At 48.5% G+C, this 57,671-nt stretch carries 51 protein-coding genes (2 of these 51 cut by a window edge); 24 read left to right on the top strand and 27 right to left on the bottom strand.

Annotation, left to right across the window (positions count from 1 at the left end):
• From ACJJIJ_RS16730 to ACJJIJ_RS16675, 12 genes are all read right to left on the bottom strand, one after another.
• A protein-coding gene (locus ACJJIJ_RS16730; protein WP_444887456.1) for an ExbD/TolR family protein crosses the window boundary here: on the bottom strand, positions 1-253 show its beginning. The gene continues 269 nt to the left of window position 1, outside the view; the window shows 253 of its 522 coding nt (coding positions 1-253); the start codon lies at positions 251-253; its stop codon lies off the left edge, out of view.
• A 1-nt stretch (position 254) separates the two neighbouring features.
• Complete coding sequence (locus ACJJIJ_RS16725; RefSeq protein WP_444937943.1) at positions 255-782, bottom strand: ExbD/TolR family protein; 528 nt, start codon at positions 780-782, stop codon at positions 255-257.
• An 11-nt stretch (positions 783-793) separates the two neighbouring features.
• The gene (locus ACJJIJ_RS16720; RefSeq protein ID WP_252083686.1) at positions 794-1,462 is read right to left on the bottom strand and encodes a MotA/TolQ/ExbB proton channel family protein; all 669 of its coding nucleotides are present in this window, start codon (positions 1,460-1,462) and stop codon (positions 794-796) included.
• Between the two features lie 236 nt (positions 1,463-1,698).
• On the bottom strand, positions 1,699-1,977 hold the full coding sequence (locus ACJJIJ_RS16715; RefSeq protein WP_444899592.1) for a hypothetical protein: 279 nt from the start codon (positions 1,975-1,977) through the stop codon (positions 1,699-1,701).
• On the bottom strand, positions 1,977-2,627 hold the full coding sequence (locus tag ACJJIJ_RS16710) for a tetratricopeptide repeat protein (protein WP_444937942.1): 651 nt from the start codon (positions 2,625-2,627) through the stop codon (positions 1,977-1,979). Before ACJJIJ_RS16710 ends, ACJJIJ_RS16715 begins: the two co-directional genes overlap by 1 nt.
• Complete coding sequence (locus ACJJIJ_RS16705; protein ID WP_444937941.1) at positions 2,614-5,481, bottom strand: tetratricopeptide repeat protein; 2,868 nt, start codon at positions 5,479-5,481, stop codon at positions 2,614-2,616. Before ACJJIJ_RS16705 ends, ACJJIJ_RS16710 begins: the two co-directional genes overlap by 14 nt.
• A complete protein-coding gene (locus ACJJIJ_RS16700; RefSeq protein ID WP_444937940.1) occupies positions 5,474-7,570 on the bottom strand; it encodes a tetratricopeptide repeat protein in 2,097 nt (698 codons plus the stop codon). The genes ACJJIJ_RS16705 and ACJJIJ_RS16700 overlap by 8 nt, the downstream gene beginning before the upstream one ends.
• A gap of 6 nt (positions 7,571-7,576) precedes the next feature.
• Positions 7,577-8,101 carry an AraC family transcriptional regulator gene (locus tag ACJJIJ_RS16695; protein ID WP_444937939.1) on the bottom strand — a complete coding sequence of 175 codons (525 nt, stop codon included), beginning with the start codon at positions 8,099-8,101 and terminating at the stop codon, positions 7,577-7,579.
• Between the two features lie 111 nt (positions 8,102-8,212).
• Positions 8,213-9,214 carry an FAD:protein FMN transferase gene (locus ACJJIJ_RS16690; RefSeq protein ID WP_444937938.1) on the bottom strand — a complete coding sequence of 334 codons (1,002 nt, stop codon included), beginning with the start codon at positions 9,212-9,214 and terminating at the stop codon, positions 8,213-8,215.
• Between the two features lie 12 nt (positions 9,215-9,226).
• Positions 9,227-10,798: a general secretion pathway protein GspF gene (locus ACJJIJ_RS16685; RefSeq protein WP_252083679.1), complete on the bottom strand. Its 1,572-nt coding sequence runs from the start codon at positions 10,796-10,798 to the stop codon at positions 9,227-9,229.
• Between the two features lie 159 nt (positions 10,799-10,957).
• Positions 10,958-13,441 (bottom strand): LamG domain-containing protein, encoded by a 2,484-nt coding sequence (locus ACJJIJ_RS16680; protein WP_444937937.1) that lies wholly within the window; start codon positions 13,439-13,441, stop codon positions 10,958-10,960.
• Between the two features lie 5 nt (positions 13,442-13,446).
• A complete protein-coding gene (locus ACJJIJ_RS16675; RefSeq protein ID WP_444937936.1) occupies positions 13,447-14,673 on the bottom strand; it encodes a hypothetical protein in 1,227 nt (408 codons plus the stop codon).
• Between the two features lie 225 nt (positions 14,674-14,898).
• Between ACJJIJ_RS16675 and ACJJIJ_RS16670 the strand changes: the two genes are divergently transcribed.
• The 6 genes from ACJJIJ_RS16670 to ACJJIJ_RS16645 are packed head-to-tail and all read left to right on the top strand — an operon-like array spanning position 14,899 to position 20,914.
• Complete coding sequence (locus tag ACJJIJ_RS16670; protein WP_444937935.1) at positions 14,899-17,514, top strand: HzsA-related protein; 2,616 nt, start codon at positions 14,899-14,901, stop codon at positions 17,512-17,514.
• 3 nt (positions 17,515-17,517) lie between these two features.
• Positions 17,518-18,408: an SH3 domain-containing protein gene (locus tag ACJJIJ_RS16665; protein WP_444937934.1), complete on the top strand. Its 891-nt coding sequence runs from the start codon at positions 17,518-17,520 to the stop codon at positions 18,406-18,408.
• Entirely contained in the window at positions 18,378-19,031 is a 654-nt protein-coding gene (locus ACJJIJ_RS16660) for an outer membrane beta-barrel domain-containing protein (protein WP_252083674.1), read from the top strand. The genes ACJJIJ_RS16665 and ACJJIJ_RS16660 overlap by 31 nt, the downstream gene beginning before the upstream one ends.
• 36 nt (positions 19,032-19,067) lie before the next feature.
• Complete coding sequence (locus ACJJIJ_RS16655; RefSeq protein ID WP_444883052.1) at positions 19,068-19,544, top strand: TlpA family protein disulfide reductase; 477 nt, start codon at positions 19,068-19,070, stop codon at positions 19,542-19,544.
• A 4-nt stretch (positions 19,545-19,548) separates the two neighbouring features.
• Positions 19,549-19,767 (top strand): DUF4266 domain-containing protein, encoded by a 219-nt coding sequence (locus tag ACJJIJ_RS16650; RefSeq protein ID WP_020414172.1) that lies wholly within the window; start codon positions 19,549-19,551, stop codon positions 19,765-19,767.
• On the top strand, positions 19,754-20,914 hold the full coding sequence (locus ACJJIJ_RS16645; protein WP_444889158.1) for a DUF3570 domain-containing protein: 1,161 nt from the start codon (positions 19,754-19,756) through the stop codon (positions 20,912-20,914). Before ACJJIJ_RS16650 ends, ACJJIJ_RS16645 begins: the two co-directional genes overlap by 14 nt.
• Before the next feature lie 76 nt (positions 20,915-20,990).
• On the opposite strand, the gene ACJJIJ_RS16640 is transcribed toward ACJJIJ_RS16645, so the two are convergent.
• Positions 20,991-21,308: an antibiotic biosynthesis monooxygenase family protein gene (locus tag ACJJIJ_RS16640; protein ID WP_444937933.1), complete on the bottom strand. Its 318-nt coding sequence runs from the start codon at positions 21,306-21,308 to the stop codon at positions 20,991-20,993.
• 4 nt (positions 21,309-21,312) lie between these two features.
• Entirely contained in the window at positions 21,313-21,645 is a 333-nt protein-coding gene (locus ACJJIJ_RS16635) for an NIPSNAP family protein (RefSeq protein ID WP_444887444.1), read from the bottom strand.
• An 86-nt stretch (positions 21,646-21,731) separates the two neighbouring features.
• Between ACJJIJ_RS16635 and ACJJIJ_RS16630 the strand changes: the two genes are divergently transcribed.
• From ACJJIJ_RS16630 to ACJJIJ_RS16605, 6 genes are all read left to right on the top strand, one after another.
• On the top strand, positions 21,732-22,418 hold the full coding sequence (locus tag ACJJIJ_RS16630; protein ID WP_252083669.1) for an ArsR/SmtB family transcription factor: 687 nt from the start codon (positions 21,732-21,734) through the stop codon (positions 22,416-22,418).
• 173 nt (positions 22,419-22,591) lie between these two features.
• The gene (locus ACJJIJ_RS16625) at positions 22,592-23,215 is read left to right on the top strand and encodes a GDSL-type esterase/lipase family protein (protein ID WP_444937932.1); all 624 of its coding nucleotides are present in this window, start codon (positions 22,592-22,594) and stop codon (positions 23,213-23,215) included.
• Between the two features lie 141 nt (positions 23,216-23,356).
• Complete coding sequence (locus ACJJIJ_RS16620; protein ID WP_444937931.1) at positions 23,357-24,748, top strand: pyridoxal phosphate-dependent decarboxylase family protein; 1,392 nt, start codon at positions 23,357-23,359, stop codon at positions 24,746-24,748.
• A gap of 186 nt (positions 24,749-24,934) precedes the next feature.
• Positions 24,935-25,276, top strand: a complete 342-nt coding sequence (locus tag ACJJIJ_RS16615) for a hypothetical protein (RefSeq protein ID WP_252083666.1) — start codon at positions 24,935-24,937, stop codon at positions 25,274-25,276.
• A 65-nt stretch (positions 25,277-25,341) separates the two neighbouring features.
• Complete coding sequence (locus ACJJIJ_RS16610; RefSeq protein WP_444888952.1) at positions 25,342-26,277, top strand: alpha/beta fold hydrolase; 936 nt, start codon at positions 25,342-25,344, stop codon at positions 26,275-26,277.
• 1,384 nt (positions 26,278-27,661) lie between these two features.
• The gene (locus tag ACJJIJ_RS16605; protein ID WP_444937930.1) at positions 27,662-29,509 is read left to right on the top strand and encodes a VCBS domain-containing protein; all 1,848 of its coding nucleotides are present in this window, start codon (positions 27,662-27,664) and stop codon (positions 29,507-29,509) included.
• Positions 29,510-29,824: 315 nt separating this feature from the next.
• On the opposite strand, the gene ACJJIJ_RS16600 is transcribed toward ACJJIJ_RS16605, so the two are convergent.
• The gene (locus tag ACJJIJ_RS16600; RefSeq protein WP_444887439.1) at positions 29,825-30,601 is read right to left on the bottom strand and encodes a DUF2884 family protein; all 777 of its coding nucleotides are present in this window, start codon (positions 30,599-30,601) and stop codon (positions 29,825-29,827) included.
• Positions 30,602-30,798: 197 nt separating this feature from the next.
• Between ACJJIJ_RS16600 and ACJJIJ_RS16595 the strand changes: the two genes are divergently transcribed.
• Entirely contained in the window at positions 30,799-33,192 is a 2,394-nt protein-coding gene (locus ACJJIJ_RS16595; protein ID WP_444937929.1) for a zinc-dependent metalloprotease, read from the top strand.
• A 66-nt stretch (positions 33,193-33,258) separates the two neighbouring features.
• Here the strand turns inward: ACJJIJ_RS16595 and ACJJIJ_RS16590 are convergent, their stop codons facing one another.
• Together ACJJIJ_RS16590 and ACJJIJ_RS16585 are read right to left on the bottom strand one after the other, a co-directional pair.
• Positions 33,259-34,083: a transglutaminase domain-containing protein gene (locus ACJJIJ_RS16590; protein ID WP_444889168.1), complete on the bottom strand. Its 825-nt coding sequence runs from the start codon at positions 34,081-34,083 to the stop codon at positions 33,259-33,261.
• Positions 34,084-34,087: 4 nt separating this feature from the next.
• Positions 34,088-34,318 (bottom strand): DUF350 domain-containing protein, encoded by a 231-nt coding sequence (locus tag ACJJIJ_RS16585; RefSeq protein WP_252083660.1) that lies wholly within the window; start codon positions 34,316-34,318, stop codon positions 34,088-34,090.
• 123 nt (positions 34,319-34,441) lie between these two features.
• On the opposite strand from ACJJIJ_RS16585, the gene ACJJIJ_RS16580 reads away from it, so the two are divergent.
• Positions 34,442-35,329 carry an SPFH domain-containing protein gene (locus ACJJIJ_RS16580; protein ID WP_252083659.1) on the top strand — a complete coding sequence of 296 codons (888 nt, stop codon included), beginning with the start codon at positions 34,442-34,444 and terminating at the stop codon, positions 35,327-35,329.
• A gap of 271 nt (positions 35,330-35,600) precedes the next feature.
• On the opposite strand, the gene ACJJIJ_RS16575 is transcribed toward ACJJIJ_RS16580, so the two are convergent.
• From ACJJIJ_RS16575 to ACJJIJ_RS16565, 3 genes are all read right to left on the bottom strand, one after another.
• Positions 35,601-37,103, bottom strand: coding sequence for a S8 family serine peptidase (locus ACJJIJ_RS16575; protein WP_444899607.1), 1,503 nt, complete (start codon positions 37,101-37,103; stop codon positions 35,601-35,603).
• A 326-nt stretch (positions 37,104-37,429) separates the two neighbouring features.
• Positions 37,430-40,243 (bottom strand): M16 family metallopeptidase, encoded by a 2,814-nt coding sequence (locus tag ACJJIJ_RS16570; RefSeq protein ID WP_444937928.1) that lies wholly within the window; start codon positions 40,241-40,243, stop codon positions 37,430-37,432.
• Positions 40,244-40,575: 332 nt separating this feature from the next.
• On the bottom strand, positions 40,576-40,974 hold the full coding sequence (locus ACJJIJ_RS16565) for a globin (RefSeq protein WP_252083656.1): 399 nt from the start codon (positions 40,972-40,974) through the stop codon (positions 40,576-40,578).
• Positions 40,975-41,438: 464 nt separating this feature from the next.
• Between ACJJIJ_RS16565 and ACJJIJ_RS16560 the strand changes: the two genes are divergently transcribed.
• The 3 genes from ACJJIJ_RS16560 (at position 41,439) to ACJJIJ_RS16550 (ending at position 44,855) form a co-directional block, all read left to right on the top strand.
• Positions 41,439-42,602, top strand: coding sequence for a phosphoglycerate kinase (locus tag ACJJIJ_RS16560; protein ID WP_252083655.1), 1,164 nt, complete (start codon positions 41,439-41,441; stop codon positions 42,600-42,602).
• 88 nt (positions 42,603-42,690) lie between these two features.
• Positions 42,691-43,755 (top strand): class II fructose-bisphosphate aldolase, encoded by a 1,065-nt coding sequence (fba, locus tag ACJJIJ_RS16555; protein WP_252083654.1) that lies wholly within the window; start codon positions 42,691-42,693, stop codon positions 43,753-43,755.
• 119 nt (positions 43,756-43,874) lie between these two features.
• A complete protein-coding gene (locus ACJJIJ_RS16550; RefSeq protein WP_252083653.1) occupies positions 43,875-44,855 on the top strand; it encodes an alpha/beta hydrolase in 981 nt (326 codons plus the stop codon).
• A 717-nt stretch (positions 44,856-45,572) separates the two neighbouring features.
• Here ACJJIJ_RS16550 and ACJJIJ_RS16545 read toward each other — a convergent pair.
• Positions 45,573-46,013, bottom strand: a complete 441-nt coding sequence (locus ACJJIJ_RS16545; RefSeq protein WP_444937927.1) for a DUF6326 family protein — start codon at positions 46,011-46,013, stop codon at positions 45,573-45,575.
• A 458-nt stretch (positions 46,014-46,471) separates the two neighbouring features.
• Here ACJJIJ_RS16545 and ACJJIJ_RS16540 point away from each other — a divergent pair, with 458 nt between their 5' ends.
• A complete protein-coding gene (locus ACJJIJ_RS16540) occupies positions 46,472-46,852 on the top strand; it encodes a VOC family protein (protein ID WP_444937926.1) in 381 nt (126 codons plus the stop codon).
• 86 nt (positions 46,853-46,938) lie between these two features.
• On the opposite strand, the gene ACJJIJ_RS16535 is transcribed toward ACJJIJ_RS16540, so the two are convergent.
• The 5 genes from ACJJIJ_RS16535 to serA all read right to left on the bottom strand — a co-directional run bounded on the left by ACJJIJ_RS16535 (position 46,939) and on the right by serA (position 52,578).
• Complete coding sequence (locus tag ACJJIJ_RS16535) at positions 46,939-48,153, bottom strand: MBL fold metallo-hydrolase (RefSeq protein ID WP_444937925.1); 1,215 nt, start codon at positions 48,151-48,153, stop codon at positions 46,939-46,941.
• A gap of 143 nt (positions 48,154-48,296) precedes the next feature.
• Positions 48,297-49,079, bottom strand: coding sequence for a LytR/AlgR family response regulator transcription factor (locus ACJJIJ_RS16530; protein WP_444937924.1), 783 nt, complete (start codon positions 49,077-49,079; stop codon positions 48,297-48,299).
• Positions 49,076-50,155 (bottom strand): sensor histidine kinase, encoded by a 1,080-nt coding sequence (locus ACJJIJ_RS16525; protein ID WP_444937923.1) that lies wholly within the window; start codon positions 50,153-50,155, stop codon positions 49,076-49,078. Before ACJJIJ_RS16525 ends, ACJJIJ_RS16530 begins: the two co-directional genes overlap by 4 nt.
• A gap of 62 nt (positions 50,156-50,217) precedes the next feature.
• Positions 50,218-51,126 (bottom strand): EamA family transporter RarD, encoded by a 909-nt coding sequence (gene rarD, locus ACJJIJ_RS16520; protein WP_444937922.1) that lies wholly within the window; start codon positions 51,124-51,126, stop codon positions 50,218-50,220.
• Positions 51,127-51,330: 204 nt separating this feature from the next.
• Positions 51,331-52,578, bottom strand: coding sequence for a phosphoglycerate dehydrogenase (gene serA, locus ACJJIJ_RS16515; RefSeq protein WP_444937921.1), 1,248 nt, complete (start codon positions 52,576-52,578; stop codon positions 51,331-51,333).
• A gap of 150 nt (positions 52,579-52,728) precedes the next feature.
• Here serA and ACJJIJ_RS16510 point away from each other — a divergent pair, with 150 nt between their 5' ends.
• The 6 genes from ACJJIJ_RS16510 to ACJJIJ_RS16485 all read left to right on the top strand — a co-directional run bounded on the left by ACJJIJ_RS16510 (position 52,729) and on the right by ACJJIJ_RS16485 (position 57,538).
• Positions 52,729-53,391, top strand: a complete 663-nt coding sequence (locus tag ACJJIJ_RS16510) for a fumarylacetoacetate hydrolase family protein (protein ID WP_444937920.1) — start codon at positions 52,729-52,731, stop codon at positions 53,389-53,391.
• A gap of 140 nt (positions 53,392-53,531) precedes the next feature.
• On the top strand, positions 53,532-55,040 hold the full coding sequence (locus ACJJIJ_RS16505; RefSeq protein WP_444903336.1) for an aldehyde dehydrogenase: 1,509 nt from the start codon (positions 53,532-53,534) through the stop codon (positions 55,038-55,040).
• A 239-nt stretch (positions 55,041-55,279) separates the two neighbouring features.
• Positions 55,280-55,678, top strand: coding sequence for a biotin/lipoyl attachment domain-containing protein (locus ACJJIJ_RS16500; protein WP_252083642.1), 399 nt, complete (start codon positions 55,280-55,282; stop codon positions 55,676-55,678).
• 69 nt (positions 55,679-55,747) lie between these two features.
• Positions 55,748-56,062 (top strand): putative signal transducing protein, encoded by a 315-nt coding sequence (locus ACJJIJ_RS16495; protein WP_252083641.1) that lies wholly within the window; start codon positions 55,748-55,750, stop codon positions 56,060-56,062.
• Between the two features lie 164 nt (positions 56,063-56,226).
• Positions 56,227-56,613 carry a SpoIIAA family protein gene (locus ACJJIJ_RS16490; RefSeq protein ID WP_444883031.1) on the top strand — a complete coding sequence of 129 codons (387 nt, stop codon included), beginning with the start codon at positions 56,227-56,229 and terminating at the stop codon, positions 56,611-56,613.
• A 163-nt stretch (positions 56,614-56,776) separates the two neighbouring features.
• The gene (locus ACJJIJ_RS16485) at positions 56,777-57,538 is read left to right on the top strand and encodes a TerC family protein (RefSeq protein ID WP_444937919.1); all 762 of its coding nucleotides are present in this window, start codon (positions 56,777-56,779) and stop codon (positions 57,536-57,538) included.
• A gap of 78 nt (positions 57,539-57,616) precedes the next feature.
• Here the strand turns inward: ACJJIJ_RS16485 and ACJJIJ_RS16480 are convergent, their stop codons facing one another.
• Positions 57,617-57,671: the 3' portion of a phosphate-starvation-inducible PsiE family protein gene (locus ACJJIJ_RS16480; RefSeq protein ID WP_444883029.1), read on the bottom strand. It continues 401 nt past the right edge of the window; only the last 55 of its 456 coding nucleotides appear in the window; its start codon lies off the right edge, out of view — the gene reads right to left on this strand; it ends in the stop codon at positions 57,617-57,619.

Below are 57,671 nucleotides of genomic sequence, written 5' to 3'. Positions count from 1 at the left end.
GATCACCAACGAATAATTGCTGATTATTGACCCTCACGACCGTAGTAACTTCCGGCTTTTGCTGAGAAGTAGACTTGGGTAGCTTGATAGTTTTGTCTGTTTGCAAAACCTGTACATCGCTAGTGGAGTTCACCAACAGGAAAAATACCAGAATGGTGAAAATGTCCATTAGAGAAACCAGATTGAGCTTCGATTGCTGTCGTTTCTGTCGCTGACGCCGCTCCTGTAATTTGGCGGCTGCGTTAAGCATCATTTTATTTCCCCACTACGGTTGTTTGCTGGGGGGCATCGCCCAGGGAAATCTGTGGAAACAACTCGGCATCGACGACCGATGCGGCAACTACTGCTCGATAGCTGCGTGCGGTATCCATAGCTGCCACCAGGGTTTTATAGGATGTATCTTTTTCCGAGAGAATGACCAAGTCGTCTTTCTCGATGGATTTTTCCCGTAAGTTACGCTTTATCTGCTGCAATATCAGGGAAACCGTTTCCATATCTGGTTCACCATCGGTATTCTCCACTCGCCTGACTAGTTGCCCTGCCGGGTAATTGATATCAACATGTGCGGTGCGTAATACCAGTTCCAACTGTCGATTTTCCTGTTCAGTTGCACTACTGCTTCCATCACTGATGCCAGGAAGATTGAGTTTTAAAACTGAAATATGGGAAAACACCATATTGAGCAGCAGTACAGGAACCAGGATAGTCATCAGGCTCATAAAAGAGGTGATGTCCAGCTCTGCTTCCTCGTGTCCACGGCGACGAATATTTAATTTCAACATGGCGAGAGCCCTCAGGCATTCACTGCGCGCTGCTGTTCCGTTTTTTGTGGGCGGCCCATAGTCAACAGGTTTAGGAACTTTACTCCGGCCATCTGCAGGCTATCTACAATTTCATTGGTCTTGTTTTGTAGCATGGAATTAAATAGCAGAAGGGGAATTGCTGAGATAAGCCCGAATGCGGTGGTATTCATTGCTACGGAGATACTGGTAGACAACATAGTGGCTTTTTCCGCAGGGTCGGCAGCGGCTACAGCGGTGAACGCTGCGATAAGGCCCATAATGGTGCCTAACAAACCGAGTAGGGTAGCAATATTGGCCAGGGTAGCCAGGTAGTTGGTGCGCTTTTCCAGGCGCGGTACTGCTTCGAGGATGCCCTCTTCGATTGCCAATGCAATATTTTCTTCGCGCTTGGCGAATTGCAGGGTATTAATACCGGCGGCGGCAATGCGACCCATCGCAGCATCGTTGTCCCGGGCCAGTTGCAATACATTCTGGTAACTGCGTTTTTGCAGTAGCGGTAATACCTGCAGATAAGCGCGGCGATTGGCGCTTTTAGCGCGGGAAAGAAAAATCCAGCGTTCCACTACCATGGCGAGGCCGATAACCAGCACCAGGGCAATAGGGTACATAAAAGGGCCGCCAGTCTGGAAAAAGCGCAATAACGCCTGAGTAAATTCCATGATGAGTGTCTCCACAGAAGTAAGTGTTTAATTAGCGATATTTTTTTGCCAAACGGCCATTCCATGGTCATTGGGCATGATGATGAATATTGTGGAGTCGGATGAGGGCTCTACAATAAACTCCTGATAAGTGAAATACCTGCGGTGGCTTATCCCTGCTCCACTGGAGTACTGAGTTTCAGCAAAAAAGCACGATTACATTAGTTTGTGGTGCTTGATGAGTATTATTATTTTTTCTATTCATTTTTTTCTTCAACAACCGGCTTGGCACTGAGCAGTTGAATTTCCCGTTTGAATTCTGAGAGCTCCTGGTGCTTGAAAACGGTATTAAAATTTTGGGCCAGAGAACTATCAAGGCGCTGCAGGCTGTCGGCTTGCTTCCATGGGATGATATACAACACCTTGGGCTGTTCCTGACTACCGATTACCGTGGATTCCAGTGTGGTAATTTCATCCGCACGGGCGGTGAAGCAGGCGCATATTATGGACATTAGAATGATTAATTTATCTCGCATCAGAGTCTACGCTCCAGTTCCAATATCCAAGCGTCGAGTAATTTGTCTCCTTGTTCTCGACTGCTCTGGGCCAAACGGTATTGCTGTAATGCCTCTTCCGGCCTGTTTAGATAGAGGTCATAGAGAATACCCAGATTGCGGTGCGCATCGCTAAAGTCGGGCCAAAGGTTCAGCGCCTGCAGGTAGCACTGTTCGGCCTCTTCGAAACGGCCAGCGTCGCGTAGTAGTGCAGCCAACTGATTCCAGGCAAATACATTACCGTCATTGACCTCAATCGCCTTGCGAAAGCTATTTTCCGCATTCTCGGCCTGTTCACTTTTCTTCTGTACTATCCCGAGGTTTAGCCAGGGGCCAGAGAGTTCTGGCCAGCGTTCAATGACCTGCTGTAGCTGCTGCACTGCGGTTGAGCTATCTCCGTTGATAAAGCTCTCGTGTGCCTGAGCCATAGCGACGCTGGCCTCTTTGGGAACCCGCTTGGTATCTGCCAAATAGGGGTTTTCCGTAATCACATGCTCAATTGAGGCGTCCTTCGGTTGAGCATTTTTGCTCAGCGGAAGGCTGCCACAGGCGCTGAGTGTCGCCAGAATCAGTAGTGTTGCTGTGAAGCGAAAAATACCACTGGGGCAATTGCGCAAATCAATGCAGTGCATGGCTCCACTCCAGGGTTGCTTCCGGTTTTTTGTAGCGTGCGGGTAACAGTTCGCCGAGGGAGGCAAAACTACGTTTGACCCAGTCGTCGTAGATTCCATCACTGGTGCGCTGAATATTGGCCTGATGCAGCTCTATCGCCTTTTCCTCGAAAGGGAAGGCCTGCTCTTCGAGTAGGATTTCGTACTGCTCCAACTCAAGGTCATTCAGGTTTTTGGGGCGTTGAGATTCCATCAGGTCATGGCTGAGCTGTCGATAAACTTCAGCTAAACGGAAATTGGCCTGGGTGGTGAATTCCGCAATTTCCAGCTCGAGAACCTTGCGATAATCGGCCACGGTGGTTTTCATCGCGCGCTTTTTATTGGCGAGACTGGTTTTTAGCGGCAAGTGCAATTTTAATGAAGCGAATTTTTCATAGCTCTGCTCTGCCAATGCGCTTTGGGAATAGGCGGACAGGTAGCGGCCCCGAGGGGATTTTTCTGAATTTTTTGCTAATTGCTGTAGCCAATAATTCTTTTTATTAGGTTGATTGGTTTGCGCGTACAGTTGCACTAACTGATATTGCGCCTCCAGACGTTGTTCAGCAGGCTTTGGCCAGAGCTTGTTGTAGTTACGGTAACTCTCAATGGCACCTTGATACTCACCTGCTTTTTGCAAGCTTTCCGCCGCGAGGAATAAGGATTGGCGACGTACTTCTCGGTCGGGATCATTTTGTGCAAGTTGCAGTAATTCGCCGGCCGCAGCGGCAGGCATTTTCAAGGCTTCAAAAATAACGACCGCCTTGGCGGCGAGGGTAGGTGCCAGCTGATGTGCAGGATAGAAACTCCGGAAGTCTGCAAGTTCAGCACTGGCACGCTGCCACTGCTGTAATTCCATCAGGTAATTGATCGCGTCATACTGGGCGGTGGCTGCAATTTCGCTGCGTCCACTTTCCCTGATGCGCAGCAGGTGGCGCAACGCCTCCTCACTGGGAATCTCTCTGCCATCCTCGGTGAGTGCTGGTTGCGCAAGTGCCAACTCTGCCTGCCTATAGATGGAAAGTTGAAGTTGCTTGCGTGTGTCCTCGCGCAAATGGCTATCTTTAGGCTGTATATTCAACGCACGGGTATAGGCTTCTTCCGCAGCCATATAATCTTTCAATGAAAAGTGACTGTGAGCCAGGATCATCGCGATATTTAATTGCTGAGCCTTATTCGCTGGTGGCTGCCACTGATCTGCAGCTTGTGCAGCGGCAATAGCCTCGGCAAAACGTGACTGTTGTAGCAGCTTATCTGCGGCAGATAGTTGTACTGGTAAGGCTCTTTTATCCTGTGGCCAGCTCTGGGCAAATTTAAGACTGGCCTCAATGTTGCGATCCAGCCACAGGATTTTTTGCTCGGCATCCTGGTCCGGTGTTTCTTTATGCACTTGTGCAGAGCTAAGAATGGCTGCATAACCAGCCTCCGCACCATGCTTCTTGTCTTGGTATTCCCAGGCTACCTGGCTGTATGCGTGCCAGGCTCCAGTGTAGTCGCCAGCCTGCTCGAGACATTCGGCCATCAGGAAGACCATTGGTGGAGTGCGGGGGTCCTGTGGAAAAGTCTGTGAAAACTGCCGGTAGAGTTCCGCTGCCGCTAGGTAAGCTTTGCGAGACTGAGCTTTTAGCTGCTGTTTTTGTTTACTTTTATTAGCCGGTGCCGTGCTTGCTAGCTGAGCAAGTTCCTGCGCGCGCGCGTGGTCAAATTGGGCTAACTCCTCAAGCCAGGGGCGCAGTGATTGTGCCAGGGCTTCGCGCTGACTTGTCTCTGCCTGCTGCCAATACTCACTGCGAATACCATAGCGCTGTACAAATTCCCGCTTGGTTGGAAGCACCTCATCGTGTAAGCCGCCATTTTGCAGTGTTTCAATAGATTGCAAATGTAATGATGGCGCTTCAGTGCTATTGGGGTAGTGCTTAACAAAAGCCAGATAGGTATCCGCGCTGTTGCGGAATAACTCTTTCTCTCGATACCAATTGCCCAGAGCGCTGTACAGCAGGTGCTGATAACCTCGTGGTTTGCCATCGGGATTAAAGGACTCGATAGCTTCGGCACCGCCCAGGTAACTAAAATTCAGGGCCAGGCCACGAAGGCTATCCTCGCGCAGGCGCTTCTGGCCCAGAGGTAACTCTGCTTCGCTGGCACGCTGCTGCAGAATATCCAGAGATTCGAGAAATATCTCCGTGGAACGGCGGTAATCGCTGGATTTAAACTCTGACCAGGCGAGCATATAGCGGGCATTATCGGAAAATGGGCTTTCGCCTTTCTCCAGCAATGCGCGGAAGTCCCGTGCCGCTGCCGAATACTCCTTGCGATTGAAAGCCGCTTCGCCTCGGCGGAATAAAACCTCCCCCATAAACGGTGACTCAGGCGCGCCCTGGGCGATGCGCTCCAGTGCTTGCAGCGCGCCTGGCATTTCGCCATCCATAGCACGAGCTCGCGCCAGACGATAGAGAATATAGTCGTCTCGAGGGCTCTCTTTGGCGAGTGTCTGGTAGTGCTGCACCGCACTGGCAAAACCGACTGAAACTTCCGGGTTATCCGCCTGATGTTGCTCCAGTCGCTCCATTTCCAGATCGGCCAGGCGCAAACGAATCTGTGCGCGAATCTGCGGGTCTGGCTGGCTGGCCAGTGCTTGTTGATAGCTCTGCACGAGAGTGGCGAGATCAACCGATATCAACTCAGGGGGAGCTGATACAGGTTCTTCAGTGGAAGCAGCCGTGGCCGTGGGCAGATCTGCAAGTGTCAGTGCGGACTGATTGCTGCAGGCGGTACTGATACAGCAGATAGCGGCAGTGAGCAGACGCAGGGAAAAGCTTCTGGAACCAAACCTATTCACTCTGCCCCCCTTCATTATCGGGCAATAGAGCTTCTGCGGTCTTTTCCTCAGTTATTTTCTCTACTGTGGCATTGCCTTTTTCGTGAGTATTTTCGCCATCTTGCGTTTCCACCTGAGTATTTTTCTCAGGGTTTTTTGGCGGAGGCTGGCTGGCGGCCTCTAGCATGGAGGCATCCTGTAAGCGCGCGATAGCGAGGCGGGTGTGGGCCTGGTAACTGTGAATCCGCGACTGCTCTCGCTCCAGCTCAGCAATAATATCCCGGCGTAGGGCAGCCTCAACCTTTGAAGCCGTTTTGGCTATGGCTGCGCGTTGGCCGGATAATTGCGCCGCAGTGCTAGCCAGACGCTCTGTTAGCTGGGTCAATTGCGGTGCGCGGCCCACTTCTACAGAGGTTTTACCTAGTTGCTTTTCACCATCGCGTAAGCTGGATTCGAGTAGTTGCAGAGTTTTGCGCTGTTGCCACAAGCGGTGATGATACTGTTCGCTGGCTTGCCATAATAAAATGCCACGGGCTTTAGCCAGGGTCTCGCCCTGATAGTCAGACCCCTTACCGTTACTGCGCAGTAGTTGATAGCGTTGCTCAGCGCCCTGCAGTATCTCCAGCATCTCGAATATCTCACTGTTATTTCCACCCTCCCCGTTGCTGGTAGCTTCGAGCAGAGTCAGTGCGTCACGCTCCCCTTCTATTTGGGCCAGGGCATCGTTGAGATTGCGGTAGTGTTGCTTGGCGATTTGCAGTTGCTGGTCAAACTCTGCGCTCTGGTACTGCCCGATGATGCCGGAGCGCCTTTGGTGACGCTCTTCGATCAATGAATGCAATTGTGGAATTTTTTGTGACCAGTCATTGAGTACTCTATCCATCTGCTGCAGGTCGCGCAGCTCCGACAGGCGCAGCTGGAATTGATCGCTCTGTAAAATGGGTAAGAGAAAATGCTGGTTGTCCCGCAGTAAGGGTGCGGCTTGAGCCAGTTGTAGCCAGCCGTAGCGTTGTGACTGGCTAAATTGACTGGTGTCCGCCAGCGGTTCTGAAGACAGCTTCCGCTGTAAGTGCTGCAGCTGCTGCAATGTGCTCTCGAAATATGTGGCTGCATCACTATAGGCGCTTAGGGCTTTATTGCGTTCAGCCTGCTTTTCATAGGCATAGGGCAGGGCGACCCTGGCCTCCCGTGCGGCGGGACTGTGTTGGTGTTCTGCCAATAAAAAACGTAGGGCATCTACCCCCTCCTGGTATTGCTCGCTGTTGATCGAAGACCAGGCGAGTCCGAGCAGAGCTTTGGTTGCCCAGGGGGTGTGCAGGCGCACTTGGGAAAATTCAGCTTGGGCCTGGGAAAACTGCTCTGACAATGCCATAGCGTAGCCAGCGCCGATATGCGCTTTGTCCGCGAGTATCAGGATATCCTCTGAGGGTTCATCCTGCTCAGTCGCCAGTGTGCCTGCGAAGCGATATTCCTTGGCGGCGGCAACTAACTCTCCTCTTCGGGCTAAGGCTGCGCCTAGATTGATATGCCCGAGTAGGCGCTCTGACAGCGGCAGATCGGCTCTTTTAAGGAATTCCTGGGCTGTGGAGATTTCTTCACTGCGCAAGGCCAGGTTAAGGGGGAGGGTGGAGGAATCTATGGCTCCAGACTTTTCCAGATTTTTTGCCGCCAAGGAAAAGTCACCCTGCAAATAGTTCAGCTCTGCCAGCTTCAGCCAGGCAGCCTGGCGAAGTTTGGGATCTGTATTTTGATTGCCGGTTTGAAGCTGTAGTTCGAAAAGTTCGGCAGCGCGCCGATGCAGACCAAAACTGAGGCTGATTCCCCCTTCGATCAACGCGGCACTGTCGCGGTGAACTTTAATCGAATCACGTTGTTTGGCGACAAGCAGGGTGCTGAGGGCATCGAAATTGTTGCCTTGAAAGTACTCATACAGGGTTGCCCCGTAGGACATATCCTGGGCTTGGCGATACTTTTTATCTTCGGATTGCGTCTTTTCCTGAGGCGCTATTTCTTCCGAGGTAACTTCGGTCTCGGTGCCATAAGCAGGCAAACTGGCACCTAGCAAAGCGACACTAAGGGATATTATGTGGGAGAGGGGCCGGTAGCTCATGGGTAATCAGGGCGTGGGCCATTGAATGAGTTCAAAGTTCGGCTGTTGCTTGCCGGTTTTATCTGAGATGCGTAATTCGATAACAACGGGCTCATCGGTCTTTTCCAACGCTAGAGTAGCACCCCGCTTATACTCGCGCCCTTCTGGTCCAAGACCGGTAAAGAATGCGGAAATGGTGTAGTTACCAGATTTTAGGTTGCCTTTGTGTAGGGGTTGGATACCACCGCGTACAAGGGCACTGCGCTGATGATCGGTATACAGGTGGCTGGCTGTGAGTTTATTGTCGATATGTAATTTAACAGCGTCCAACTGAAAATAGTGACCGACATCCACAGAAACATAAAAAGCCACTTGGCTTTGTGCCGGGTAGAGCAGGTCTTCTTCCAGGATTAATAAATCCCGGTTTAACTTAATAACATCACGCTTTAGATTTTCCAGCTTTTCAGCAGAAAAAGACTCTTGCTGAGCCTGAGACGCTGCGCCTGTGAGGAGGGCGAGTGAGAAAATAAACAACTGGAGAACGCGTCCCATGGAAGGCCTTTCGCTTGCTTATGGCTTTATTGTGTAATGGGCGCAAATTATGTCAGGGGCGCAGCTATCTGGTGTGATCCCGTTGGCAAATTTTTTACGACGTTGTAACGATTATTGTGGATTTGCCAGTCCCTGACTGAAGAACAGACGTTTGTTACTGTCGATAACCACTGCTTCAAATTGGGGCAGGCGATCAATGAGTGCCAGTCCTTTTTTCTTACCCAGCACAAATACACTGGTGGAAAGTGGATCGGTATCAAAACCCCTTGGGCCGATAATACTGACACTGATTAATTTATCGCTGTCTCCAACAGCTGTGTCTGCGGGCTTTCCGGTATTTGGATTGAAAATATGATGTATACGCTCTTGCTGTTCATCAATAAAAAAGCGCTCGTAGTCACCGGAAGTTGAAATGGCAATGTCGCTCAGGGGGATTACTGCGGCACTTTTGTTTTTTTCTCGCGGGTGACGAATGCCTACCAGCCAAGGTTCACCGCGTTTATCGCCTAGCATACGTGCATCGCCACCGGCGCTGACACTGGCACAGCAGACTTCAGCCTGTTCGAGAATTTGAATGGCTTTATCCACAGCATACCCTTTGGCAATTCCACCCAGGTCAATTTTTGTTTTGCTGTGACCAAAACGCAGGGTCTTGGACTTTTTATTCAAATGTAAGTGGCGGTAGTTCAGCGCCTCAATTAGAGAGTCAGTAAGGGCGGAGTCTGCCTGTTTTCTGTTGCGGAAATCATAGTGTTTGCCGAGAGTAGCGTAGCTGATATCAAAGGCTCCATCGGTCAGGTGGCTGAACCAGAGGGACTTATCCACCAGAGAAAGCAGCTCATCGGAGATATTGACTGCGGTTTTGCCTGCTTCGCGATTAACGAGGGATAGCTCGCTTTCTGGTTTGTAGGGTGACAACTGGTTATCTAAGCGATGGAATTCCTTCATTACCTTTTCGATCAGGTATTCAGCCTCACTGGCATTCTCGTGCCAGAGCTGAAGATGGACTTCAGTGCCCATGATTGCACGCTCGGCATAGTGCCACTCGGCCAATACTGGTGCCGCACAGAGGGCGGCACCACCTAACAGGAGAGATCGAATAAAACGCAACATCTCGGTATCACATTATCTTATAGGGGCAAAAGCGGTCATGCTGTCCCTGAGGGTAACGCTACCGAGACCGTGGTTGGGAAAGATTTTTTCAAAGTTATCTTGTTCACCATGTAAAGCCAGGTAATTCATGACTACCGTTTCTACCAGTAGATTAACGTTGTTGGCGGCGGGACTTGAAGACGTTTCCACGTCCCCGGAGGAACGCATATAACCCAGCTGCTGATGCCTTGCCTGCTCGTCGGCGCTGCCACCGAGTAATTGCGGACGCCCGGCAGGGTTGTATACCAGGAAGAAAGAAGCAGCGGTTTGCTGATTGTCTCCGGTCCACACACCCTTGCCACGACCTTCGACAGAGTCGTCGATCATACCGTTGGAGAAAACCGAACCATCGCTAAAGACATAAATCATCAGTGGCTGGTTGCGACGTGCAGCATACTCCAGGCAGGCGCCAATACAGCGACCGGCACGCAGGTCGCGCATCTCGCCGGTGGCGCGGTCGCCAGTATGGTAGTCGTAGCCGCCCATGGTGATAGTACCGGCACCGGCATAGCCATTCACCACTAGTTTCATCGTTGAAGCGGTTTTGCGGAATTCTCCATCCCCACTCAGTTCAGCACTGGTAAAAATACCGGAGGGACCGACAATATCCGGGTCGGCTTCGGGGTTTAGATCGGCGGGATTACCGAAGCGGTCCGCCAGGTCGGCGCTCTTCATATAACCGCAGCGCACCATATCCTTGATAATCGCATCGGCTCCCACGCGAGTGTTTACCTTACCCAGCTTGGCATCAGAAATACGGTACATGGATTCCATCACTGCAACCGTGTCTTCCTGGCTGAGCAGGCCCACCAGGTCGCCCACATCTACGAGGCCGGTAACATCAGAAGGCCTGTCCACTTTGGTGGGGCGAACTTCAGGGTTGATCATTGCCGACGGAGCCATGGAGTTACCACCGGAATCACTGGAGCGAGAGCCGATCAGGGCCAGTAGGGAACCATTGGCCCCGGCCTTGTTGATTCCGTACATGGGGTTGTGAGGATTGTTGCCGGTATCGTTTTCCGAGCGTGCCGGGATCACCGCACCGTTGGTAGCGGTAGCAGTGCCGGAGCTCACTTTTTCCAAGATACCGCGCAACATGCCGCTGTCGCTATGGAAAGCAAGGCCCAGGTCGGTGTTAACAAATCCTTCTCCGGCTGAGGGAATCATATCGCCCGGCAGCCCCTGTTTGTTGTAGCCGGCCGTACCGAGAAAATCCATCTGACCACCCTGTTTGCCTACCAATACATTGGAGCCAGCGATATTGGCTCCACCGGCGAGGTCGAAACAGATAAATGGGATTTTACCGGCGCCAAAAGCGCTAACATCACAGGGGCCGCCGTTACTCTTGCGCAGGTCTTCCAGGTCGGCAGACAGAGCTGCGTGGGCATTATGTGGGTTGGCAAACATACTGAATACAGAGCCACCTAATACTGTCGCCATGCCCGCGCGGAAGCCCTGGGCGAGAAAATCACGACGGGTTACCGGGCGGTGGTGATCCGGGTGGCGTAGGGGCTGGTCCAGCTCAAAATGTTTTTTCTTGCTCATAGTTTTTTGCGGATTTTTTATCCGATGTGCCGGTAAATTATTTTTTAAATTTTTAGCAGATTGTTGAAAATTTTCTTTCGACAATCTTGTCTAGGCTGTGATTAATCTTCCCAGGTACGGTGTTTAAAATCGTACCTGGGCGGCAGCCCGTTTTTTTAATCAGTGAATCAGGATCATAGCGCTGCCCATGGCGGCGGCGCATACGGCTTTGACCGTGGTCTCGGTGCGATCTGCTTCACAACCATTGCCACAGGCAGTCATGGTGTTGATCAGGCTGTTTAATTCTGCTTCTACGGTGCCCAGGTCTGGTGCACTAGACAGCTGCGAGTGGCTGCCGTCATGCCAGTTCATTTCGTGGCCTAATAGGCTTTCCATTAATGGATCAATCACCAGTGCTCGTTTACTAGCGCTGTCAAAAGCTGTATTGGCAGGAGCATTAAAATCAAAACCTGGGAAATAACTTCCGCGCGCATTGGAATCCACCAGGGTGCTGCAGTATTTCACGGCAAGTTGGGTGATACCCATTTGTTGTGCAGCCAGGAATCCGCTGATATCACTGGAGACAGGTAGCTGGCGCTTCACGGCTTCCCAGGTTTCCATCACATCCGGGTGGGCGCTGGAAATGCCGGTGGCGCGAGAGAGGCTGGCGTTAATCTGCTCGAAGCGGCGCAGGCCAATACGCGGTTGGGCCTCCAGGTCTGCTGGCTCCGGTGGTGCGGCAGGTGTGGGCTCTACACGAGTAAAGCTAGCGTTGCCGATACGCTCGAAAGTAAGGAAAAATTCATCTTCCAGGGGGCCTTTATCGAGGGTAATGATAGTGCCAAGCCTCGACAGCTTCTGGCCTTGCAGGGGCACATAACTATCATCGATTTCGGCGGATAATTTAGTCCAAGACTGGCCCACTTCCGCTTCGCGACCATTAATACCGATACGCATGCCTTCGATAGCGATACCTTTCGGATCGACACTTTCATCCAGGCTGATAAAGGTAGGTTCACTGAACAGGTAGGCATAGTTGTCGAACTGCTGAACGGTAAACATTACATAGCTTTCAGTAATACCGGTGTGTTCTTCAACTTTAAACAGCAGGAAGTATTTTTCTCCGACACCTACTTCATAGTTGGTGGCAACATCCTCGGCAGAGAGTGCGCGAGAGTGAATCGCCAGCATGCGGATAGAACCCTGCCAGCTATTTCCGTTACTTACTTCACTACCAACTGCTAGGGCAAAGGTGTCATCCCAAGTGCTCAAGAGCCCCGCTTCGCTGGGGTCCATTTCTCCAGTATCTGCGCCGTTTACAAAGAGTTTACGGCCGTTGATCGGGTCAAAGGTAGCGACTACGTGCTGCAAACTCGCCTGTACCAGCTGGTCTGCATCATCCGTCATCAGAGCTGGCATTCCATCCGCATCGGTACTGTCACTGCGGTTCTGGAATATGTAGCTGTACTGCGCCTGCCCTAGGGTGAGGTTGCGAATGTCGTCACCGCCGGAATAGGTAACCAAACGTGCGGGACCTTCCTGGGTGACATTGGCTGGTGCAGCCCAAACCTCAATAGAGTATTCGCCGGTGGCAGTGAGAGTTTCGTATAACTTACGGCTGGTTGCCGTAGCGCCCTGGGCTTTACCACCTTTAAGCTGCAAACCCCAGGACTCAATCCACTCCACATCGCCTGAAAGCGCCAAATCAATGGCTGGATTTACCCCGGAAGTGTCATAAGCCGTAGTGCCGCTACCGGTTTTAAATTCATATAGGGCGATTGCATTATTTTCTATACGGCCACCACTGCTGGCGACAATACCATCGGTGAGAAGCAGAGCCTTACTAAGGATCCAATTCGGATTGACTTCAGTAGGGGCAATGCTGTCGGCAAAGGCTTGGATAGCCGCCGTCATTTCCGCTGCGTTGCTGGAGCAGTTATCCCAGCAATTGTGAAATTCACTACCCAGGCGTACAGAGAAGCGTGAATCCGCAGGGGTATCCAGGTTCATTTTGCTTTTCGCCGCCTCGTAGGCGAGATCCACATCAGAGCTAGCAAAGTAGGGTTTTTGTGTGAGCGCGGCATCTTCGCTGTGGCAGCTGGCACAGTAGTTACGCAATACTGGGTAAACGGTAGTGCCGAAGTTACTACTGGAGACTGGGAAGCTCTTGCTCGCGCCCACATCGCGTTCAATTGGGGCAGTTAGTGTGACTGTATTACTGAGACCGCCGCTGGCTCGAGCCCATTCTTCAATATAATTGGTAATAATTTCAGCGCAGGCATCGTCGCTGGAGAGCCAACAGTTGTGCCCGCCGCCCACCTTGGTTACCAGGCGTGACTCTTCCGGGAGGCTTAGGTTTACCAGTTCACGACCTTCATCGTAAGCTGCATTAATATCGTCACCGCGTACGAAATGGGGGCTCTGCGCGCCCTCTACGTGGCAACTACCACAGCGATTCTGTTCGGCCAGGTTATCCCAGATATAGCGCTTGTACTGTTTGACATCTTCAGTTTCCGGTGCTGGGCCTGAATAGCTGGTGCCGTTATTGGATTGGTTCGTATTTGGCTGCTCTTCTGTATCTTTGCCACTGCCGCCACTACAGGCGGCAAGGAATGCTGCTGTACATAAAAGGGTAGATATTTGCAGGTTCTTAAAAATTTTCATTGTTATTAATCTCCCGCGCAATAAACCGCAGTATCGGCGTATACCTGCTTCAGTTTGTAACCGGAGCTGCTGAAGTTGTTAGTGATGGCTTCTATACGTGCACGATCATTGGCATCTTCAGGATCACGCAAACACACCTGGCGAAATACTTTAGTGACTTGGCAGCTGGCGAAAGCACGACTGTTGGCCAACTCCTCACCGAGAGACTTTGCCCCATTACCGCTACCGGATAGGACACTATTCCATCCAAGATGCAGGTTGGGGCCCTCACGCCAATAGTTGTCCCAGCGATCGTCGGGAAGCTGGTATCCGTGGGGAAAGTTTGCCGCATTAATGTGGTTTTTAGCTTTCACGCGACTGCCGGTTTCCGGATCTGTATCTCCTGCACCGTTATAGTCGAGTGCCCCGTTGTTGCCCTCTGGGTCATTGTCTGCATCGTAGACATAATCGTAATAGGCGAAGGCTTGGGCCATAGGGTCCATACCGCTGTGACAGCTGACGCAGTTGTTTTGAAATACCCGGCTATCCCCCCCTGGACTGCGACTGACATCCTGGCGAATTCGATCCGGTGAACGTGTGCTGTCTTGCACCTGCTCCATATCCCGGCACATATGGTTGAGCATGGTAAAACGGAACATGGCGCGGTTGGTGCCAGCACTAAAAAAGGCCTTTGCTGCGGCACGACTGGTAATCACACCGGCAGTAGCATCGGCCGGAAGCCCATTAAGGGAAGACTGACTTTGTCTGGTGAGATTTTCTTTCAGGGAATAACCACCAGCTTCCAGAGCTTCGTAGTGATTATTGTTGCTGGTACTGTAACTTGGCAGCCCGGAGACATTTCCGGTATACAGAATATTTGCTGACAGTAATTGGCGAAAATCCATATCGTCCCGGACCATACCAATAACGGTTGCGCTGTAATCATTTAACGGCGCAAACACATCCTGTTCCTCGTTAGTCCAAGGTGTGGCCAGGTTTTTCAGGGTCACATTGTAAAAGTCATCGTGTTGCATTGCCGTATAGGCAGCACTGGCAGGATCGCCATTGGCGATGTCCTCGGCCATATCCAGCAATACACTTTCAGAGGGAATGGTGCCGGTGATACGGCTGTGAATTTGCAGAGCCTGATCCTGAGGGGCCGCAAGGGCTGGGGCACTCCAAAGGCCGGCCCCGATTATTGCGCCTACCACTGTGAGCTGGATCACACGCGCTCGAGACGAATTATTTTTCATTGGTTTATTTTGTCGATGGGGTCAGTGGGGTATGTCAAGGCATACTAAAAGCGAATTTCAGGACTGTCAGAATGACTTTTAATATTTGCGTCCCAGTTGGCAAACTTTTTGTGCGCAACTTGCGAGAATTACCCTCGGCGGCAAAAACCGCACACAGAAATAATTAAGGGCCTTCTGCAAATATTACCGGCATGTTGCTGGTGCCTATGCTGGGTAGAAAAAATAATGAAATCTTTGCGTGCAGTGCCACTACTACTGTTGGTGGCTGCTTGTAGTGGTGGTGGCGGTTCCTCTAGTAGTGGGGAGCAGGCGGAAGATCCTGTAGTGGTGGATTACCCTATTGCCTTCGTGCGTCGCCAGCTTAATAAGGATGATGAAGGAGCCCTAGAGCAAGATAACCAATACCAGCCCCAGGATTTTTTCCCCGGTGCTGAACTGATTCTGAAAGATCGTGCTACAGCAAGTGCTGCAGAGACAGTAATTACCGCAGAAATTTTTACCGGTGATTACGATGTTAAAGATCTCAATACCTCCGCAGATGGACAGCGTTTGGTATTTGCCATGCGCGCACCAGAATTAGAAAATGTTGATGACGATGAACAGCCTACTTGGAATATTTGGTTATATGATCTTGAAACCAAAGAGCTGAAAAGAGTCATACAGACCGATCTGATTGCGGAGGAAGGGCAGGATGTTGCCCCTGCATTTTTGCCTGATGGGCGTATTGTATTTTCCTCTAGTCGCCAGCGTCGTGCCCGCGCTTTGTTATTGGATGATAATAAGCCACAGTTTTCTGCCCTGACAGATGATCAGGATGAGCCCGCTTTTGTTTTACATGTGATGGAGGCGGATGGCAGTGATATTCGTCAGATCTCTTTCAATCAGAGCCACGATCTCAATCCCACAGTACTGAATAATGGACGTATCCTGTTTAATCGTTGGGATAATGCCGCCGGTGTAGACCGCGTAAGCCTATATACCATTAAACCGGATGGTAGTGACTTATCTTTTCATTATGGTTATCACAGCCAAGAGACCGGCACTGAAAATTCACTAGCCACTTTCTCCAGGCCGCGTGAAATGCCTGATGGCCGCTTACTGGTCAACCTACGTTCGCCTTCGGGAGTAAGTTATGGCGGCGATCTGGTGGCTATTGATGGAATCAATTACAGCGAAGCCTATAGTGAAGCCGGCGGTGAGGGGGATCTGGTTGGTCAGGCCTCTATCGCCTTTGCTGAGGTCACAACTGATGGAACCCTCTCTCCCCATGGCACATTCTCCACAGCTTGGCCTTTCTACGATGGTACCAGCAGGTTGTTGGTATCTTGGAGTGAATGCCGCATTGTGGAGGAAGAGACGGAACTGCTACGACCCTGCCCAGAAACCTTAGGGGAAGAAGAGGAACCGGTATTAGCTGATCCTCTTTACGGCCTGTGGATTTATGACTACGTGGCAGGTACTCAACTACCTATTATCGTCGCGGAAGAGGGTGAAATGATTTCCGAGGGGGTGACACTGGAGCCCCGCACGGAGCCGGCTTATATTCCCGACCCAATTCCTGGAATAGACGTAGATGGCGATCTAGTGCAGGAATCTGTGGGTATTTTGGATATCCGTAGCGTCTACGATTTTGATGGTGAGGATATAGCGGGAATAGAAACTCTCGCTGATCCTGCTATGACTACTGCCGATGAGCGTCCCGCACGTTTTCTCCGTATTGTAAAAGCTGTAGCGATCCCAGATGACGACACCCTGGACTTTGACGGTTCGGCTTTTGGTCGCAATCGCAGTCAGGGTATGCGTGAAATCCTGGGCTATACGCCTATTCAACCGGATGGTTCGGTACGGGTCAAAATACCTGCCGATACTCCCTTTGCAATATCAGTGATAGATGCCGAGGGTAAGAGAATTTTTGAACAACACAATAACTGGTTGCAGTTACGACCCGGTGAGGTACGCAGCTGTGTGGGCTGCCATACCAGTGAGAGTGAAGTGGCTCATGGTCGCGTTGATATGGAGCTGGAATCTGCCTGGAGTGGGTCTCCTACTTCAGCGGCGCCATTTGTAAATACCGAGCCTGCATTACTGGCGGAAATGGGTGAAACCATGGCGCAGTTATTGGCTCGGATTGTTGGAGAAGCTGGATTAAAAGGGGATATACACTTTTCTGATGTCTGGACCGATCCAGCAGTTCGCGTTAAAGACACTGATATTTCTCTGGCTTACGCTGATTTATTGACTGAAATCCCCGCTCCATTAGCCTGCCTGGATAATTGGGGGAGCAGTTGCCGCAGTGTTATTCATTACGAGCAGCACATTCAGCCAATCTGGGATCTGCCACGTCAAGTTGTGGATAATGCCGGTACGGTAATTAGTGATAATACCTGTACTGCCTGTCATTCACCAGTAGATGCCGCTGGTGCTACACGAGTTCCCGCCGCGCAGCTGGATCTGACCGCAAGCGCGTCTTCTGTGAACGATGCTTGGTTTACCTCCTATGCTGAACTACTAGTTGATAGCCCGATATTGGATCTTGTCGGTGGAATTTTAACTCCACGGCTGAGGCAGGAGACGGATAACCAGGGCAACCCGGTATTTGAAACCGATGAAGATGGTAACTTGATTCTCGATGCCAATGGAAATCCTATACCGGTGATGATCGTTGTAACTACTTCTTCTGTCATGGCTGAAACTGCTGCAGAAAGTGCTTTTTTTCCTATCTTTTCGACCGGTGGTGCGCATACGGGACTCTTAAATCCGGCTGAACTACGGTTAATTGCAGAGTGGCTGGATATCGGCGCTCAGTACTATAACGATCCTTTTGCGGCACCGGCTGACTGATCCATGTCTATTTTAAAGAATTATCTTTTTATTTTCCTGCTGTTCGGAGCCAACTTCCTTTCTTCCTTTGTATTTGCAGAGGAAGTTGGCGAAACACAATCGATCGAGAGTCTGAAGGTCGGTGAATCTTCGGGAGATGTCTCTGAGGGATTCCTCTCGGTAGAGGAAAAATCAGAAGCGGTAATTCCCACTGCGATCAATGTGGTGAGCAAGATACCGGATGACGCAGAGCAAGTTACCGTTGGTAATGCATTTATCAATATGTATCGAGGCCCCGGCCGGGGTTATCCGATTTTTCATGTGGCTGAATATGGTGAAAAAATTTGGCTGCTTAAACGCCGTACTGATTGGGTAAAGGTATTGGCTGCGCACAATAAGACTGGCTGGGTACGAGTTGCGGATTTGCAAAACATTTATGGTGAGGAGGGTGAGCTGGTGCGGGTTTCCCTTCCCGATTTTAGAAATGTGCAAGCGGGTTTCTTTTATCTGGGCTTATCCTATGGCGATTTTGCCGGAGCTAATTCCTTGGCGACAAGAATCGGTTACCAATTTACCGCTAATTTAGCTACCGAATTGCGTGCTACTCAGGCAGTTGGTGAATTTTCGGATAGCCAGGTTTATCAAATGGCAATACTGCATCAGCCGTTCCCGCGTTGGCGATTATCCCCCTATTTTCTACTTGGTGCTGGTCTAAATATCACATCACCTAACGCAACCATTATTGCTACGGAAGATCGTCAGGACACAGTAATGCTGGCAGGCATAGGCATAAAAACGTATCTATCGCGCCGCTTTGCCATAAAAGCGGAATACACAAACCACTACCTGCTCACCTCGCGGGAAAATAATCAGGAGATAGTCGAGTGGAAACTTGGTTTCGACGTATATCTGTAGGCACTGCAACCCTATCCGCGCTGTTCAGTGCTCAGGCCTGTGTCGCCCAGCAAGGTGAAGACGTTATTGCAGATATTGTCGTTTCAGACTTGGAGCGTCGTGAGGTACGTGATGCACTGATCGACAGTGAAAATATTGAATTGGGCATCTTTGCCGGAGTGATCAATGTAGAAGACTTTGGATCTAATGCCCTCTATGGCACCTCTGTTTCCTACCATATTACTGAAGATATCTTTATGGAAGGCACCTATGCGCAAACTGAGTTGGGTGAATCCAGCTTTGAGCGTTTAAGTGGTGCTGCTCCTCTGTTGACCGATGAGCAAAGGGAACTTAGCTATTACAATTTCTCTCTGGGTTGGAATATTTTTCAAGGAGAGTACTTCATTTCAGATGATTGGGCATTCAATACGGATTTTTATCTGGTGAGCGGTGCCGGCAATACCTCTTTTGCAGATGAAGAGCATTTTACCTACAACTTTGGTGCTGGAGTGCGCTTGTTGGCCAATGATTGGTTGGCATTACGCTTCGATGTACGTGATCACGTATTTGAACATGAATTATTTGGTGAGGCACAATCCACTCATAATTTGTCTACCCAATTAGGTTTTACTGTATTTTTCTAGTTTTTTTAAAAAAAATAGTCAATAAGGATTTTTAATATGTTACGACTCGTTGCTGCTTTTATATTACTAATATCGTCGATAGGTATTAGTGCCGCAGAACCATCCCGAGATTTTACGCTGGCTTCTAACCAAGGCGCGAACCTGCGCCTGGCGGAGCAGCGCGGTGAAGTAATTATGCTGAATTTCTGGGCATCCTGGTGTGGACCATGCCGCCAGGAAATGCCTTTACTAGATCAGTTGCACGAGCGTTATTCCGCCGCTGGATTCCAGGTTTGGGGCGTAAACGTAGATGCACATCGATCTGATGCAGAGAAATTACTGGGAAAAATACCGGTGGACTTCCCCATCTTATTCGATAGCACCAGTGAGGTGAGCAAAATGTACGGTATTGATGCTATGCCGAGTACTGTTTTTATCGACAGAGATGGCAATGTTCGCCATATCCATAAAGGCTATCGCGATGGCGATGAGGCAGCTTATAAGAAAATCATTAAGGAATTAATCCGGGAGTAATAGAATGTTGCGCTACTTGTTGCCGCTGTTGGCGGTATCGCTATTCAGTGGCTGCACAGTAACGCCCTGGGTGGCTCCTTATGAGCGTCAATATCTGGCGGACCCGATTATGGGTTTTGAGAGAGATCCAGTCGCCGCCAGTTATATGAACCATGTTTATGAAGCCCGCGAAGCGGCCAGGGGAGCCGAAGGTGGTAGTGGAGGCGGATGTGGTTGTAACTAAGTTGTTACGTTATTTCTTTACAGTAGGGTTATTTTTGCCTACTTACGCTTTTGCTGCCGTGTTACCTGAGGAGCGAGCTGATAATCTGTACCATGCCTATAGTGGTGGAGGGGTGACCATTGATGGCCCTTCAGTGTTAATTCGTAAGAATATCGGCAACAATATTTCCTTTTCTGCTAATTACTATGTGGATATGATTTCTGGGGCCTCTATTGATGTTGAGGCAACCGCGAGTGAATATTCTGAGCAACGAGATCAATATTCCCTCGGTGCAGACTACTTGGTAGATAAAACAACAATTAGTGTTGGTTATACCAATAGCTCGGAGAATGATTATGAAGCAGAAACAGTTGCTTTTGGTATCAGCCAGGGATTCTTTGGCGACCTAAGTACTATTGATCTTCGTGTTAGCTATGGTAGCGATGATGTATATCGAAACGGTGATGAAAATTTTGCTGATGAAGCAGAGCATCGTCGCTATGCTCTCAGTTGGAACCAGATACTTTCACAAAAGTTGATTGCTGAAGTGGGCGTTGAGACGGTCTCCGACGAGGGATTTCTCAATAACCCTTACCGCAGTGTACGCTACTTGGACCCAGCTTCTGGTACTGGGTTTAGTTACCAGCCTGAACTCTACCCAAGAACACGCAACAGTGATGCCGTTTCTATCCGGGCTAAATATCGGCTGCCTTACCGTGCATCATTAAAAGGGGAATATCGCCGCTATGCGGATAGCTGGGGAATAACGGCGGATAATGTCGAGTTCCGTTACACCCACCCACTGAAAGAGCGTGATGAATGGATTTTTGAAGGTAAGATACGCTATTACCAACAAACCAGTGCCGATTTTTATAGCGACTTATTTCCCTATCTGAACGCCACTAATTTTCGCGCGCGAGATAAGGAGATGAGTAACTTTACCACCTTGGCCTTTGGTTTGGGGGTTTCCTATGAGCTACCGCAGCGTTGGTCTTTATTCAATCGAAAGAATAACATCAGTTTCTACTGGGATCATATTCTATTTGACTACGAGGATTTCCTCGATGTTACGGTGCATGGTGATAGTACGGCTATTACTCCGGGAAGTGAACCTGCCTATAGTTTCTCTGCGAATGTTATTCGTCTCTTCTGGACTGTGCGCATTTGATATTTTAAAACCCCCTCAATGGGAGAGTATGCTCCCCCATTGAGGATAGTGGTTGAATTTGGAAGAAAAGAGCCAATTACTGATCATCGGCTCGATGAATATCGTAATCCTTTATTACTGTGGCAATCCGTATCCGGTAGTGATCAAAGAAACTGACTCTACCCAATTTCTGAGCTTCCCGATGTTGGTTCTGGCGCTTCCAGGATTGTACGGCTTGCTCGTCCCGCCAAAAAGAAAGTGAAAGAAAGTTATCTGGGTTGTTGAGGCTCTGGAATCTCTCCACCGAGATAAATCCATTTATATTTTTGAGATACTTTCTCAGTTTCCGGGCCTTGGAAAAGTAGACTTCTTTGCTGTCATTTTTAGGTTTAACTTCAAAAATTACCGCGATCACCAGTTTATCCTCCCCTCAAGCGTATATAAGTAGATGGAACTGCTGTGAGGAATGAGCGCTTTTCCTCCAGAATAAATTGTTGATTTTGAGCAAATAGAAAATTGTCATGGCCACCTTCCGATGATTTCAGTCGTATTCTATATTTCTCATAGCTCGCCAGACTATCGAAACTAATCAGGCCAAATGCACGGTTATTGGTGCCTTCATAGGGTAGAAAATAGCCTATTAGCTCTCCTCCACATTCAGGGATAATTTTGCCCCAGTTCTCCGCATACTGTCTAAATTTATCGAGCTGATAGGGATTAATACGATACTCGATAAAACAGGTGATCGTCATAGGTTTTGCCTCTGTTTGGAATTCATTGCATTCTATGACACTAATTTTTTTATGCTTCGATCTACAACGAACTATCTGGTGTGCCTATGGAGCCTGATATATCTCTGGTGGCGGGTTTGATTGGTGATAAGACTCGCTCGAAAATGCTAATGGCATTGATGGGTGGCAAAGCCCTGACGGCAACTGAGTTGGCCTGTGAAGCTGATATCAGTGCTCAGACAGCGAGTACGCATTTATCCAAACTCACCGAAGGGGGTTTACTGGTGGTGCGTAAACAAGGGCGTCATAAGTATTTTCAATTGCGCGATTATGAGGTAGCAGAGTTACTAGAGAAACTACTTAATATCGGTAGTACTCCGATGCAAGGAAGTATTGATACTGGTCCTAAAGACCCCGATGTTAGGAAAGCTCGAATTTGTTACGATCACCTGGCAGGAAGTCTCGGCGTAGCCCTATACGACTCTCTAGTGGCAGAAAGTGTCATCATCGAAGAATTTCAGAGTACGAAATTGACTGAAAACGGCAAGAAATTTTTCCGTAATCTAGGTGTTGATATTGGTGGATTGAAAAATACTCGGCGTCCATTATGCAAGTCTTGTCTAGACTGGAGTGAGAGGCGCAATCATCTGGCTGGCACCCTGGGTCAATGGATATTAGAGGATGCATTTCGAAAAAAATGGGCACGAAGGAGGGTGGATTCTCGTGTGATCGATTTCTCGAGCCTTGGGCTTAAGAAATTCCTGCATAACTATCGAATATCATTTGATTGTTGAATCTTGGTGCAGGCGGTAAGAGGGTATATTAACCGCCTGTTAAATTATAAATTTAATGCTATTTTGAATGGCGGCTCTTTAAGACCTTGTTTCATATATTGTTGGAGCTCTATTTTTTATTGGTGATGACCTCTAGCGAATATATAAGTTAATTTACCTTATAGGTTATTCCTGTGAATAGAAGAGTACCCAAAAAAATCGCTTTTATTGGTTCCAGTTCTATCTATGGTCGAGGTGATACCGAGTTGGGCGGTTTCGTGCAAAGGATTCGTTTCCGCTTCGAACCTTTGAATCCCAAAAACCTAGTCTACGCCCTGGGAATATTTGGTGAAAATGTTGTATCGCTTACTCAGCGGGTATCATTGGAACTTTCTGTGAGAAGGCCACATTTAATAGGGCTTTACCCCGGTTTTAATGATATTTGTCGCATTGGTGGGGCAGAAGCACAGAATACGGTAACTCTAGATTTTTTTCGTCAAGCGATGTTAGAGCTACTGCAAGCATCTAATTCGATTGCCCCCAGCTTTGTAATGACGGGTATTCCTTTCGATGAGCAGAGAACAACGCCTTATCGTGACAGTGATAGTTATTTCTTTCGTAAAGATGCACAGCTTTATAGTCAGGTGGTGAGAGAAGTTGCCTTTAATGAGGGAGTCCCTGTGCTGGATTTTGAAAGTTTATGGTGCGCACTTGAGATTATTCCACTGCTTTCTGAGGATGGTCTCCATGCTAACCCGGCTGGGCATCAGTTACTTTGTGAGCAAACCTGGGATTTTATTTCGAGAAATTATTTATAGAACGTCTACTTTGATTAGATATGCGTTGAAGTTCTTTCAACGGTTTATATCTGATCGATATTTTTAATTTTTGTTGCGAAATTTCCATTGTCGCCTAAGAATGTTGAAGAAATTTGATAAAAGGAAGTATGAGGTGGATAGATGGGAAACAATAAAGTCACCAGTAATTTAGAATCGTTGAAAGCTCTATCTGAGGCAGCGCGGTGTGCTGAGGAGTATATTTCTGGTATTCGAGAACAAAGAGTCAGCCCATCATCTTTGGAGTTGACTGAGTTGGAAAGATTAAACTCCTCCCTGCCTAACAAGGGGCAGGATGCTCAGCAAGTGATTGCAGATCTCCATCATTACGCCTCCCCCGCCACTGTGGCGAGTACCGGTGGTCGCTTTTTTGGTTTGGTGGTTGGAGGTTCCACACCTGCGGCAATGGGGGCCTCTATTTTGAATGCGGCCTGGGATCAGGTAGCGGTACTCGAATCATCGGCACCATCGGCCATTTTCTTGGAGCGAATAGCCGCCCAGTGGCTGCTGCAATTATTAGAGTTGCCAGAAGAAAGTAGTGTTGGATTTACCACTGGTTCCTCTATGGCAAACATGGTGTGTTTGGCTGCAGCGCGCAACCGTCAATATGAGAGAATGGATATTGATTTGGCGAGAACGGGGCTCGCCGGAGCCCCACCGCTGAGGATTGTCGTCTCTGCAGAATCACATGTCACAGTGCATAAAGCCCTTTCGATTCTCGGTATTGGCAAGGATCAATTGGTGAAGGCTCCTTGTGACAATCAGGGCCGTGTGCGGGTGGACACTTTTCCCGAGCTGGATGAAACCACCATCGTGTGCTTGCAGGCAGGTAACGTGAACTCTGGTCATTTCGACCCCTTTAAAGAAATTATCCCGATGGCCAGGGCGGCCGGGGCCTGGGTACATGTAGATGGCGCCTTTGGCTTGTGGGCGGCGGCATCACCCAAGCAGCGGCACCTGACTGCGGGAGTGGCGTTAGCGGACTCCTGGGCGGTGGATGGGCACAAATGGCTAAATACACCCTACGATTGTGGTGTTGCTATCTGTAGTGAAGCCCAGATGGTACATCGTGTTATGACTACTCAGGCGCCATATTTACAGGCTGGGGTTCAGGTGCCACCGAAGGATATGGTTCCCGAATTTTCCCGCCGTGCCCGAGGTGTTGAGGTCTGGGCGGCAATTCAGGAGATGGGCAGCGAGGGGGTGGCCGCTCTGGTGGAGCGGTGCTGTGGATTTGCCCGTCAGTTTGCTGATGGACTGGCCAAATTAGGCTTTGAAATTCTCAATGAGGTCGTGCTGAATCAGGTAGTGGCCAGTATCAATGACGAATCCGCTTTGCAACAGATTGTGCGTATAGTGCAGGAGGAGGGTGTGTGCTGGTTTGGTACTACTGTGTGGCAGGGTAGAGTGGCGTTACGTCTCAGTGTCTCGTCCTGGGCAACTTCGGCAGAGGATATTGCTTTGTCACTGGATTCTATTCGCCGAGCAATGGAACAGGTGCTTGAGGCCAAGTGATTCTAATTCCCGCTTGGAGAGATCAACTTTTGGGCGTTGCCACTCTGTGCGGTGGCAATACTGACTAAGCGTTGTGCTCGTTTTCCCTAGAGGATTCAGAACTCCACTGCTGAATGCAGTCTATCCTTCTGGTTGGCCCATGAATTTTAAAGTGGGCTGAACTGAGAACATTGGCGCATGGAGCAGATGAGCGATTACCCTAGAGCACTGGAAATCACCTTCGATTCGGTGCGCAATGTTGGCTTGGCTGCAGCCTTGCTGGGGGCCGCAGCGGTGATTATTCAGGCTCCCTCTCTTGCATTTAATCTCAATTGGTTGGCCTATACCGAAGCGGCACTGCTGGCTGGCTTATCTGCAGTATTGCAGTTATTAAATCTTGGCGCCTGGTTTCTGTCTATGCGTCGTCTGGGCTATAACCGGTTTTGGCTTACCCTGGCCGGCGGCCTATTTATGATTTTATTGATGCACTTTTATGTGGCTGTTGCTTCGACCAGTCTTAAAGGACTGACTTTCACTTCGATGAATTGATCCTTTATCAGATCACACCGTTTTTATAGACAAGCAGCACGGGCCAGGGAGACCCTGTCGTGAGTATGACATTCTGGATTGTTTTAATACTTTTACTGATTTTTGTCTGGTTACTGGGGATCGCTTTTTTTAGCCCAAATCTGAACCGTAATGAATTGTCCAATTTTTCCTACAACCAGTTGGCTTTTGCCGATGGTTTCTCGGTGAATTATCGGGAAGTTGGCAGGGAGGGGCGTCCGTTGCTGTTGTGCTTTCACGGTGGTGGTGATTCCTTAGGGGGTTGGGGGGAGTGGGCAAAAGTTTTGGCTAGGGATTACCACCTGATATTGGTGGATCTCCCTGGCCATGGGCTCACAGATCCCTTGCCGGGGGGCACCTATACCCCCAAACACCTGGCGGATTTTATTGGGCGCTTCATTGAGGCAATGGGCTTAGAAAAGTTTGTGTTGGTTGGCCATTCCTTTGGAGGCAACGCAGTATTGCGATACCTGATTGAACATCCCGATGCTGCAGAGGCTGCCATCTTGATTGCACCGGGTGGTTACCAATGTGGCAAGGGGTTGGAAATGCCTCCGGCTATGGCACGATTTGTACTTAGTCACTGGGGGCGACGCTTTGTCTCTCATCTGGGTAGCCGTGGGTTGCTTAGAAGAATGTTAAAAGCACGGTTTTTCTACAACCCAGCGGCGCTGCCTGAAAAAATGGTGGAACGTATCTACCTCCTCTCCCGTTATAAAAAAAACCGGGGAACAGTTCTTAATTTGGTGGCTAATGCCACTGTAAATTTTCAACCACTTAACGGTCTTGAAAATATCAAGACTCCCACTCTGTTTATTTGGGGTGCGGATGACCACATTATTCCCTTGGAGGTGGGTCGCTATTTTTCAGGTAAAATATCTGGCAGTCAATTGATAGCTTATGAAAATATTGGGCATATGGTTCATGTTGAAAATGCAAAAACCAGTGCCGATGATGCAATTAAATTTATCAAAGGGTTGTAGTGATTTTTGCTAAAGTGAAAAACAACAAAAAATTTAGTGGGTGCCTACCTGGAATTTATATTTATTTTAATGGTAGATTAAATATCCACTTGGATTGTTTGCCTGCTGAAGTTCAGTTTTTGATAAGAATAAATAAAAAGTTAAAGGTGAAATATATTTGTACTAGATGCTGGCAATGTTGGAATTGGAGAAAGTTCTTCAGTTAATCCTATTAATTTTCCCCCATCGCAATATGGCCCAAGACTTGGATTGGCTCAGTAAAGTGTTGGTGCTATGAAAGCTATGGATGTGTTTAGGATAGTGAATTTTGTCATGCGGAGACACGTGGTTATTAGGCACCACTTTGTCATGGGGGAATCCGCTATGCGGGCTGTGCTGTGGCGGAAGGCGATAATATTGTTGTTTCTAGTAATCCTACCTATAACAATGGCGCACATGTTGTGGTGTGTAATTATTTTTCCTTGGTAGATAAAAGACACCGTATTCCATTAGTTAATGGTTTAAGCTGTGAAGATTTTAGAATCTGCCAGAATTATGCTGTTTGCTCTTGCGTTGACAATATGTGTACAGGGGGAAAGCCAAAGATTGGAATGTTTCAGAAAAAATAATCTTGTAGATCATTATGGCGATGGTTTGGATGGAGGTATTGTACCTTGGATTGTTTATAACCCTTGGCGATCATCACTACAAGTGACTGAATTTAAATATAGTTTAGCTGACAATAAGATAATTTACCCTGGATTTAATATATCAAGAATGGTGGTGTGCATCACTATAAGATATTTCGTGATGAGGATTTCCTGGCAGAACTCGCCGTCTAAGTTACAGTGATTTAGAAGCGAAATAATATAAACTGTCGCTATAGAATAATTACTGTAGACCATGCTGGATAAGAGAGGCCTTCTGGTTGTCTGGATATGCTCCCTGAATAAATTGAGAAAGTACTTGCCTTAGGTTGAGTAAGTTAAAGGTAAATAAGTGTCAATTTTTTATGAGGTCTAAGCTTTCTTTATAATGTGAGTATGTATCATTTTTGTTTTCTTTTTGAAAGTGAAAGCTCTTTGAAGCTTATATGATATCTGTTTGCCAAATGAGTTTATAAGTTGAAGGGTTTAATTAAAAGCTAAAAGTTTTCTATCTATTTATATTTGGTTTTTTTAAAGGTGTGCATTTGATGAGTAAGATGTGTGGGTGGGATCTCTATTAAGTAGCGTTCTTTTTTCTCGTTCATGTGATTTATCTTTTTCTATTGTTCGTTAATTGGAAACAAAGTTAAGCCAATATTGAAACAATAATATCTAATAGATTTCACAGAATAGAGGGCCATCATTAATATAATCCGTCGGGATTTATACCAAGCACAACTATATTCACCGAGACTGATATGAGTGAGCTATTTAAGCTGATCACAGCTATTTCTTTATCCGCATTTCTGGTTGCCTGTGGGGGGGGCGGAGGCAGCTCTAATAGTGAGGAAGATAATAATCCTGGGGTTATTGATAATAATGGCGGTGGGACCTCTGATCCTGATCCTGATCCTGATCCTGATCCTGATCCCGATCCCGATCCCGATCCTGATCCTGATCCCGACCCTAGTCCCGATACTATTAGTGGCGGTGAAGGTAGCGTTAGCGAGGATAATGAGACTTCTACCTCTGGCAAGTTGATTGATAGCGTTGATGCCAAGCAAATTTTTGGAAAGCTTACTGAATGGGGAAAATACGGTCTGCTTGATGTTTCTCTTGATGGTACCTGGAGCTATACCCTGGATGCGGGCCTGGCTGACCCCTTGAGCGCTGATGAATTGGCAATTGATGAATTTATGGTTGGTGTTGGAATAGGTGATGACATCACATTAATTACTATTCAGGTGACAGGTGCGGATGATGCTTACACTTTTAGCCCTGAATCCCCTCTTGCTACTTTACTCGTGGGGAGCAGTGAAGAAGCCAAGGGTACTCTGAAAATCATAGATGTCGACAGCAATACCCCAGGATTTGTTGAGAGTAGCATTGCTGGGAATTATGGTGATTTTAGTATTACCGACGTCGGTGACTGGGAATATACCTTGAATGACACAGCGCAGAGTCTCAGTTCAGGGGATGCGGTCACAGATACCGTCACTTTCACATTAACTGATGGTGCTGAAAAATCTGTTGTTTTTTCTGTTGTTACTGTTGACCCTAATGGCAATGGATCCTTTGAGCTCTCATTGGAACAAAAGCGCGTAATGCTGGATACCCACAATGAGTATCGTCAAAGGTGTGCTATGGGAGAAGCTGGTGAGGGTAACGGCCCAGAGAGTTCCGGTAATATGCAGACACTTTTCTGGGATGAGGCTTTGGCCAAGATGGCGAAGGAGAGAGCTTCTGCGTGTTATTTTGGACACTTTAATGAAGCGGAGGGAATTAGGCAATCTTTCGATAAAGTTAAAGATGAAGTCTCTTTTGTGTTGCCAGCAGGTAATATTGAAATTGGAGAGAATGTTTCAATCAATATTTTCAATCCGCCGGCATCGCAATATAGCGCTGAAACATGGGCTGGTTCAGTTGAATCCTGGTACGCTGAAAGTAATTCTTATGATTGGGATATGAAATTTTGTCATGATGAAACATGCGGACATTGGGCCCAGGTATGCCATGGAGAAACCCGCTATGTAGGCTGTGCTGTAGCGGAATGCGATAGTATTGTTGGTTCTAATAATCCTGCCTACAACGATGGCGCACATGTACTGGTCTGTAATTACTTTCCTTCGTTGAATAAAGGTGACATTCCCTTCACTGATGGATATGGATTTAAAACTTGCAGGACGTGTCTTAATTATGACCTTCCTTTCTGTGTAGACAATATGTGTACCGGAGGAATAGCCAAAAACTGGAATGCTTCTGAGAAGAAAAATAAGAATATTGATCAATGTACCGATGGCTTAGGTAGGGATATAGTACCCTGTACTTATGGTAACCATCCTCCGCCCGCTCAAGTTACGGGGTTCAAATATACGGTCTCTGATTGGCAGGTAAATTTGTCCTGGAATGAAACCATCAGGAATGGTGGTGTGCATCATTATAAGATCTTTCGTGGAGAGGAACTTATAGATAAAACACGTCAATTATCCTATAGGGATTCTGATGTGGAGCAGGATGCTACTTATCGATATAAAATCATTGCGGTAGACCATGCTGGTCAGGAAGGCTTGCCTACTTATTTGGATGTAAGTACTAATTCAAATTAGTGAAGAGTAAAAGTTAATATGATTTGAGGGCGGGGGAAGCCAATATATGGTGGAGTTCAAGCTCTCAATTCATAATTGCTTAAAAATTTTACTGGCCGAATATTACTTTTATATTTTTACTGTTGAGTGTTGACTGGTTATTGTATAAAAATAATTTTAATGGGATATTCAAGTTGGATTCACCTACAGAATATTTTCAAGTGCTTCCTCATTAGATGAGGATGGTCTTTGCTTTTTATAGCAAATCGAGGGAGTTTTCCTTAGATAAAAAAGGGCCGCATAGCGGCCAGGTTTGGGGGGATAAAAGAGGTAGAATTATTTTATTTTAACCAAGTCGTAATCACCCAATGCGGGCACTGTCAGGTGAATTTTTGATTCCAGTCGGTCGATGGATTGCAGGGAAGCACATAGCTGCTCAGCAGTGTGTTCAATTTGCTCAGCGCGTTGTTCCAGTAGTTCTTCCGCTTCCTCGGTAACACGCTCCTCAATACTCTGACCGCCAGTGAAGGCTGCCTTGAGTGCGTGCCAGGCAATAGTTCCTGCGGCATCCTTGGCCAAGCGTTCGATGCGGGGCTCAAATTCTTTGGAAATCGTCTCGTCGATAAAGTTACCAATCTCAGTATCGCCGAGATAGTAGATTTCTCCCTCGCGATTGAGACGATCTTCGGTGCGCTGGATTAAATCTGCAGAGAACTGCTTAAGCTCCTGATTTTCTGGATGATCTGGCCCGGCCAGGGCGCTAATAGCAATAGATAAGCCATCCATAGCGATATCTACGGCCTCTAAAGTGACTAGCAAGGTATCACGGCCGGCTGCATGCAGTTTTTGGCGATATTCCTGTAACAGCTCTTGTTGTTGATCATCCAGGGTGATCATGTCTCCATTTACTATTAGCTGTGCAGGTGAGTGAAAAGACACCAATTGCTGCTTATCGCTATCCTCGTGTATTTCGAAAAAATCGGACCCCACTTTTACGGTGTAATCCAGGGTGGACTCACAGTTGTCAGTATCGATATGAATGGACTCAAGCGCCATAACTTGGCTGGCTCCACCCAGGCTGATCAGGGCTGATATCGCAAGTGGCTTCCACATATTTATATCTCTGTATTGTACCTTTCCCATTGAGACGAGGTAGGGGCTGTGAATAGATGCAGAGAATAGGAAAAAAATTGCAGGTTATTTTTTATACAGATCGGGACTTCTCTAAGTGCTACCCTAGGCCGCGGTCCAATGCGGTGATGGTGCTGCAGGGTATTGGCTCTAAATAATTAAGAATTGGGGGATGGCAAATGTCATTCAGCAGGCAGTTGATGGCTCTGTGCTTAGTGTTGTTAAGCACAGTGGCTCGGTCTGGGGATATCGCCGAGTACACGGCGGATATGCGCAAGTACAGTGGTTATCACGATTTCTATTGGGATGAAAACAGCGGTCGGGTGCTGTTGCAGATTAATGAGTTTGAGCGTGAACTGCTGCTTCTCACCGGTCTGGCCCAGGGGCTTGGATCCAACCCTGTGGGTCTGGACCGCAATCAGATAGGCGAGAGCCGTTTGGTTAAGTTCCAACGTGTGGGTAACAGGGTGCTAATGCACCAAGTGAACGCCAACTATCGCGCTGAATCAGAAAACCTGGCAGAACGCCGCGCGGTGGAGGAGGCTTTTGCCTCTTCTGTGCTCTGGGGTTTTGAAACCTTGGCACAGGAGGATGGCGTTGCCCTGGTGGACTTTACCCCCTTCCTTTTCAGCGATCAGCACGGTATTAGTGCTCGTTTGAAACAGGCGGAGCAAGGCAATTACTCTGTGGATAAGTCCAAGTCCGCAATCTACTTGCCCCGCACCAAAAATTTCCCCAAGAACAGTGAGTTTGAGGCTCAACTGACTTTTTCTGGTAACAAGCCTGGTAAGTATTTGCGTGAAGTGGTGCCAACTCCCACTCTGGTTTCGCTGCGTCAGCATATCTCTCTAATAGAGCTTCCTGATAAACAGTACCAGCCGCGGGTATTTCACAGCCGCAGCGGTTATTTCCCCTTCACTTTCCGTGATTACGCTACGGCAATTGACCAGCCTCTGGATCAGCGCCTTATCTACCGGCACCGCCTGGAGAAAAAACCGGGTAGTAATGAAGTGGTTGAGCCTATTGTTTATTACGTGGACCCCGGTGTGCCGGAGCCTGTACGCAGCGCGTTGGTAGAGGGAGCCAGTTGGTGGAACCAGGCTTTTACTGCAGCCGGTTATAAGGACGCCTTCCGCGTGGAAATCTTGCCGGAAGGTGTAGATCCGCTGGATGTGCGTTACAACGTAATCAATTGGGTACACCGCTCCACCCGCGGTTGGTCCTATGGGTATTCTGTTTTTGACCCCCGTACCGGCGAGATTCTCAAGGGTAATGTAACTCTGGGCTCCCTGCGTGTACGCCAGGACTTTCTAATCGCCCAGGGGCTTTTGCAGCCATATTCCGATAAATCTGCTAATACCCAGGCCTTGCAGGCGATGGCGTTAGCTCGAATTCGTCAGCTGTCTGCTCACGAAGTGGGGCATACCCTGGGTCTTGCGCATAATTTTGCCGCGAGTGCCGTAGAGCGCGCTTCCGTGATGGATTATCCGGCGCCGCTGATTGCTCTGTTGGGCACCGAGTTGGATTTCTCCGAGGCATATGCCACTGGTATTGGCGATTGGGATAAGTTAGCAATTCGCTATGGCTACGGAAACAGCGGGGAGGAACAGTCCTATCTGGATAGCATCATCGAAGAAGCGGAGAAGCAAAAGCTGCGCTTTATTTCTGACCCCGATTCCCGCGCGATAAACAATGCTCATGCAGCCTCCCATTTATGGGATAACGGCAGGGATCCCCTGGAAGAGTTCAGCCGTTTAACCGAGCTGCGCCGCCATGCTCTGGATAATTTCTCCCGCGCGGCAAATCCCAAATCCGCACCTCGCTCTGACCTGGAGGAGACCCTGGTGCCAGTTTACTACGGGCATCGCTATCAGGCCGAAGCCGTGGGCAAGTTGATTGGTGGGCTGGATTACGATTACTTATATAACGGCGCTGAGCAGAATAGCTACACGCTAGTACCGGCTGAGCGCCAACAGCAAGCCATGGATGCGCTAGTTGAAACTCTGTCGCCAGAATTTTTGGCATTGTCAGAACAGGTTCTTCAGCTAATTCCCCCCAAATCCTATGGTTATGAACGCACCAGGGAGAGTTTCCCCTCTCACACCGGTGTTGCCTTCGACGCAGTGGCTTTGGCCGAAGCAGCAGTGGGTCACACCCTGTCGATCCTGATGGATCCACAGCGGGCGGCACGTATGGATCAGCAGAATGCACGTAGTAGTGAAATTCCTGCATTCGATAGTTTATTAGAGAGGCTTACCACAGGAGCTCTGGATAATGAACAGTATTCCGGTTTACAAGCGTCAATTCACCAGCGTATCAACCATGTATACATCCAGAAGCTGATGCTGCTTGCTGGTGATCGTGCAGCTGCCGAATCGGTACGAGCCAAAGCACAATTACAGCTGGCAAAATTCCAACTGGCGCTTGGACAGAAAAAATTATTTGGTGATGATTCACAGGGATACAATGCCCATTATTATTTCCAAGCCAAACGCATAGAATCTTTCATGCGCGGTGAACTTGAAGTAAAAGCCGGGGATATTAAAGCGATGCCACCGGGTTCACCAATCTGAGTCTTGTCGCGTTTGAGATTAAGCCTGGGATCACCCGGAATAATTACCGGGTGATCCCAGGCAAGATCAGCTGCGAATGAACTGAGATTTTTTTATCCAGTGACTGCCGCGATACTTTCTCGTAGAGGCGGAATTTCGTTTTGCCCAGAAGAAATGGCGATTAAACTGGAACTCTACTTCATAACCTTCTGCCAGGGCTGCCAATGGCATCGCTTGCCAGCTGGTCTGACGCCGCTTGCTGGTGGCTTCCAGTAGGTACTCCTGGCCATCCAAGATGGCAACTACCCAGGCGTGTCCCTGGCCTTTGTGTGTCCCCAGTGCTACTCGTGCGTCCACGCCCAGCTCAATCAGCCAGTCGGCCAGTAAGATGGCATGATCTTCGCAGTCGCCGCGCTTTTGATAATAAGCCTGACGGGATGTCTGCCAGATATCGGAAAGTCCGGCATACTGTAGATGGTCGTACTGATACTCCTTTTGCATCGCCAAAGTATATAGCGGTACCCAAAGCTCGCGGGTTTGGAAAGGTTTGAAGCCCACCAGGTAACTATTGGCAAAATGGTGCTGTTTATCCAGCCCTCTTGCAGTGGCTGTGACTGCCTCTAGCCCTTGCCAGTTCCAGATGGAAACCTGTGCGCTCTCCTCAAGAGAACGCTTGGCCACTACCTGTTGGATCGTTTCTTCCGATAGTGGATAGCTGGTACCCACTACTCTTACCACCCCATTTTGGCGATCTATGGTGTCAGCGTTAGTAGAACCATAGGCCCTACTTGCTGAATTGAGGGGCTGCTTTGACGAAGGTTTTAATTCAGGCTTTTGAATTGTATTGCGTAGAATTTCTGGCAGCGTTAACAGCACAGAGAAAATAAGCAAGGGGACAATCCATTTATACACGTTTTTACCCTTTCAATCCGAAAGAAATAATGATGGCAACAAAAATCAGAATTGTGGACGCAAAGATAGAAACTGCGATATTGCCATTTTTCAATTCACCTTCGATGTCTACTGTACGTAGCAGTTTTTTGTCGATTGTTATTAAGGCGATTATTCCAATAAAAAGAGCCAAAACTGTGTAGATTAGGTTGATGCCGAGATTAAATAGTGTTGCGGTTATAAATTCTAATTGCATATTTTTTATTTCGATAAATCAGATTTAAATTTTACCGATTATAACATCTTTTACTTAATTTCTCTGTCTTGTTGTATGTGAGTAAATACAATATCTTGTTTTTTTCATTGATTGGTGTTGAAAATGCGTTTTGTTTCAGTTGCGGGCCTGGCGGCTTCCCTTTTTATGTTATCCGCTTGTGGTGAGCGGGTAGAAGTGCCGCCTGCACATGTTGGCAAGGTGTTAACGGAGAGTGGCTACAAGCCCGAAGTGGTACCGCCTTCCAAGTTTCGCTTGGATATGTGTATGTTTTATTGTGACAAGTTGGTCACAATGACAATTGCAGACTTTGGTCATTTGGAAAAATTTAAAGTCTTTATGCCCAAAGATCAGCTTAATATGAGCTTTGATGTACGTATGACCGGTGCCATCAGTAGAGAGGCTATCGATAGTGTTTTCGATCGTATTCCGCCTGACAATGACAATATTTCGGTAAATCGCGTTTATGGTACTTATGCACAGCCGGTAATTAGAGATGTGGTACGCCGTGTTGTAGCCAAGTACTCCATCAATGAGATTGCTTCAAGCCGAGAGTCTCTGAGCCACGAGCTGTTTAATGAGGTATCCAAAGCCCTAAAAGGCACACCCATAGAGATTAAGCGTTTGGGACTGGCGGATATACAATTTCCTAAGGTCATCACTCAGGCTAAAGAGCGTGCGGCCGAGCGCCGTGAACTCATAGAGCAGGAAAAAGCTCAATTTCAGATTCAGAAGATACAGATGGAGCGCGATTTGGAGAGGGAAAAAATGAATCGTGCCATTGCCCGTGAAAAAGCGATTGGACAGAAAGAGGTCAATGATCTGCTTGCCAAATCGGTGACGGATAAATATCTGGCTTATAGAACCTTGGAAGTCCTAGATAAAATGGCTGAGTCAAACAACAAGGTATTTTTGCCTGTAGAGGCATTGGGGACCATCGGCATGCAACACGCAGTCCTTAATGATCAAGTAAAGCAGGTGGCTGGTAAATAGTGTTTGTAGATAAAGGCTAGAAGCAACTTCTGGCCTTTTATAACCTGGCGAGCAGATTTTTGTTGGGGAAATTGGATACTTATAAAATATTAAACATTATGTAAGTATTTAGAGCTTCTATTTCTGGAAAGCTATAGCTCAGAGCACACTTGGCTGTTCCTGCAATAACAGGCCATATTATTTCAGCTGCTGACTGCTAATTCTAATCAGAGGTTGAATCCTTCCCAAAGGAGGAGCAATAAGCTCCCCATCTGAGAAGGTTTGATCAGAATTACATGGAGCCGGTGCAACCATTGGCCGCCAGGTAATCAAATGCGGCTTTGGCCTGAACCAAGCCATAACCATAGGCATTGTCACGGCCAGCATCACCCAGGTCCTCTGCGGTAACATGCAGGGCTGTGCGAATTTCGCTATTGCTACAGTTCGGGTAGTGGCTCCAAACCAGAGCAGCTACACCAGCAACATGTGGGGTCGCCATGGAGGTGCCATTAAAGTAAGCGTAATCCTGTGCTTCGGTCTCTATCGTGGCACTGGCACCCAGCTGAGTTAATAAAGCGCTGCCATCCGCATCGGAAATACCCACGGAAGGAATATGAGTCTCCACGCCACCATGGGTACCGTAAAGCATTCCGGGTACGTTGTTGTAGATGATCGCTCCAACACCACCACCGGCTTCGCAGTTCAGAACTTTATCAGCAAAGCTGATATTGCCACGTTGAATTAGACAGATTTTACCTGCTGCACTTACGCAGGCAGATTCAGCGGTACCACAATCTTCCAAGGCTCCGGTAATCGTCCCAATGGGAGTACCAGTCATAGCTGCGGCTTCGACTTCAGCCCCTGCTACTTCCAGGGTGGCTGCCTGGCCGCTGCCAGTGGGGATGGAGGACAATACCTGCACGCCAGGCCCAGCGAGTTCAACCTGATTGGTTTGCTGGGAGAAACCTGCGATGTTTTTGTTGCTGTCGATCGCTGCTACGGAGACAACGGAGTTGTAAGAGGCAGGGTAGTTATGACGGGTATTGCCATCATTACCAGCGGCGGCAATTGAGAGAATGCCGCGTTTATTGAGATTATCGAAACCGCGTCTCTCAAAGAAGCTGGCTCTGTCACCACCGAGGCTCATATTAATTACATTTGCACCATTCGCTGCACAATCTTCTGCAGCGGCAATCAGGGATGAAGAGTAAGCCCAGCCATCAGCACCAAATACTTTGACGATGTGCAGATTGATATTGCTGTTAGGCATTACCCCCACAACGCCAGCGTTATTATTCATGGCGGCAATAGTGCCGGCTACATGGGTACCATGGCCATTTTGATCTTCATACCAGTTGCCAGTACCCTCTGGATCGTTGCTACCAGTAACGGCATTGCCTGACAGGTCTTCGTGGGCCAGGTCGTAACCGGAATCAATGATACATACGGTACGGTTGCCAGCTTGTAAATCGCTGAGTTGGTCTGCCTGTACCATAGGGATACCGTAAGGTACTTCCTGAGACAGTGGATAACGTTTCAGATCCTCTTCAATAAAGGCGACATTGGGGTTCCTGCGTAGTGCCATTAATGCTTTTGCCGGCAGGTGTGCAGCCATAGCGTTATGGTTGCGAACGTCAAGCGCTTTACGGCCGCCGTTTTGCTGAACCAGAGACCTGACGGACTCTCCCTTGCCTTCTTTGAATGTAACGATATAGCGCTTGTCTTCGGCAGTGGCAGATGTCGCTAGGCTTAATGCCAGGGCGCCGCTGGCAAATATCGAAAGGGCCTTTTTCATGAGTTACTCCTTAACAGATATTATTTTATTTTTTGGGGAAAGGAAATCCTTACGGGAAGCAAATCCCGCCTTTCCCCGTCATGAAAAATAACAACCTTTTAGTTTTTGAGGAATCAAAAACGTGCTTTTTATTAAAAAAAATATATTTTTAATAGCTGGTTAAAAATTGGCGGTTTTTTCATTGAAAGGTTTTCATTTGAAAACGTTTCTTTACGGCGGGTATAAAAATAAAAAATAATACTTAAGTATTTAAATTTAGTTTTAAAGGTGTGTGAATTAGAAGCCAGGCACACTTTTGTGTGCCTGGTCAGTATTAGGGGGCTAGTTCAGGGTTGTTTTTCTATCGGATTGCCATTGGTATCGAGTTCAATAATCTGACCAATGTTAAGTTCAAGAATACCGTTTTCTATTTTGCTTTTATCACCAACAATCACCCAGATAAACTGATCTGGCTTGATAGTGTCCTGGGCCAATTTGTGTATTGCCTGAAGGTTTACATTGCGGATTTTTTCTGCATAGCTATCCATATAATCCAGAGGGCGGTCATAAGTGATTATGCTCGAAACTGCACTGGAAACAGCTTTAATGGTTTCAAAGCTACCTGGTAACTCATTGACACTTTTATTTTTTACTTTTTGCAACTCCTCTTCCTGAGCTGGTTTTTTGCTGATATAACTGCGCAACTCAGTCTGCAGTTCTAGCAGGGATTCTCTGGTTTTATCTGTTTGTACCGGTGCATAGATCATTAATGGCTGCTGGCCTTTCGCTCCCGTTAAAAAGGAATAAGCCCCATAAGCCCAATGCTTATCTTCGCGCAGGTTCATATTTAGGCGAGCGGTGAATGTGCCGCCAAAAATATCATTCATCATATGCATCGCATCGCGCTCAGCAATCTTTTCGGAGGGCGCCAGCAAGCCGCCAATAATAATACTTTGTTCTGCGTCAGGCTTGTTAATTAGATAGACACTGGCTTTTTGAGGATGTGCTACTCGTGTAAGGTTTTTCTGGGGCAGGGGACTTTCTGGTGCGCTCCAATCGGCAAAATGCTGTTCCAATTTCTGTGTTAATACCTCGAGGGTGATATCACCAACAGCAACTAGGGTGGCATTGTCTGGACGCAGCCAAGTTTTATGGTAGTCCACCAAGTCATCACGATTTAATGACTCTATAGAAGTCTCTGTACCGGAACCGGTAAATGGTACGCCGTAGGCATGGCCCTCTCCATAAAGTAATGGCGGTAAGCTGCGTAACGCCATTTGTACTGGACGAGTTTTTTCTTGTTGAATAGCAGCGATCCAGCGCGACCGTTTACGTTCAATTTCCTCTTCTGAGAAAGCCGGGTGCATAACAATGTCGGCGAATAGCGCTAGGGAGTCATCTAAGTTGGTTTTCAAGGCATTGAGGCGCACGGTAGAAGTGTCGATGTCGGCTCCTGCGCCAATATGTGCACCCAGTATTTCCTCTCTCGCACTGATCTGCAGTGCATCCAGTTTGCTGGTGCCCTCTTTCAGCATGGACATCGCATAGCTGGATGTGCCCAATTTGTTGCCTTGATCTGCGGCATATCCGGCATCAAACTGCAGGCGTAGATCCACGACAGGTACAGAGTTTCGTTCAGCCAGGACTACTTTAAGTCCGTTAGAAAGCTCGGCTGTTTGTAGCTTGGGGAAGGGTACACTGGGGAAATTGCCCGTCTCAGGTAGTTTGCTGCGGTCAGCCCCGCTTTTGGTTGCTTTGTATTCGGGGAAGGGCAGAACCTCAAGATTGTAATCACCACTGGACAACCATTTCTGTGCAGCTTCACGAACCTTTTGTGGGGTGATTTTTTGTTTCTCACTCAGTGCATCCAGATAGGCATTGGGGCTGCTTTTATAGAGTTCGCCACGGGCAAGGAGTACCCCTTTACCGCTCCAGCCTCCGACTTGCTCGAGGCTGCGCACCATTGAGGCGTATTCGCTCATATTTACCCTGGCCAGCTCCTCCTCGGTTGGCCCTTCGGCAAGGAATTTCTCCAGCTCTTCCTCAATGGCGGCCTCCACCTTAGCAGGCGCTACACCGGGCTTGACGTCTGCGGTAATAGGGAAGATGGAGGAGAGTTCGAATTCATGCAGGCCAACGCTGATATTGGTGGCGATTTGGTCCTTGTAAACCAGACGCTTATACAGGCGTGAATTCTTGCCGTCACCGAGCACTGCTGCGGCCAGAGCAATAGCATTGGCGTCTTCATGGGTGAGGTTGGGGGTATTCCAGACTTTATACAGGCGGGGCTGGGCTACGCGGTCGAACATTTGCTCGCGGCTGGATTGATCCCGTTTTGCAATCCAGGCCTTTTTCTTTATTAGGGGAGGGCCGGCGGGGATATCGCCAAAGTAGTGGCTCACTTTAGCCTTGGCCGTTTCCACGTCGATATCGCCAGCTAGGACCAATACGGTATTAGCTGCACCATAGTATTGTTTGAACCATTCATGCACATCCTCAAGGGTTGCGGCATTGAGGTCTTCCATCGAGCCGATGGTGGTCCAGGAGTAGGGATGATTGGCGGGAAAGATCGCTTTTTGCATACGCTCCCAAACTTTGCCGTAGGGTTGGTTTTGCCCTTGGCGCTTTTCATTCTGTACCACCCCGCGTTGCTCATCGAGCTTTTCCTGGGTAATCACTCCCAGTAAGTGGCCCATTCGATCGGATTCCATCCAAAGGGCCATGTCCAGTGCGTTGGTCGGTACAGTTTCAAAGTAATTGGTACGGTCTAGCCAGGTAGTGCCGTTCATTCCTGTGGCACCGGCCTGCTCAAAAGGTTTGAAATACTCATCGTTGTAATTTTCTGAGCCGCTGAACATCAAGTGCTCAAATAAATGGGCAAAACCTGTGCGTCCAGGTTTTTCATCCTTGGAACCAACGTGATACCAGACTCCCACGGAAACAATGGGAGCTTTGCGATCTTCATGAACGATAACGCGCAGGCCATTCGGCAGGGTAAATTTCTCGAAATTGATGGAAAGCGGAGCTGTGGCACTTGCTGTGGAGGTTAATGCTGAGCTGAGAGAGTTTTGTTCGTGATTATTATTTTCTGGTGCTTTTCCGCAGGCAGATATAGCCAGAATCAGTGTCAGGGGTACACTGTACTTTCGTACAATTTTCATAGTATTTCCTTGTCGAATAATCCTAATAATCGGTATTGGGGGCGCTTTTGAGTGGCAGGCAATTAACGCTGAGTCTCTTATGAGTTTCTTATTATAAAATTTTTTCTGAAAACAGATTGGCTAATTGTTTGCTGCTTTCTCCATGAATACGACACTAGTTCATGGAGGAGTTACCTGTGCAATACGATCTAAAGAGTTAGTGGGTCTGCTGTAGACCTATATTGATGCACGATGAATTGAGCTTTATTACTGAGTTCTTATAGCGGGCGAGGGAGCACCTGGCAAATACGCTGCTTTACGCGTAGGTGGCTCCCAATAAAAAGCCTAATGACTTAGTAGGCTTGGCGAATGATATCGATTCCTGGTGTGATGGCACGGTTCCATGCCGCTTCGATCTCAGGGGAGAACGCACTGTCATGTTGGCGTAGGGTGGCTATCAGGGCATCCAGCCACAGGCGGTACCATTCTGGGCGAATATTATAGCCAGTGCGGTCGTGGCTTTTACCCAGGGCGCGCAGCTTGGTGTCAGACATACCACGGGAGTAAAGCACTAATTGCATAATGCCGTTACGCAACAAATGCCGCTGGGCCTTCATATCTGTATTGGCAAACAGATTGCGAATATCCGCGGAGCTGCCCATAAAGCGATCGTAAAAGTCCTTAAAGAATTCCTCATTGTTGCAGCAGCGTCCGTAACTTTGAAAGACTATATCGCTGTCGGATTGTTCCATAGGTAAGAAATCTCCATATGTGCCCCGCCGCTACCGTGGTATACGCCGGGTCTTGTGTAGTAGTGCTTATTCGATGGGGTCGGCGATTCTAGCGGTGTGGCTTTTCAGCGAAAAGAACTTTTGCATCAATGGGTTACAGAGCAGAGAGGAAGGAGAACGCGAGTCGTAAGGGTGAGGCTGAATCTCTCAAGCCATAGATTCTAGTTGAGTCTTTCGTGCAGCTTCTCAGCCAAATACCTAGCTCGCGTATGGAGTTAGGAGTTTATATGAGCGCGGCTATAAGTTTGGCATTAGGTGCCTGAAGGTGCTTCTGCCAAACAGGCTTAGAGTGAATTTCGATCTTTTCTGGCTCTGACATTAAAACTGCCATGTTTTTCCTTGTTTAACTGTCGGCAGTGGTGCGGCGCAGTTGATATACTCCGCGCCCACATTTTCAGTTAATCGAAGTAGAAGAGGATTGGCGAATGGCGGTCAAATTGATGACAGATCTGGAGCTTGCGGGTAAGCGCCTACTAATTCGCGAGGACCTGAATGTACCGGTGAAAGATGGTCGGGTAACTTCTGACGCCCGTATTCGCGCGGCGCTTCCCACTATCCAGGCCGCCATTGATGCTGGTGCCAAAGTACTGCTGATGTCCCACCTGGGCCGTCCTACAGAGGGGGAGTATGCGGATGAATTCTCCCTGGCTCCGGTAGCTGCGCATTTAAGTGAACTACTCGGTCGCGAAGTGGCCCTGATCAAAGAGTGGCGTGATGGCGTCGAGCTGGCTGAGGGCGAGGTGGCGTTGCTGGAGAACGTGCGCTTCAATGCCGGCGAGAAAAAAGACAGCGAAGAGCTGGCTAAAGCTTACGCGTCACTCTGCGATATTTTTGTAATGGATGCCTTTGGCACTGCACACCGCGCCCAGGCTTCCACACACGGTGTGGCCAAGTTTGCTCCAGTCGCTTGCGCCGGTCCATTACTAGCAGCCGAACTGGATGCTCTGGAGAAGGCACTGGCTGAGCCAGCCCGTCCATTGGTTGCGATTGTGGGTGGTTCTAAAGTGTCTACCAAGCTCACAGTGTTGGAGAGTCTGGCGGATAAAGTAGACCAGCTGATTGTGGGTGGTGGTATCGCCAATACTTTCCTCGCCGCTAGCGGCAAGCCGGTGGGCAAGTCTCTCTGTGAGCACGACTTGGTGGATACCGCCAAGAGTTTGATGCAGAAGTGCGATATTCCTGTGCCCGTTGATGTCGTGACCGGTAAGGAATTCAGCGAAACAGCTGTAGCGGAAACCAAGGCCGCCGATGCTGTGGCTGAGGACGATATGATTTTTGATATTGGTCCACAATCTTCCGCAATGTTGGCGGAGATTCTTAAGGGCGCGAAAACCATTATTTGGAATGGTCCTGTAGGCGTATTCGAATTCGATCAGTTTGGCGCTGGCACTGAACATCTGTCTAAGGCCATTGCCGATAGTGATGCCTTTTCTATTGCCGGCGGTGGCGACACCCTTGCGGCTGTGGATAAATATGGTATTGCCGATAAGGTATCTTATATTTCCACGGGTGGTGGTGCCTTCTTAGAATATGTTGAAGGCAAGAAGCTGCCCGCGGTAGCCATCCTGGAGTCCCGCGGCGAAGACTGAGTACCCAATAATGCCCTCCTCTTAAATGTGGAAGGCAATAAAAGCAAAAAATTACAAATACGACGAGTAGACGAGAAAGGAATTTAATATGGCTCTTATCAGCCTACGCCAATTGCTGGACCACGCTGCCGAGCATGGTTACGGCGTACCGGCCTTCAACGTAAACAATTTGGAACAGATGCGCGCGATTATGGAGGCGGCCAAGGAAACCGACTCCCCAGTAATCGTGCAGGCCTCCGCCGGTGCGCGTAAATACGCCGGTGCGCCCTTCCTGCGTCATCTGATCCTGGCCGCCATTGAGGAATTCCCGGAAATTCCAGTGGTAATGCACCAGGACCACGGCACCAGTCCGGCAGTGTGCCAGCGTTCTATCCAACTGGGTTTCAGCTCCGTGATGATGGACGGCTCCCTGCGTGAGGACGGCAAAACCCCGGCTTCCTACGAATACAACGTTGATGTTACTCAGCGCGCAGTAGATATGGCACATGCCTGTGGTGTTTCTGTTGAGGGTGAACTGGGTTGCCTGGGTTCCCTGGAAACCGGTATGGCCGGTGAAGAGGACGGTGTTGGTGCTGAGGGCAAGCTATCCCATGATCAGCTGCTGACTGACCCGGAAGAGGCTGCGGACTTTGTACAAAAAACTAAGGTGGATGCCCTGGCAATCGCCTGTGGTACAAGCCACGGTGCCTATAAATTTACCCGCCCGCCTACTGGTGACATCCTTGCTATTGACCGTATCAAGGAAATCCACGCGCGTATCCCAGGCACCCACTTGGTGATGCACGGTTCTTCCTCTGTGCCTCAGGAGTGGCTGGCGGTAATCAATGAGTTCGGTGGTGAAATCCCCGAAACTTACGGTGTGCCGGTAGAGCAGATTTGCGAGGGCATCAAGCACGGTGTGCGTAAGGTCAATATTGATACTGACCTGCGTCTCGCCTCCACCGGCGCCACCCGTCGTTTCCTGGCCGAGAACCCGTCAGAATTTGATCCACGCAAATTCTACAAGGCTGCTATGCAAGCTATGAAGGAAATTTGTGTTGCGCGTTACGAAGCCTTCGGTACAGCCGGTCAGGCCAGCAAGATTCGTCCGCTCAGCCTTGATGCCATGAGTGAGCGTTATGCCGCTGGCGATTTGGAACCGCAAATCAAGTAAGCGCTTACTTATCTTGCAGTGAAGAAAGGCGGACATTGTGTCCGCCTTTTTCATATTTAAGTCACTATTCACTCAGCCTGTCTCTTCCCACCCAGTGAAAATGCAGTACCATTGGTTCAATGGAAACCTTGCAAGACATCAACACCTACGAAAGTAGCCCGGTAATTCAGCGCCCGGACTACTCGGCTTTGCGGCAAAAGCTGCCGCAGCTGGACTTTGCCAATGATACGGCACCGCTGCTGACTGAGATGCAAGATTACCGAAATTTTTACGACTTACATTTTCCTCTCTCCTATAAAACCGGTGTCGGCACTTTTACTGCGGCGGGCTTTGAGCTGGTGTCCCAATATTGGCTGGTTGAAAAACCACGCGGTACCTTGTTTATCTGCCATGGTTATTTCGATCACACCGGTATTTATGGACCAGCGATTCGTTTTGGCCTCGAGCGCAATCTCAATGTGGTGATTTTCGATTTTCCTGGCCACGGCCTCTCCAGCGGCGAGCGGGTGGCTATTCAGACTTTCCTGCAATACCGCCAGGTATTTGATCGTCTTTTATCGGTTGCCGAAGGGAAACTACCCAAGCCTTGGCACGCCCTGGGGCAAAGTACTGGTGGTGCTGCCTTATTAGCGCACTTGCAATACAGTCGTAAACAGCCACTAGATAAGGTTTTTCTGTTGGCTCCTCTGGTGCGCCCGGCCAATTGGCTTCTGGTGAAATGGAAATACTATCTTGGACGCTTGTTTATTAGTGAACCCAGTCGAGAGTTCACGATTAATACTCACGATGCCGAATTCTCCCGGCGCCAGGCCCTGCGCGACCCCCTGCAATCCAGGGTAATTTCCATGTGTTGGCTCGGCGCCATGGTGGATTGGATCAAGACTTTCCCCAAAAGCGCACGAAATCCACGCAAGATCTTGGTGGTACAGGGCACCGGTGATGGCACGGTGGATTGGCGCTATGATATGCGCGCAATTCGCGATCGTTTTCCGCATTGCCACCGAGTATTAATTCGCGGTGCCCGCCACCAAATGATCAATGAAACCCAGCCCTATAGGCATCAGATACTGGCTGCTATGGATGACTGGTTAAATAGATAGGCTAAAAAGCCTCTCATTCCCCAATTTTATCTATGCTAATTTTCCACTGATCTTCTCATATTATTAAATTGAGAGGCTTTATTGGGCTCGGTAATTCTATTGATTGAGCCTTTCATCATATGTTTCATGTTTTTCAAAGTGAGAGGGAGATTCTTACCAAAGGATTTCTCCGGTAATTAGGGAGGTGAACAAGGGTAAGAAAATGATTGAGGGGGGGGTGTCTAGAGAGGCAAATTTCTTTCTCAAGTAATATGTACTTTTTTTAGCCCCTAAGAAAAAATCATAAGTATTTACAATCCTGTGCGGTGTCAGCAGTCTACTGACACTATTCCATGGTTGAAAAATTATGATGGATTGTTGTTGGGAGCTTGTGGCTTAAACAGAAAGGCCCGCTGTAGGTGTATTTTAATTCTGAAAAAATTAAATGGGTTGTTAATTTTTAAAAAGTAACTTTTTTGGAGTTGCACTAAAAAATTTAGTAAGCCCTAAAATATCTGAAGTGAAATATAAGGTTGAAGGAATTCCCTATTTTTGAGAAAAACAACTATGTTAGTGATAGTTAAAGTGCTTGTTGATTGCGGTTGTATGAAGGTTCTGCCTGCTTGACCTGGATTGATATTTTTGGTCCAGGTCAAGCATATTGAAATCAAGGTATAGAAATTTTGAGGTGGAATTATATTTTCTATCTTGCGTTCTTAGTGATTATTCTGAGTATTATCATGTCTCTTCTTTAGGCCACTGCCAAGCCAGCCAAATAATTACTAACTTAAGAGTGATTTCAATAAAGCCTAGATAAAAATAGAAGTACCATGATGATATGAGCATTGTGGCACCCAAGAATATAATAAATATTGTGGCAACAGTTATATTAAGCCATTGGCAAATTTTCGGCTTTAGCATTAAGGTTAGTGCAACCATAATGCATGGTATTGATACTATTATCGCCACTGAAAGTAGTGAACCTTGAGTAACTGCACCGAATGGGCCAAATCCCTCTATAATTCTCTCAATTTTTCCTATCTTGAATAGTCCAAAGAAATCTCCATATATATAACAAAATATTACTGAGGCCCACAAAGCAGATATTTTAATTTTCACATTTACATAAGGTTCAGATAATCTGACTGTGGTTTTTCGTGTTTCTTTTTTGTTACTCATGATGTCCTCTATACTTTATGTACGACTGCTTCTTTACTTGAGTTGGTTTCAATTCTTGGCATACTTTCTTTGAGTCATTGTATTTTCAGATTAGCCCACATATTCTTCGTCTTCGCTTGCCCTATATGATTTCATTTTGCCTATAACAGCTGATATCGACTTTTCTCCTCTAGCATTTAATCTAAACTTCATCTTCTGATAATTGATTAATATTTATCCTCTATGCCTCCTTTTTTCGAGAGTTTATGTTTAGGATATTGCTGTTGCTATCTGGAGATTGACGGAATGCTGAATGAGAGCGTTGAATGGCAGTATGCAGCGATAAAGTGTTGACCAATTTTTAGTCGGGGTAGATGATAGTCATACTGCAGAAGATGTGGAGTAAGAGGAATTCAGTTATTACTACCTAGATAACCTTACAGGTTGTCTTGTCATTTACTATTGAACAGGAGGGTGTAATGTTTAGTCATATCATGGTTGGTGCTAATGATGTTCAGCGGTCTAAGGCGTTTTATGATGCTGTTTTAGGTGCTCTGGGCTATGAGCCAGGCGTTACTGATGAAAAGGGTCGCTGCTTTTACTTCACTAAAACCGGTGTTTTTGCTATTTCCAAGCCTATTGATGGGGAAGTTGCTTCTCATGCCAATGGCGGTACTATTGGTTTTAGTGCAAAGAGTACTGAAGAAGCTGATGCATGGCATCAAGCAGGTCTTGCTAATGGCGGGGTTGCTTGTGAAGATCCTCCTGGAATACGTGAGGGTGTAGCTGGCAAATTGTATATTGCCTATTTGCGTGATCCCGATGGCAATAAACTCTGCGCTCTACACCGAGTTGGCTAACATCGCCCCTGAAATTAATATATGTCTGCCCAATGCATGATTCTTTTGCATTGGGCAGTCATTAAGTGAGGCTTTCAAAAAAACGGCTACTTTTCTTTACTATCTTTTTCTTTTTTTCTCTTATCTGCTAAGTCGTTATTTTTCTTCTTTTCTTGAGCTCTATTCTCTGGTGCAGAGTTTCTACTTGAATTTTTCTTGTGATCTGAAGTTGACTTTTGGGGGGGCACGGTTGGGGTTGGATTGGTTGGGTATTCAACTTTGCATTGTCCGCGCCCACCATCGGAAAGGACTATTTCATTCAGGTCATCCATCACCCTTATGGGGCCTGAATAGTATTTACTCATACCAGCAACAAATCCCTTTTTATCGGCTTCCGTTACCGGGGGGGGAATAAGATGAGTCAAAGCTACAGATTTTACTCCAGCTTTAGTTGCCATTTTGGCAATATCCAGGGTGTTAGAGTGATAATGAATGATTTGATCCGCTTTTTCATAGCGAAGTCGTGCCCTGCGATTGTTCCCAGTTTGCTTGAGTTTACTAATGTATTGAGCATAGCTGAGGGCTTCAGAAATTAATAAATCCGCGTCACGTTCAATATTTTCCAGGCCATCGAATACATGGGTATCTCCGGTGATAATGACTTTACAAGGACCGAAACGTATCTCATAGCCAAATGCCGGAAATACGGGTTCATGATGCACGGCAAAGACAGAAACCGTAGTGTTTCCATGGTACCAGACTTCCTGGATAACTTCCGATCGATCTCCGGCAATGTTTATTAGGTGTGGAGTGGCAACAGCTAGAACGGGATCGAGTATCCCTTGTCTATTTGCTGATCTAAAGAGAATATCGGGTCCAAAACTCTTCCTGACCCCCTCCATAATGTTGAAAATACCGTAGGGCCCATAAACGTTGATCGGTTTGCTGGCGCCTACAAACCAGGATTCATTAATCACCATTGCCAGACCCCCAAAATGATCGGAGTGCCAGTGAGTAATAAATATAGGGTCCACTTGAGCCAAGTTAAGATCCAGCTGGCCGATACGCGCTGTCGTACCTTCACCCGCATCAACTAGGAATAATTTTCCACTACTGCGTATTGCTACACAGGCAGGGTGGCGCAGCCATTGATAGGCCGGGTCCGGGGTTCCGGTGCCACAGAAGTAAATATGCATCTTGCCATCGTCTTCCACATAGGGAGGATAGTGACGAAGGGATTCAGGTTGTTTGGCTGTCGAATGAGAAGACAGAATTGAGAAGAGTAGAATGGCCAGGAAAAGTTTGGCGAAAACTTTCAGCATTTTTTTGCCAATCGTTGATCTTGGAGATAAACCAAGAGTAAGCCCGGATCTATAAAACTTCCATTTTGTTCATCCCTAGACTTCAGATCTTATCTTTTTAAGTTCTTTTAATTACCGAGGTATAAAACCAGTCTTTGCTTTGGTTACATTTGCTTAAATAAGTGCATATAGCGTCTGCTGACAGGCAAAACTTCCTGGCAATATTTTAAATGTATTTGAGCTGTATCTCCGTCTCGGATGACATGTTGAATGGCTTTAAAGTTAACGACTACTGAGCGATGTACTTGTACGAAATGCTGTGGGTCCAGCTGGGCAGAAAGGTCTTTTAGAGGCGTTTTAATCAGTGCTTCAGATGTCTTCCCATGTGATTCACTCCAGGCTATTAGCGTATATTTTTCATCGGAACGTAAATAGTGGATATCCTCTACTGCGATTAAATGCAGGGTTTTTCCAATAGAGGCTTTAATCCAGCGCAAATAAGTGCTTGGTTGCGTCTTTTGAAACTGCTCGCTAATTTGTTCCAACGACTGCAGGCTGTTTTTTACTGAGCTTGTCATTTGCAGGCGTTCTTGCAGGCGAGACACGGTGTTGGCTAGTCGGTCGTTTTCCACAGGCTTAACCAGATAATCCAGGGCTCCTTGCTGGAAGGCCTTCACGGCATATTGATCGTAGGCGGTAATAAAGACCAAATGGGCGCGGCGGCCAATTTCCTGTGCTGCCTCAACGCCGAAAATACCCGGCATTTGGATATCGAGAAAGCAAATATCCGGCTGGTAGAGTTCAAATAACTCTATGGTTTCTCGGCCATTGCGCGCCTCCGCCACAACTTCCAATTCGGGCCATTGGGTGGCAAGTTTGCGAATAAGGGCTTGACGCAGTAGGGGCTCATCATCGGCGACCAGGGCGGTAGCAGTGCACAGTGTCATAAGTGTTGTTTCCTGGCGATAGGGTAGTGAATTTCTGCGAGCATTCCCCGAGGTTGTAGAGCCGATAATTCCAGCGAAGCCGTTTCCCCAAAAGTAAGGCGTAAACGTTCTCGCAATGTTGAAAGTCCTGTCCCCATTCCGCTGGTTTTACCTTGCATGCCCACCCCGGTATCTTGAACTTTTACCCTGCACATACCTTTATGTAGGAGTACACGTATTTTTATTTCACCGCCGCTTTCGCTGGGATCTATGCCATGGCGAACGGCATTTTCAACAAGGGTCAATAATGCCAAAGAAGGGCAGGGTAGTGAGTGAACCTCTTCATCGGCATTGATAGAAAAATGCAGGCGATCGGGCATGCGCATTTTCATCAGGGACAGGTAAGCTTTGACCAGGGACAGTTCTTGGCCAAGAGTGCTCTGGCTTGAATCCAACTGTGGAATGGTTGCACGCAGATAGGTGATCAGGCTGTCCAGTAGTGCTGGTGCCTGTGGAGAGGCGGAATCCACCAGCTCGCGCACATTGGCGAGCGTATTAAAAAGGAAGTGTGGCGTTACCTGGGACTGTAACAATCGCAAGCGACTATCCAGTGCCTGCCGCTCCAGTGCGCCCCGCGTACGTTCAAATTGTCTGGCCTGCTCGCGTACTATTTCATCTCGCTGGCGCAATAGGGCGGACATGGCGATCCAGGGGGCAAACAATACACCGGTTACCATAATGGCAAGAAAGCCCAGGTGCTGGTCGTGGTTTTGCCAAAATGAGGGTCCACCTTCTTCTGCTGTGCCCATGTAGACGGTCAGTAAGGCCAAGGGTATGGATAGAGCTACCCCAACAACTTGAAGGGCCCAGCGCGGTAATGATTGCGATAACTTTTGGGGCCAATGTTCCAACAGTCTGTAAGACAGCAGCGCGGCCAGTGCGGAACTGCTGGTGCGCACCAGCAGTTCTGGATAAGTACCTTTCCAGTAAAGTCCTAGGAGCAGGGTCCAAGCCAGTATGGCGATTAGCACCGTAAGTAACTGCTGCCGGCCGGGAAGCGGCAACTTATCGATTGAAAGTCGAGGGGGTTGGTGCATGGCGGTACTTAATCCTTATCCGTAGCCGCCATTTTCACACACTGGGCTGGCGAAGCTTATCCTTAAAGTGAGGCCTTGCCCTGCAAATGGAGTTTGCGCCTTTGCGCCAGGGCATCCATTGAGTAGAGCGCTAGACCCATCCATACAAACATAAAGGTAGTGAGTTTGCCCTCGCTAAATGGCTCACCAAGCATTTGGGTGGCGACCACCAGCATTAGTGAGGGCCCGATGTACTGTAGGAATCCCACCGTGGACAAGTTCAGCCTGCGCGCAGCAATAGTGAATAACAGCAGTGGCACTAGGGTGACGGGGCCGGCCAGCACCAACAGACTGTTTAGTTCCCAGCCGTTGTTCAATAAGTTACTGGTGGGGCTGGCGCTCCAAAGCAGGTAGATCAAGGCTACCGGCAACATATACAGGGTCTCTATGGCCAGTCCGGTAAGGCTTTCCACCGGCGCACGTTTGCGCGCAAGCCCATAGAGGGCGAAAGACCCAGCCAGGAATAGGGCGATGACCGGCACACGGCCGAACTGCAAGAGTTCGTGGACAATACCTATGGCGGCAAGCGCCACCGCCAACCATTGTAGGCGCCGCAATTTTTCTCCTAGGAATAAAACCCCCAGGACAATATTGATTAATGGGTTGATGTAGTAGCCGAGACTACTTTCCAGCAGGTGGCCATTGTTAATAGCCCAAATAAATACCAGCCAGTTACCGCCAATCAGTGCGGTAGTAAGGGCCAACACCCGCATTTTCTTGTGGTCGCGCAGAGTGCGGATAAGATCGGGCAATTTACCCAGCAGTAACATAATCAGCAGCGCCAGCGCGAAGGACCAGATACTGCGGTGGGCGAGGATCTCAGCTGCGGGAATGCCTTGTAGCTGATTAAAGTAAATTGGGGCCAGCCCCCAAATAAGGAAGGCGGCAACGCCGGCGAGAAAGCCGGTAGTGGCGGTATCGTTGTTGCGCAAGGGAACACCTGCTATGGAAAATGCGATGTTGGCTTGGGCCCGGTCACGCGAGAGGGTGCGTGTGGGACTGAACCAACAGAATAGGAGCTGCTATTGTAGAAGTGAGCGCCATGGTGGATCAATCCTTTTATCGATCAGCTGAGGGCGCAGAAAGACGGGTGGCAGAGGAGTTGCACGCCCGTCCATAGAGGGCTTTCTAGGGAGCTAGAACAACACGCGGCAGCGCAGGGTGCCGGGGATATTCTTCAGTTTTTCCAGCGCTAGGTCCGAGTAAGCCGCATCCACATCAATCACCACATAACCTACTGTCTCGTTAGTCTGCAGGTACTGGGCAGAGATGTTGATGGCATTATCTGAGAACACCTGGTTAATGGCACTCAATACACCGGGGACATTTTTGTGGATATGCAGCAGGCGATGGGTACCGGCGTGTCCTGGCAGTGCGACCTCGGGGAAATTCACAGAGCTGGTGGTGGTACCGTTATCGGAGTAGTGCGCCAGTTTTTCCGCCACCTCGGTGCCGATATTTTCCTGGGCTTCCATGGTGGAGCCGCCGACGTGGGGAGTCAGCAGGGCGTTGTCGATGCCGCGCAGTGGGGAGAGAAATTCATCGTCATTGCCGCGTGGCTCTACCGGGAATACATCGATAGCGGCACCGGCCAAGTACTTACTATTGAGGGCTTCTGCCAGGGCTTCAATATTCACCACGGTGCCACGGGAGGCGTTTAGCAGTATGGCCCCGGGCTTCATTTGTGCGATTTCTTCGGCACCCATCATCATTTTGGTAGAGGGCAGCTCGGGTACATGCAAGGAAACGACATCGGACTCGCGCAGTAACTCCTGCAAGGAGCCTACCTGGCTGGCGTTGCCCAACGGTAGCTTGGTGATGACATCATAAAATTTCACCCGCATACCGATGGCCTCTGCCATGACTGATACCTGCGAGCCAATAGCACCGTAACCGATAATACCCAGGGTTTTACCGCGGGCTTCGAAGGAGCCCACTGCAGATTTGAGCCAGCCACCGCGATGGCACACGGCATTTTTCTCTGGGATACCGCGCAGCATGAAGATGGTCTCGGCGATAATCAGCTCCGCCACGCTGCGGGTATTGGAATAAGGCGCGTTAAATACGGCAACACCGAGCTCAGTGGCCGCTTGCAGGTCCACTTGGTTGGTTCCGATACAGAAACAGCCAACGGCAACTAGTTTTGGGGCATTTTCTAGCACCTTGCGGGTCAGCTGGGTGCGGGAGCGAATACCGATAAAGTGGGCATCCGCGATCTTCTCGATCAACTGATCTTCGGGCAGGGAAGTTTTTAGAAACTCAACGTTGGTGTAGCCACGGGAGGCCAACAGATCAATAGCCGACTGGTGTACACCTTCCAGCAGCAGGATGCGAATCTTGTCTTTTTGTAGGGACTTTCTTTGATCGGAATTGTGCGGAGCCATAAACTATCTCTTCACTGAGTGCGGGTAACGCGATGTAAAAAGTGCTTTGCCACTTCTAAGAGGTGCCGAAGTCAGGCGAAGGCGCGATCATAGCACATGCTGGTTATATCGCTTTATTCGAAATTCCTATCCTAACTATCTTATTTATTTATGTACCAACACCAATTTACCTGTGGCAGTGAAGTTCCTTACAAGCTGGGCAAGATTATCTGTGTGGGGCGCAACTATGCCGACCACGCCGCCGAGTTGAATAATCCGGTACCTGAGGAGCCGTTGCTGTTTATCAAACCGGCTACTGCGGCAGTAGACATGGCCAAACCTATTCACCTGCCCACGGGACGTGGCAGCTGTCACTTCGAGGGTGAGTTGGCACTGCTGATCGGTAAGAAATTGACCGATGCCAATGCGACAGAAGTTCCCCCGGCAATTGCTGGTCTGGGTCTCTCGCTGGATCTCACTCTGCGTGATTTACAGGCACAACTGAAGCAAGCCGGGCATCCCTGGGAAAAGGCCAAGGGTTTTGATAGTTCCTGCCCCCTTTCTTCTTTCGTCAAATTGGACTGGTTGCCGGATTGGGACAAGCTTAGTTATTCGCTGTGGCTAAACGGCGAGCAACGCCAGTGTGGTAAAACTGAGCATATGCTCACCCCGATACTCGATTTGGTGGCCTATATCAGCAGTTACTTTACTCTTGAACCCGGCGACGTGGTGTTGACTGGTACCCCAGCGGGCGTCGGTGAGCTGCATCACGGCGACAAGCTGATGATGCAGTTACAGGATGATTGGTTACAGGTGGAGACTGAGGTCGTGTAATTCTACTTAGGGGCCTGCCTCTTGGGGCCCCTTAATGTACTTGCCAAGCCACAATAAGCCGGATGCCAGCAACCCCTTTGATTTGTGATCACATTTTCGATATAACCTGAAAAAACTAATAGTCTCAGACGAGGTGTGCCATGAAAGAAGAAAATAATATCCCGCAAAACCTGCAGGAGTGGCAGGCTCTGGCGGCCTCACTCAAGATTGAAGGCCGAGCATTTATCAATGGCGAGTATGTAGATGCTCTATCTGGGGAAACTCGTGCCACCTATAACCCCGCCAATGGTGAAGAGTTGGCGCAGATCGCCAGCTGTGGTCCACAGGATGCCGATCTGGCAGTCAATGTGGCACGCGAGACTTTTGAGTCCGGTGTCTGGTCGAAAATGCCGCCGATGCAGCGCAAAAAAATTCTGGTGCGATTTGCCGAACTGATCGAAGAACACTTAGTGGAAATTGCCCTGTTGGAGAGCCTGGATGCGGGTAAGCCCATTGGCGATACCATGGCCGTGGATGTTCCCGGGGCAGCCACCACTATTCGTTGGAGTGGTGAGGCCATCGACAAGATCTACGATGAAGTTGCTCCTACAGGCCCGGGTGAGCTTGGTCTGGTAACCCGCATGCCGCTGGGGGTGGTGGCGGCAATCGTGCCCTGGAATTTCCCATTGTCCACCACCGCTTGGAAGTTGGGGCCGGCGTTGGCCACTGGCAATAGTGTGATTCTGAAGCCGGCCTCCAATACCCCGCTGACAGCGATTAAATTGGCTGGTTTGGCCAAGAAAGCAGGTCTGCCCGATGGCGTACTGAATGTATTACCGGGACCAGGTAGTAGCTTGGGTAAGGCGCTGGGCCTGCATATGGATATCGACTGCCTCACCTTCACCGGTTCCACCGAAGTAGGCAAGACCCTCACCGAGTATTCCGGTCAGTCAAACTTGAAGCGTACTTTCCTGGAGTTGGGTGGAAAGAGCCCGAATATTGTCTTTGCTGATGCCGACTTGGATAAGGCCGCCGATGCAGCAGCACTGGCCATTTTCTATAACCAGGGGGAAACTTGTACTGCGGGTTCACGCCTGCTGGTAGAAAAGAGTATCGCTGATGAGTTTATTCAAAAGGTAAGCAAGGCTGCTGAGCGCTTTAAGCCCGGCCACCCACAAGATCCCAATACCGCAATGGGTGCGCTGATCGATCGCAGTCAGTTCGATACGGTTGAATTCTATGTGGCCAAGGGCCTGGAGCAGGGCGCGCAGCTGGTATGTGGTGGTCAGCCGGTGGATGAGGTGACTGGCGGTTACTATTATGAGCCGACCGTATTTCGCAATGTGACTGGCGAAATGACCATCGCCCGCGAAGAGATTTTTGGCCCGGTACTGTCGGTGATCGAATTTGAAACAGAGGAGGAGGCGCTCGCCATAGCCAATGATTCCATCTACGGGCTGGCGGCAGGTATCTGGACCAACAACTTGGGCCGCGCCCATCGGATGGCCCGCGATATCTATGCGGGCTCTGTGTGGGTCAATAACTACTTTGGCGGGGATATCACTGTCCCATTTGGTGGCTTCAAACAGTCGGGCAACGGCCGGGATAAGTCCCTGCACGCCTTGGATAAGTACTGTGAATTAAAATCCACTTGGATAGATCTCAGCTAGATTCACTCTTCCTGCATCCTAGTAGCATAAATTTACAAAATGGCCACAAATAGTGGCCCTTTCTTTGCCTCGCTAGTTTATTTATCACCCCTTTTATTTTCCTGTCACCTAGCTATTCAATCTGGCGTGAATTATTTAGTCAGCTATACCTAAGTTATCGCCTTTTAAAAATGCCTTCGGCGACATGGCCCATAAACTGGGCTGGAGTCTGTGGAAAAACCAGCTTGAGGAGAATTGGCTTGAGAAAAATCTGCCTGTTTGTCGTTATCCTGGCTGTCAGCGGAATAACACCTCTACGGGCAGCGGAGGCCCCCAGGTTTGGAGAGATTGCGGGGCTAGTCAGTGTGGAGCGAATATATGCCCAGGCAATGCGCACCACACAGGTCCACAGTTTGATTGGCAATTGGATGGAAGTATTTGTCCGGCATGGCGATGCGGTGGAAAAGGGGCAACTTTTGGCGGTTTACAAAAGTACTAGGGGGAGGGCTGTGTTGGAATATATTGCCAGTCGTTCCGGGCGGGTACTTATTAATAGCCGGGCAGCACTGAATACCGTAGAAAGTGTTCTGGAAATCATCACGGTACCCCATGAAGAATATTGTCGACATGTAGATTGCACAGCTGCAACAGAGGAATAGAGCTTATCTATCGGGTTCATCTACTGGTTGTGAGTATTCTGGGGGTTCTGGAACAGGGCCTCTTACCTCATGAAACTCATTTATACCCATGAAAACCGCCTCTTGGTGGAGCTGGTTAAAAGTCGCCTGGAAGTTGCCGGTATAGCGGTCAAACTGAAAAATGAATTTGCCCAGGGTGCATCTGGAGAGCTGGCCCCGAACCAAGCTTGGGCGGAACTTTGGTTGGAGCGAGACCGAGATTATGAGCGGGCCTGTCAGCTATTACAGGATGCCGAAGCTGAACAGAGAGGCTGGACCTGCCCCAGCTGTGGTGAAGAGAACGGGGCGGCCTTTGACTATTGTTGGCAATGCGGAAAATCACGGCCGGTAGCCTGTGAAGAATAGCTATTTTCATGTGTCCAAATTTTATTCCTTCAAGCAGAAGTAATGTTCTTAGCCTGATAAAAATAAAGCATTAATTTTTGGCGCAACGACTTCTAAGTGTTTATTTAGAGTGTGTATTGAAAGCTAACTTATCCTGTGTAGAAAACGTCAGTTAAGGGTGACCTATGAGCGATCAACCTCACGGTGTTTCTATCGGTTTGGAGCAACAAGGCAATCACTTCTTTTTGACTCTGCGAGCTCGCGGAAAACTGACGCATGAGGATTACCAGACCATGGTACCCATGCTCAACTCCGCTATTGCCGGTGTAGAAAACCCCAAGATTGATTGTCTAATGGATGCCAAGGAGTTACAGGGTTGGGAGCCGCGCGCTGCTTGGGACGATTTAAAGTTAGGGTTATCTCATGGCCGTGAGTTTAATCGGATTGCGGTAATCTCTGATAAGCGCTGGATGAAAATAGCTAGTAAAGTGGGGAGCTGGTTTATCAGCGGTGAGTATAAGGTATTTGATTCTGAAGATAAGGCCATGATCTGGTTGCGTCAAGGCGAATAGAGTAGCTTAATATGGCCTACTCCCTGACACTCTCTTCTGAACACTGAGTTAGTAGAGAAGTCAGGTGACTAGAAAAGATAAAGTTTGGCGCTGACTGTGCCATATTGGCCTCCTCTAGTTACGGGAAGAACATTTCAGAATAATTAATGGATAAGGAATTTTTATGTTCGAGTGGATAGCCAGCCCGGAAGCCTGGGTTGCTCTGGCTACATTGGCAGCGCTGGAAATAGTTCTGGGTATCGATAATATTATTTTTATTTCTATTCTCGTTGGGCGCCTTCCGCCCCATCAGCGGGAACCGGCTCGTTTTATTGGCCTGACCCTCGCTATGGTAATGCGCCTAGCATTATTGTTTTCCATCGTCTGGATTATGGGGTTGGTAGAGCCACTGTTTAGTATTTTTTCAATGGAGATATCCGGCCGAGATATTATTTTAGTGGGAGGCGGCTTGTTCCTGATCGCTAAAGCCACACATGAAATACACAATAGCTTGGAGGGTACTGAGACTGATTCGGCCTCACTGGGGACCGCCGGTTTTGGCATGGTGCTCCTGCAAATTGCCATTCTCGACATCGTATTTTCACTCGATTCTGTGATTACTGCCGTAGGTCTGGTAGATGAAATCTCAATTATGGCTGTCGCCATTGTCCTAGCAGTAATGGTTATGCTGGTAGCCGCTAAACCAATAGGTGACTTCGTCGATCGTCATCCCACGGTTAAGATTCTCGCGCTGGCATTTTTGATTATGGTTGGACTTACCCTGGTGGTAGAGGGCTTTGATGTGCATGTACCCAAGGGGTATATCTATTTTGCCATGGCATTCTCGATGGCAGTGGAGATGCTTAATTTGCGCCTACGTAGTAAGAAAGAGCGCAAAACAAAGCCGGTGCGGTTACATCATGCATTACGTGAGAATGATAACTAGTATATAGAGCTAGTCTTAATTGGGCGAATGGTGAATCAGCACTTCGCCCAATTTAAAGTGACTAATATAGTGTAAAACTTAGTAATTACTTCTTTTGTTTTTCAGTATTAGGTAGGTTAATCCTAGTGCTAGA

It is taken from the genome of Microbulbifer mixtoriginis (SeqCode), assembly GCF_052467945.1.
The sequence above is the reverse complement of the archived record's forward strand: the minus strand, read 5'-3'. Positions and strand labels throughout refer to the sequence as shown.

What these genes read in the sequence shown, in the direction of transcription:
- ACJJIJ_RS16725 (WP_444937943.1), bottom strand. Translation starts at nt 782, where the DNA reads ATGTTGAAATTAAATATTCGTCGCCGTGGACACGAGGAAGCAGAGCTG.
- ACJJIJ_RS16720 (WP_252083686.1), bottom strand. Translation starts at nt 1,462, where the DNA reads ATGGAATTTACTCAGGCGTTATTGCGCTTTTTCCAGACTGGCGGCCCT.
- ACJJIJ_RS16715 (WP_444899592.1), bottom strand. Translation starts at nt 1,977, where the DNA reads ATGCGAGATAAATTAATCATTCTAATGTCCATAATATGCGCCTGCTTC.
- ACJJIJ_RS16710 (WP_444937942.1), bottom strand. Translation starts at nt 2,627, where the DNA reads ATGCACTGCATTGATTTGCGCAATTGCCCCAGTGGTATTTTTCGCTTC.
- ACJJIJ_RS16700 (WP_444937940.1), bottom strand. Translation starts at nt 7,570, where the DNA reads ATGAGCTACCGGCCCCTCTCCCACATAATATCCCTTAGTGTCGCTTTG.
- ACJJIJ_RS16695 (WP_444937939.1), bottom strand. Translation starts at nt 8,101, where the DNA reads ATGGGACGCGTTCTCCAGTTGTTTATTTTCTCACTCGCCCTCCTCACA.
- ACJJIJ_RS16690 (WP_444937938.1), bottom strand. Translation starts at nt 9,214, where the DNA reads ATGTTGCGTTTTATTCGATCTCTCCTGTTAGGTGGTGCCGCCCTCTGT.
- ACJJIJ_RS16685 (WP_252083679.1), bottom strand. Translation starts at nt 10,798, where the DNA reads ATGAGCAAGAAAAAACATTTTGAGCTGGACCAGCCCCTACGCCACCCG.
- ACJJIJ_RS16680 (WP_444937937.1), bottom strand. Translation starts at nt 13,441, where the DNA reads ATGAAAATTTTTAAGAACCTGCAAATATCTACCCTTTTATGTACAGCA.
- ACJJIJ_RS16675 (WP_444937936.1), bottom strand. Translation starts at nt 14,673, where the DNA reads ATGAAAAATAATTCGTCTCGAGCGCGTGTGATCCAGCTCACAGTGGTA.
- ACJJIJ_RS16670 (WP_444937935.1), top strand. Translation starts at nt 14,899, where the DNA reads ATGAAATCTTTGCGTGCAGTGCCACTACTACTGTTGGTGGCTGCTTGT.
- ACJJIJ_RS16665 (WP_444937934.1), top strand. Translation starts at nt 17,518, where the DNA reads ATGTCTATTTTAAAGAATTATCTTTTTATTTTCCTGCTGTTCGGAGCC.
- ACJJIJ_RS16655 (WP_444883052.1), top strand. Translation starts at nt 19,068, where the DNA reads ATGTTACGACTCGTTGCTGCTTTTATATTACTAATATCGTCGATAGGT.
- ACJJIJ_RS16650 (WP_020414172.1), top strand. Translation starts at nt 19,549, where the DNA reads ATGTTGCGCTACTTGTTGCCGCTGTTGGCGGTATCGCTATTCAGTGGC.
- ACJJIJ_RS16635 (WP_444887444.1), bottom strand. Translation starts at nt 21,645, where the DNA reads ATGACGATCACCTGTTTTATCGAGTATCGTATTAATCCCTATCAGCTC.
- ACJJIJ_RS16630 (WP_252083669.1), top strand. Translation starts at nt 21,732, where the DNA reads ATGGAGCCTGATATATCTCTGGTGGCGGGTTTGATTGGTGATAAGACT.
- ACJJIJ_RS16620 (WP_444937931.1), top strand. Translation starts at nt 23,357, where the DNA reads ATGGGAAACAATAAAGTCACCAGTAATTTAGAATCGTTGAAAGCTCTA.
- ACJJIJ_RS16615 (WP_252083666.1), top strand. Translation starts at nt 24,935, where the DNA reads ATGAGCGATTACCCTAGAGCACTGGAAATCACCTTCGATTCGGTGCGC.
- ACJJIJ_RS16610 (WP_444888952.1), top strand. Translation starts at nt 25,342, where the DNA reads ATGACATTCTGGATTGTTTTAATACTTTTACTGATTTTTGTCTGGTTA.
- ACJJIJ_RS16605 (WP_444937930.1), top strand. Translation starts at nt 27,662, where the DNA reads ATGAGTGAGCTATTTAAGCTGATCACAGCTATTTCTTTATCCGCATTT.
- ACJJIJ_RS16600 (WP_444887439.1), bottom strand. Translation starts at nt 30,601, where the DNA reads ATGTGGAAGCCACTTGCGATATCAGCCCTGATCAGCCTGGGTGGAGCC.
- ACJJIJ_RS16595 (WP_444937929.1), top strand. Translation starts at nt 30,799, where the DNA reads ATGTCATTCAGCAGGCAGTTGATGGCTCTGTGCTTAGTGTTGTTAAGC.
- ACJJIJ_RS16585 (WP_252083660.1), bottom strand. Translation starts at nt 34,318, where the DNA reads ATGCAATTAGAATTTATAACCGCAACACTATTTAATCTCGGCATCAAC.
- ACJJIJ_RS16580 (WP_252083659.1), top strand. Translation starts at nt 34,442, where the DNA reads ATGCGTTTTGTTTCAGTTGCGGGCCTGGCGGCTTCCCTTTTTATGTTA.
- ACJJIJ_RS16575 (WP_444899607.1), bottom strand. Translation starts at nt 37,103, where the DNA reads ATGAAAAAGGCCCTTTCGATATTTGCCAGCGGCGCCCTGGCATTAAGC.
- ACJJIJ_RS16570 (WP_444937928.1), bottom strand. Translation starts at nt 40,243, where the DNA reads ATGAAAATTGTACGAAAGTACAGTGTACCCCTGACACTGATTCTGGCT.
- ACJJIJ_RS16565 (WP_252083656.1), bottom strand. Translation starts at nt 40,974, where the DNA reads ATGGAACAATCCGACAGCGATATAGTCTTTCAAAGTTACGGACGCTGC.
- ACJJIJ_RS16560 (WP_252083655.1), top strand. Translation starts at nt 41,439, where the DNA reads ATGGCGGTCAAATTGATGACAGATCTGGAGCTTGCGGGTAAGCGCCTA.
- fba (WP_252083654.1), top strand. Translation starts at nt 42,691, where the DNA reads ATGGCTCTTATCAGCCTACGCCAATTGCTGGACCACGCTGCCGAGCAT.
- ACJJIJ_RS16550 (WP_252083653.1), top strand. Translation starts at nt 43,875, where the DNA reads ATGGAAACCTTGCAAGACATCAACACCTACGAAAGTAGCCCGGTAATT.
- ACJJIJ_RS16545 (WP_444937927.1), bottom strand. Translation starts at nt 46,013, where the DNA reads ATGAGTAACAAAAAAGAAACACGAAAAACCACAGTCAGATTATCTGAA.
- ACJJIJ_RS16540 (WP_444937926.1), top strand. Translation starts at nt 46,472, where the DNA reads ATGTTTAGTCATATCATGGTTGGTGCTAATGATGTTCAGCGGTCTAAG.
- ACJJIJ_RS16535 (WP_444937925.1), bottom strand. Translation starts at nt 48,153, where the DNA reads ATGCTGAAAGTTTTCGCCAAACTTTTCCTGGCCATTCTACTCTTCTCA.
- ACJJIJ_RS16530 (WP_444937924.1), bottom strand. Translation starts at nt 49,079, where the DNA reads ATGACACTGTGCACTGCTACCGCCCTGGTCGCCGATGATGAGCCCCTA.
- ACJJIJ_RS16525 (WP_444937923.1), bottom strand. Translation starts at nt 50,155, where the DNA reads ATGCACCAACCCCCTCGACTTTCAATCGATAAGTTGCCGCTTCCCGGC.
- serA (WP_444937921.1), bottom strand. Translation starts at nt 52,578, where the DNA reads ATGGCTCCGCACAATTCCGATCAAAGAAAGTCCCTACAAAAAGACAAG.
- ACJJIJ_RS16510 (WP_444937920.1), top strand. Translation starts at nt 52,729, where the DNA reads ATGTACCAACACCAATTTACCTGTGGCAGTGAAGTTCCTTACAAGCTG.
- ACJJIJ_RS16505 (WP_444903336.1), top strand. Translation starts at nt 53,532, where the DNA reads ATGAAAGAAGAAAATAATATCCCGCAAAACCTGCAGGAGTGGCAGGCT.
- ACJJIJ_RS16495 (WP_252083641.1), top strand. Translation starts at nt 55,748, where the DNA reads ATGAAACTCATTTATACCCATGAAAACCGCCTCTTGGTGGAGCTGGTT.
- ACJJIJ_RS16490 (WP_444883031.1), top strand. Translation starts at nt 56,227, where the DNA reads ATGAGCGATCAACCTCACGGTGTTTCTATCGGTTTGGAGCAACAAGGC.
- ACJJIJ_RS16485 (WP_444937919.1), top strand. Translation starts at nt 56,777, where the DNA reads ATGTTCGAGTGGATAGCCAGCCCGGAAGCCTGGGTTGCTCTGGCTACA.